The sequence below is a fragment of the Geodermatophilus sp. SYSU D00691 genome (assembly GCF_054050275.1).
Genome location: NZ_JBJGYZ010000009.1, coordinates 1 through 57,327 on the forward strand (window position 1 = coordinate 1; position 57,327 = coordinate 57,327).

Consider the following 57,327-nt stretch of genomic DNA (forward strand, 5'->3'; position numbering starts at 1 on the left):
GGCGTCTAGTAACTGGTAGGGGGCGTAGAGCGGCAGCCCCCGGTAGTCGCGGTTGTTGTTGTCCGGCCCGTTGAAGGGGCGGCCGGCGGTGCCGGCCGGCAGCGCCAGGGGCTCGGCGCGCCAGGCCTGGACGGTGATCGTCTCCGGCTCGGCCTCCGCCGCGAGGCGCGCCTGCTCGGCGTGCCAGGCCGCCCGCGAGCGGCGCCAGTGGCGGATCACGACGTCGAGCCCGAGGAGGACGGCGACCCCGACGCAGACGGTGAACACCGAGTGGACGACGGCAGTGGCGACGTCCAGGGCGGTCAGCCGGGGCCAGCCGATCTCCTCCAGGCGCGCCCCGACGAGCTCCACGACCACGTACAGCAGCCCGTAGACCAGGAACGGGATCCGCACGTCCACCTCCTCTCCTCGCTCGACGGTGGAGCAACGACAGGTCGGTGCCCCGGCGAGAGCCGGAGAGGGGCGGAACCGCCACGGCGTCACCCGTCCGGGTGACCGCCGCCGTCTTGCGGTGATCGTGCGGTTCCCGCGCGGCAGGCGTGCGGTGCGGCCCGCAGGCTCGTCGGTGACCGGGACGGACCCGGCCCGCCCCGACGACAGGAGTCCCCGATGCCCCCCGCCACCGCCTTCGCCCCCGTCGCCCGCCCGCGGCTGGCCGCCACGAGCTTCCTGCCCGCCGACGAGCGCAGCCGCGCGGTGCTCGCCCGCGCCGTCTCGGTGGCCTTCGCGATCCGGACCGACGCCGACGCGCAGGGTGCCCACGACCTCGACGTCACGGCGATGCTGCTGGCCCGGTGACGCTCAGCGGTTGATCTCGACCAGGAGCACCCAGGCGTTGGCGCTGGCGCCCGCCATGCCGGTCACCAGGGCGACCGCCAGCCAGTAGAGGCCCCCGCCGGCGCCGGCGAGCAGGCTGACCGCGCACGCCGCGAGCGCCGCCGACGGCACGAGCAGGAGCACCGGGGCGACCAGCCGCCGACGTGACGTCCCGGACGACGTCCCGCCGCGCAGCAGCGGAACCAGCGCGGCGACCACCAGCAGCAGCCCGACGGCCCCCAGCTCCGCGGCCAGCGCGCCGACCGGCTGGCCCGGTACCAGGACGCACACGCCGGCCGCGAGCAGGCCGACGAGCAGGCCGAGGGTCCGCGCCGCGCGCCCGGGCAGGTCGGGGAACTCCAGCACGCGGGCGAGGTTGATGGAGACCGCCACGAAGAGCAGCCCGGTCAGCGCGGCGCACGCGCCGACCGCGGCGACGGCGAGATCCGACCAGGCCTCGGGGCGGTACGGCTCCACGTCCGCATCCTGGCCCGCGGGGACCCGTCCCCGGGACGGTTGAGGGCCTCAAGTCTTTTCCCCGGATCGGTCACGCAGCCTCCGGCAGCCGCCGATACGAGAGGCGTGACGAACTCCGGTGACACGCAGGTGCTGCCCCGCATCCCGGTTCCCGGCGCGGCCGGGCCGGCGCCCACGGTGGCGCTGACCATCGCCGAGCCGGCGCCGGTCCCGGTCCCGGTCCCGGTTCCGCAGCAGGCCGCGGCCCCGGCGACCGAGACCCTCGCCGCGGACGAGGCCGCCGCGGAGGAGGCCCCCGTGGAGGAGGCCCCGGCCGAGGCGGCTGCCGCCGAGGACGCTCCTGCCGAGGAGGGGGCCGAGGCGGTCGTCGAGATGATCGCGGGGCCGCCCGTCGAGTCGCACGAGCGCATCTACGAGGAGGCCATGGCGACGATCGCCGCGCTGGCCAGCAGCTGGGCCTCGGCGGTGGAGCGCACCACGGGTCGCCACCGCTCGGCCGCCTGAGGGACCCGCGCGCGCAGGCCCCCGCTGTGACCCGGGTCACGGCTAGCCTGCCTCATGGCCGCCATCCCGGACTCCATGCCGGTGCTGAGCCGGGGGAAGCACAAGCACCCGTCGCGCGGCGCCTGCTTCCTGGAGTACACGTCGCTCATCGCCGGTGAGCGCTTCAGCGACGCACCCGCCTGCGTCGACCGCGAGCTGGCCGCCGTCCTGCGGCACGCCAACGACCTGCTCACCGATGCCGACCGCCCGCGGCTCGTCCCGCTCCTGGGCCGGGCGGTCGGGCTCGTCGTCCCGCCGCCGACCGCGGCCGACGGCTGGCACCCGCCCGCCGGCATGACCGCCGACCGGATCGACGACGCGGTCGGCGCCTACGCCCGGACGACGGCGGCGCTGCACCGCCGCGTGGCCTCCCGGTTCCTCGCCGCCATCGGGTACGTCCCGTCCGCCGAGGAGCACCGCGAGTACGACGACGGCCGCGACCTCGACCGCTTCTTCTGGTTCCTCATGCAGCGGCCGGTGGCGGTGCGCTCGTCCGCCGACTACGTGGGCCGGTTGGTCGACCGGCTCGTCCTGCTGCACGAGAGCTTCGAGGAGGCGCTCGCCGAGCTGGGCCTGCGGCAGCCCGAGGTCGTCGTCCCGGTCCCGCGTGCACCGAGCGGTGTGACCGAGACGATGCCCGGCTGACCTACCGGTCGCCCGACCGCGACCCTCGGTTCACTGCGGAGCGCGCCCCCGTCCTGTCCGCCCAGGCCGGGGGCGCTGCCGTTCCCCGCCGCGCCCGAGGCAGTGGTCGTGCCCCGGTCGGTCATGAGGTCCCGTCATGGGACATGGAATTGGACTCCGTGCCGGAGTGCCGGTTGGTTGTGGCTGCCAGGTGACCGACCGGCCGTTGCAGGAGGAGCGTCATGACGCCTGTCCAGTCGTTGGCCGCGCCCGTCGCCATCGCCCCCAGGCGGAGCCGGACGTGACGGCGGGTCGACGGTGAGGGACGCCGGTGTGGCAGTGGTGACCGGTGCCAACCGCGGGATCGGCCGGGAGGTCGTGCGCCGCCTGGCCGCTCGAGGGGTCACCACGGTCCTGGGCGCGCGCGACCCGGGCCGGGGGGAGGAGGCCGCCCGGGGGATGACCGGTCCGGTCGTGGTCCGCCCGCTCGAGGTGACGGACCCGGACAGCGTCGAGGCGCTGGCCGAGTGGGTGCGCGCCGAGCACGGGGGGCTGGACGTGCTGGTCAACAACGCAGGGGTCGACTACGACACCTGGCAGAGCGCCGTGGAAGCCGATCTGACGGTGGTCGCCGACGCGCTCGCGGTCAACACCGTGGGGGCCTGGCGCACCACCGTCGCGCTCGGGCCGCTGCTGCGTCGCGGCGGGCGGGTGGTGAACGTGTCCAGCGGCGCCGGCTCCTTCGGGGAGACCGACGGTGCCGGCGGCGTGCCCGCGTACTCGGTGTCGAAGGCGGCGCTGAACATGCTGACGGTGAAGCTCGCCGCCGACCTGCGGCCGCGTGGTGTGCTGGTCAACGCCGTCTGCCCGGGCTGGGTGGCCACCGACATGGGCGGGCGGGGTGGTCGCCCGGTCGCCGAGGGTGCCGCCGGCGTCCTGTTCGCGGTCGATCTCCCCGATGACGGTCCGACCGGTGGCTTCTTCCGCGACGGCCGCCCCATCCCCTGGTGACCGCTCGGCGCCGCCGGCCGCCATTCCGCATCGCTATCGGGTCGCGCATTGGACAGTGCGGTCGGCCGCGCGCTGGACTGCGGCGCACCGGGAGAGGACCAGGGAGAGGACGGCGGCCATGACGGAGGCCCCCACCCACTCCGGCGTCGTGCCGCGCCGCAGGCTCGCCGATCTCGAGGTGTCGGCCGTGGGCTACGGCGCGATGGTCCTCACGGGCCTCTACGGAGGGACGACGGAGCAGGGCGCGGGCGATGTCGTCCGCGCGGCCGTCGACAGCGGGGTCACCTTCCTGGACACCGCCGACGCCTACGGCGACGACGGCCTGGCGGAGCGGCTGCTCGCGCCGGTGCTCCGGACCCGCCGGGACGACGTCCAGCTGGCCACGAAGTGGGGCATCGCGACCGACCCGGCCCGGCCCGCGCGCCGCCGCCAGGACACCAAGTGGGACAACGACGTCCTCGTCGACGCCCGGCCCGAGCGGGCGCGGCCGGCGCTCGAGGCCAGCCTCCGCCGCCTCGGCGTCGACGCCGTCGACCTCTGGTACCTGCACTGGACCGACCCTGGCGTGCCGATCGAGGACAGCGTCGGGGCCATGGCCGAGCTGGTCGCCGCCGGCAAGGCCGGACACCTGGGCGTCTGCAACACCACCGCCGACGAGCTCCGTCGTGCCCATGGCACGCACCCGATCACCGCCGTCCAGAGCGAGTGGTCGCTGTGGACCCGCGGCATCGAGCGCGAGGTCCTCCCGGTGGCACGCGAGCTCGGCATCGGCGTCGTGCCCTGGGCCCCGCTGGGCAGCGGTTTCCTCACCGGCACGGTGACCGAGGTCGGTGACGGTGACTTCCGGCGCCACCACCCGCGGTTCCGGGGTGGCAACCTCGCGGTCAACCGCGAACGCTTCGCGCCTCTCGGTGACCTCGCGGAGGAGAAGGGCATCACCCCCGCACAACTGGCTCTCGCCTGGCTGCTCCACCAGGGGGCGGACGTCGTCCCGATACCCGGCACCCGCAGCACGGTCCGCGTCGCGGAGAACGCCGCCGCGGCCTCGGTCCGGCTGTCCGCGGAGGATCTGCGCCGGATCGAGGCCATCGCTCCTCCCGATGCGGCCGCCGGGTCGGCGCTGCTCTGATCCGGCGATCCGACCGGCGGCGATGAGCGACCTGCCGGCCGGACCACCGCCGCGCAGGCTTCGTCGCCGGGCTCGTCCCAGGGGGCGTGATCGCGGCGGTCAGACCGCGCCGGGAGCAGCTCCCAGGGTGGCGGCCGCCGCGATGCAGCTGAGCACGAAGTCGTGCACCTCGCGGCGGGGGTCCCCGTCCCGCCAGGCGACCGCCAGCTGGCCGGGTGGGATGCCGCGCACGGGGCGGACGACGAACTCGGGCCTGCGGTAGATCTCGGCGTTGCCGGTGGTGATCAGCGCGACGCCGTCGCCCCGGCCGAGCGCCTCCACCGTCTCCTCGGGGCCGTGCACGACGGTGCCGACCCGGATCGGCCGGCCGGCGCGCGCGTCGGCGGCCAGCCAGAAGTCCCGCTGGGCGCCGGTGGACTCCGGGAGCGCGAGGAAGGGCTCGTCGGCGAGGTCGGTCATGGTGAGCTCGGTGCGGGCGGTCAGCGGGTGGTCGACCGGGAGCGCGACGGACCGCGCTTCGGTGAGCAGGACCCGGTGGCGCAGGCCGTTGTCCGCGGGGATGGGCAGCCAGCAGAACCCGACGTCCGTGGTGCCGTCCAGCAGGCCGACGGACGGGTCGTCGAACGGGATCTGCCGCAGCTCCACGCGGAAGCCGGGGTGGCGCTCGCCGAACGTGCGCAGGACCGCCGGGAGCAAGCCTCGGCCCAGGCCGATGGTGAGCCCGGCGACGAGGGTCTGGCTGGCCGCGGCCAGCGCGAGGGCGACCGCGTGCCGGGCCTCGTCCCAGGCCGCGACCACGTTGCGGGCGTGCGGCACGAGGGCTCGACCGGCCGGGGTCAGCACCACCCCCGCGGGCCGCCGCTCGAACAGCGGGGTGCGGAGGTGCTGCTCCAGGGCGCGGATCTGCCGGCTGAGCGCCGGCTGCGACACGAACAACCGCTGCGCGGCGCGGGTGAAGTGCAGCTCGTCGGCGACCGCGAGGAAGTACCGGAGATCGCGCACGTGCACGTCCACGGGGCATGGCTACCACCGCGGAGCGGAGGGGGACAGGGCCGCGTCCCGGCCGCCCGGCTCCGCTGTGGGCGAACGCCGGCATGCGGCGCGCCGGGCCCGCGTTGTCCGCGCGACCGGTGAGAGGACACCGGCTCGTGGAGGACGTGATGAGCAGTACCGAGAACCTGCCGCTGGTGCCGCTGGACGACGTGGTCGTCCTGCCCGGCATGGCGGTCCCCCTGGACCTGAGCGAGGCCGAGGTGCGGGTCGCGGTCGAGGCCGCGCGCTCCGCCGACGGCTCGGCGCGCGTCCTGCTGGCGCCGCGGCTGCACGGCCGGCACGCCGCGGTCGGCGCGATCGCCGCCGTGGAGCAGATCGGCCGGCTGCCGAGCGGGCAGCCGGGCGCGCTGGTGCGCGGCCTGGCCCGCGCCCGGATCGGCGCCGGGGCGAGCGGCCCCGGCGGTGCCCTGTGGGTCGACGTCACCCCGATGGCCGAGGAGGTCGACGGCGAGCGGACCAAGGAGCTCGCCCGCGAGTACAAGGGCCTGGTCGTGTCCGTGCTGCAGGCGCGCGGCGCCTGGCAGTTCACCGACGGCGTGCAGCGGCTCAGCGACCCGGCCGAAGTCGCCGACACCGCCGGCTACGCCTCCTACCTGACGGCCGAGCAGAAGCTCACCCTGCTGGAGACGGCGGACGTCGCCCGGCGCCTGGAGCTGGCCATCGGCTGGGCGCGGGAGCACCTGGGCGAGCTCGACGTCGCCGAGACGATCCGCAAGGACGTCCAGGAGGGCATGGAGCGCCAGCAGCGGGAGTTCCTGCTGCGGCGGCAGCTGGACGCGATCCGCAAGGAGCTGCGCGAGCTGGAGGGCGGCGACGGCGACGAGCCGGCCGACCTGCGCTCCCGCGTGGAGGCCGCCGTCCTGCCCGAGCACGTCCGGCAGGCCGCCCTGCGCGAGGTCGACAAGCTCGAGCGGACCTCCGAGCAGTCCCCGGAGGCCGGCTGGGCGCGCACGTGGCTGGACACCGTCCTGGAACTGCCGTGGAACGAGCGGACCGACGACGCGTACGACGTGGTCGGTGCCCGGGCGGTGCTCGACGCCGACCACGCCGGCCTCGAGGAGGTCAAGGACCGGATCACCGAGCACCTGGCGGTGCGCAAGCGCCGTGAGGAGCGCGGCCTCGGCGTCGTGGGCGGCCGGCGCAGCGGCGCCGTGCTGGCCCTGGTCGGCCCGCCGGGGGTCGGCAAGACCTCGCTGGGGGAGTCGGTGGCCCGCGCGATGGGCCGTTCGTTCGTGCGCGTGGCCCTCGGGGGCGTGCGTGACGAGGCCGAGATCCGGGGCCACCGCCGCACCTACGTCGGCGCGCTGCCCGGCCGCATCGTCCGGGCCGTCCGCGAGGCCGGGTCGATGAACCCCGTCGTGCTCCTGGACGAGGTCGACAAGCTCGGCAGCGACTACCGCGGCGACCCCGCGGCCGCCCTGCTGGAGGTCCTCGACCCCGCCCAGAACCACACGTTCCGCGACCACTACCTCGAGGTCGAGCTGGACCTCTCCGACGTGGTCTTCCTCGCCACGGCCAACGTGCTCGAGGGCATCCCCGCCCCGCTGCTGGACCGGATGGAGGTCGTGCGGCTGGACGGCTACACCGAGGACGAGAAGCTGGTCATCGCCCGGGACCACCTCCTGCCGCGCCAGCTCGAGCGCGCCGGGCTGACCGCCGAGGAAGCCACGGTCACCGACGACGTGCTGCGGGCGCTGGCCGCCGAGCACACCCGGGAGGCCGGCGTCCGCGACCTGGAGCGCCAGCTCGCGCGGCTCCTGCGCAAGGTGACCACGCGCCTGGCCACCGGTCCCGGTCCGGTGGTCGTCGACCGGCCCCTCCTGCGGGAGCTGCTGGGCCGGCCGCGGTTCACCCCGGAGCCGGCCGAGCGGACCGCGGTCCCCGGCGTGGCCACCGGGCTGGCGGTGACCGGAACCGGCGGTGACGTGCTGTTCGTGGAGGCGTCGCTGGCGGATCCGGAGACCGGCGGCACCGGGCTGCGGATGACCGGGCAGCTCGGCGACGTGATGAAGGAGTCGGCGCAGATCGCGCTGTCGTTCCTGCGGTCGCACGGGGCGGAGCTGGAGCTGCCGGTCTCCGACCTCCGGGAACGCGAGGTGCACGTGCACGTGCCCGCCGGGGCGGTACCCAAGGACGGGCCCAGTGCCGGTATCACCATGGTGACCGCGCTGGCATCCGCGCTGTCCGGGCGGCCGGTGCGCAGCGATGTCGCCATGACCGGCGAGGTGTCCCTCACCGGCCGGGTGCTGCCCATCGGCGGGGTCAAGCAGAAGCTGCTCGCCGCGCACCGCGCCGGGATCAGCACGGTGCTGCTCCCGGCCCGCAACGAGCCCGACCTCGACGACGTCCCGGAGGCCGTGCGGGCGGCGCTCAGCGTCCACCTGGTCGGTGACGTCCGTGACGTCGTCGCCCTCGCCCTGGAGCCGGCCGCCACCACCGCGGCGCCCTCGCTCGCCGCATGAGCCGAGGCGTGCCCGCCGCGGACCGGTAGGTCGCCCAGCTACGTCGCCCCGGCCGTACCGACCGGAGCCCCCGGTCGGTACGGCTGGTCCCGGACGGCGGTGGTCCGGATCAGGCGTCTTCGCCGGCGGGGCGCCTGGCGCGGCTGGGCTGCACGCGCATCGGCTCGCCCGGCATCTTCGGGGTGCGAAACTGCTACCGCGACCACCGGTCACGGTAGCCGCGCTCGCTGCTGGGGAAGACGCCGACCACATCGGTGCGCCCTTTGATCTCCTCGTTCAGCCGCTCCAGCGGACGGCTCGACCAGATCAACTTCGGCGTGCGCGACGGGGAAGCCGGGGAAGGCCAGCAGGTCGTCCTCGGCCACGCGCGGCATCGCCTCCACCTGCGGGAACTGCCGGCCGAGCAGGCCGGCGATGACGTCGAGCTGGGAGTGCACGTGCTCCGCGTCCTGCCGGGCGAAGGTCGTGCGGATCGCTGCGGCGACCATCTCGGCGTTGCCCTTCGGGACCCGCGCCAAGACGGTGCGCATGACGTGCACCCGGCAGCGCTGCGAGGCCGCCCCCAGCAGCACCGCGGCGATCGCGGCCTTCAGCCCGGTGTGGGCATCGGGGACGACCAGCTGCGTGCCGGCCGATCCGCGGGCCTCGAGCGTGCGCAGGAACGCGGTCCAGAACGCGCCGTCCTCGTTGTCGCCGACGGCGAAGCCGAGGACCTCGCGGTGCCCGTCGGCGGCCACGCCGGTGGCGATCACCACCGCCTGGGAGACCACCCGCCGGTCGACGCGGGCCGTGCAGCAGGTGGCACCGACGAGCACGTGCGGGAAGGCCTGCTCGGCCAGCGACCGGTCACGGAATGCGGCGACGACCCCTCGTCGTCGTCGAACATCGCGTAGTCCGTGGTGAGCTCCTCGCCGGCGTCGACGTCCCGCATCGCCCCCAGGACGACGTTGCCGGCGACGCCGACGTCGGGCTCGCAGGAGTGGTTGACGAAGAGCACCACGGCCTCCTACTCGTCGTCCTCCAGGCCACGAGGTGGAGGTCGCCTGTGATCTGGCTGTCATGAGGCGGGAGCGGGGCACTCGACCGCGCCGTCGCGATCCGGGTGGGCTGGCCTCCTCCCGGTTGGGTGCCTGCACCAAGGACAGGCGTCCGAAGAGGCGGGAGACTGCCTTCGGAGGTGATGTCGGGGTGGCCCGGGTGCGGGTGCTGATCGTCGATGACCAGGAGCCGTTTCGGCGGGCGGCGGCGGCCGTCGTCGAGCTGACCGATCCGTTCGTCGTCGTGGGGGCGGCCGAGTCGGGGGAGGACTGCCTGGCCGCGGTCCCCGGACTGCGGCCGGACCTGGTGCTCATGGACGTCGGGCTGCCCGGGATGGACGGCATGCAGACGGCTCGGCGCCTGTCGGCGCTGGGTCGGCCGCCGGTGGTCGTGCTGGTGTCGACCCGCGACGAGGAGGAGTTCGGCGACGAGGTGCGGGCGTGCGGTGCTGCGGCCTACATCAAGAAGTCGGAGTTCGACGCCGCACGGCTGGCCGCGGCGTGGGCGCTCGGGTCGAGCGGCAGCACGGCCCGGACCTCGGTGTCCCCGTCACCGAGGTCGCCCTCCTCCAGCTGACCTCCCACCGCCTGGACGCGGTCGAGAACCTGCTGGCGATCGGCCAGCTCGCCGAGCTTCCGGCCGCGGACGGTCAGATGCAGGTGGCCGTCCGCCATCCGGAGGGTCACGTGCGAGCCCGGCGCAACGGCGTCGACGGCGCGGAGGGTGCAGTAGTAGGCGGCGGTCTCCACCGACGGATCCAGGTGAGCGGGCACGTCCGGGTCGATGGTGACGGTCGTGAGGCCGGGGAACCGGGCGACATGGCTCTGCACCGCCGGTCCTAGGCCACGCCGGACGAGCATGGGAGGCAGGACACCGGCGGTGATCCGCCGCAGTGCGTCGATCGCGCGGGTCGTCGTCTGTTGCAGCCCTTCCAGGGTGCGCCGGGCGGCGGCTGGATCGTCCGCCATGCGGTTCTCCACGTCGGTGAGGGCGGCGGGCAGTGGCCGCAGATGCACGGCCACATCCGTGCGGATGGACGTGGAGATCCGCTCGCGTTCGGTGTCGGCGGCGGTCAGCAGCCGCCGCCGCGACGCCTGCAGTTCCGCTCGGTGAGCGTTGAGGACCTCCGCCCGCCGGTGCAGGGCGGCGGTCAGCCGCATGTTGTGGAACGCGAGGGCGACCTCGGTGGTGAGCTCGTCGAGCAGTCGGCGCTGTCCGCGGGTGAGTGCGTGGCCGCGGCGCAGACCGAGCTCGATCCGACCCAGCACCGCGTCGGGATCGATCACCGGCAGCACCACATCCGCCCGGTGCTCGGTACCGGGCGGCCAGCTGGCACTGCGTTCACCGCCGTTCGGCATCGCGATGGTGGTGCGGGCGCTGCGGGCGCCGACCGCCAGTGCGCTGCACCGCGCCGCCAGCTCCAGGAGATCGCCGTCGGCGAGCCGGCCCGCGGCGAGCTGGCGGCAGAGTTCGGCGAGGTTGTCGTAGGGCGTGGCCCGCTCGCCGTAGACCATCCGGTCGGCGAACCGGTTCACCTGACGACGCAGCGGCTGGAAGGCGAGGGCGACGAGCACGTAGGCGAGCAGCGACGGCCACACGGCGGACGAGGGGCCGGCCAGCAATGTGCCGATGGCCACGACCGCGGTGACGTAGCCGACGGTGACGAACACCGCCAGGATCGCCAGGCGCACCGTGCGGCCGATGATCAGGTCGATGTCGTAGAGCCGGTAGCGCAGCACGGCGAATCCGGTGGCCACCTGGAACGTGAGATAGCTCAGGTAGAGCAGCTGCTGCAGGTACCACCGCTGCGGGGCCTCGGGCCCACGCACGAGGGTGTCGACCATGATCGCCGCCACCGCGAGGGCCACCGTGGCCGCCGCCGCCGCCATCCAGCGGAGTTGCTGGCGCTCCTCACCTGTGGCGCGACGCAGCCGCACCGCCAGGGCCACGGCGCTGCCGACCAGGCCCACGGTCATGGCGTGCTGGCCGCTCTCCGCGAGCGCGATGGCGCCGGAGCCGGCGTCGACGGCCGCGGTGGCGCCGAACCGACTGGGCGGCACGAGGAGCAGGCCGGTCGAGGCGACCGCGAAGCCGCCGATCAGCAGGACGACGACCGGCCACCAGCGGGCGGAGGGCAGGCGACCCTCGGGAACCGACAGCAGCACCAGCCCGAGCAGCGTCAAGGCGTACGAGGCGCCGAGCAGCGATCCGGTCCATCCGGCGAGCTGCCCGACGGACTCCGGCAGCGGCAGATCGCCGGGCAGGATCGCCAGGGCCAGCGCTTGAGCGGTCAGGCCGACGGCCGCTCCGAACTGGCCGATGCAGAACAGCCACCCGATGCGGTGCCGGGGATGCCGGTCCACGATGGCGGCCCCCACGACGGCGCCGATCACGACGGCGAGGCTCACGGTGGGGAAGGGCTCGTCGAGGCTCTCCGGGGCGAACAGGGGGATACCGCCGGCCATCAGCAGTCCGATCTGGGCGGCGGAGACGAACCCGGTGAGCGCGCAGAGGGTCCACGCCCACCGACGGGCTGCCGTGCCGGCCTCAGCCACCGCGTCCATCCGGGACCACTCGGCGGAGGACCGGGATGCAACCGGTCAATCGGGTGCCGCTACCCGGGCGGCTGTCCACCGTCAGCGTTCCGGCGAGTGACTCGATGCGGTCCCGCATGCCGGCCAGCCCCGACCCGTCGGCGACGACCGCGTCGTCGAACCCGGCCCCGTCGTCCACCACCTCCAGGCGCAGTTCACCAGGCCGCGCGGACAATCGGACGTCCACCCGGGTCGGCTGTGCGTGCTTGACCGCGTTCTGCACGGCCTCGAGGCAGCAGAAGTAGGCAGCGGACTCCACTTCGGCTGGGAACCGCCGCCTCGTCTCGTCCGCCAGGTGCACCGGGACGGGGCTGGTCGACCACGCTGCCTCCAAGGCCGCGGCCATGCCGGATTCGGCGAGCAGTTGCGGGTAGATGCCGCGCGACAGCAGCTCGAGCGTGGCCAGGGCGATCTCGGCGGCGGGGCGCAGTTCCCTGACCAGGGACGCCGCTCGCGGCGGGTCATGAGCCCCCACCGTGGCCGCCAGTCCGAGGCTCACCGTGAGGGCCACCAGGTGCTGCTGTGCCCCGTCATGGATGTCGCGCTCGAGTCGACGGCGGGTGGCGTCGGCAGTGGCGACGATCCGCTGCCGGGATGCCTGCAGCTCCACTGAGCGCTCGACGGTCTCCTCGATGTGGCGCTGCAGGCCCGTCCTGAGCGTGAGGTTGCGCAGTGCGAGGCCGGCCGAGGCCAGCAGGTCGCCCAGCAGGCGCTGCTCGACCGGGCTCAGCGGGTCGGCAGGCCTGGTCGGTTCGCGGACGACGTGGCCGATGACCTCGCCGGCCTGCCGGATCTCGTGACGATGCGTCGCCGGGGCGTTCAGCGGGATGGGATCCGCGTCGGCGGGCCAGCGCGCGGCCAGGTCCTCACCTGCCGATCCGTCGCCCTGGAGCCACACCTCGACCCGGCTCGCGCTGGTGGCCTCGGCGAGCAGCCGGGCCATGCGAGGCGCCAGCTGATCGGTGGCGACCAAGCCGGTCACCTGCTGCGTGAACTCGGCGAGGGCGTCGTAGGGGGAGATGGTCCATCGGCGGGACAACGCACGCCGGAGCGGCTCGAAGGTCACGGCGACGACCGCCGTGGCCAGCACGGCCAGCGGCACGTTCGGCGGCCGGCTGCCCAGGAGTGCTCCGCCGCCGAGCACGAGCAGCCAGTAGACGGCCAGCACGTAGCCCGCCAAGCAGACGGCGATGACGAGCCGCGCACCGACGGTGGTCCGGGGGTGCCGGTCGCCGTGGGCCACGCTCGCAGTGTGCGCGGGTGGCCGGAGGAGGGATAGGGCTCCTGGCCGCACGGACGAGGGGTGCTGGCACCACCCCTCGCTCAGGCGGGCGGAGCGGCCTCGAGGAAGCGGAGCACGGCCAGCACCCGCCGGTTGACGTCCGGTTCCTCGCGCACCCCGAGCTTGGCGAACAGGGCGTTGGTGTGCTTCTCGACGGCTCGTTCGCTCACGAACAGGGTGCGCGCGATGGCGGCGTTGCTCTTGCCGGTGGCCATCTCGCGAAGCACAGCGAGCTCCCGCTCGGACAACGCGGCCAGGGGGGAGCGGTCCTGTTCCTGCCGGCGGGCCACGAGCGTCTCCACGACCTGCGGGTCCAGGGCGGACCCGCCCCGGCAGACCGCCTGCAGGGCGGCCACGAGATCATCGAGGCGGCCGATCCGTTCCTTGAGCAGATAACCCATCCCCGCCACGCCCCCGGACAGCAGTTCGACGACGTCGGCCGGCTCGGCGTACTGCGACAGGACGACGACGCCGGTGCCGGGATGGTCGCGGCGGATCTGCCTCGCGGCAGCCAGGCCCTCGTTGGTCCAGGTCGGCGGCATGCGGACATCCGTGAGCACGGCGTCGGGTGTGGTCGCCGCGACTGCGCGCATGAGCGCCGGCCCGTCTTCGGCCAGGCCCACGACCTCCACGTCGCCGGCCTCGGCGAGCAGTGCCGCGGTGCCCTGCCGGACGAGGAAGTTGTCGTCGGCGAACACCACCCGCAGGGCCATTCCGAGACGGTATCGGCACGGGCGGCCGGCATCCCTCCTCCGTGTCGTGGAGGACGACCCCCCGCGGTAGGGCAGCCCCCCGCGACGGTCGGTCGGCCTCCGGGAGCTGTGGTGCTCGCAGGCTGCTCCTGGTCCGCCGCCGTTCCTAGCGTCCCCTCCAGATCGGGCCTCTGTTCCGGGCGAGGCCGCGACCGCAGGACCGGTCCACCGACCGGGCCGCCGGAACTCACTCAGGAGCCACCATGATCGAGATCCGCAACCTGACGAAGGTCTACGGCCCGACCGTCGCCGTCGACGGCCTCACCGTCACGATCCGGCCGGGGGTCGTGACCGGGTTCCTGGGTCCGAACGGCGCCGGTAAGTCCACGACGATGCGGGCCATCGTCGGGCTGGACCGTCCCACCAGCGGAGAGGCGCTCGTCGGAGGACGGCGCTACGCCGAGCACGCGGCGCCCCTGCGTGAGGTCGGGGCGATGCTCGAGGCCAGGGCCGCACACCCGGGTCGCAGCGCGCTGGCCCATCTGCGCGCGCTGGCCGTGACCAACGGCATCGGCCGGGCCCGCGTGGACGAGGTCGTCGACATGGTCGGTCTGCGGGAGGCGGCCGACCGGCGGGTCGGTGGCTTCTCCCTGGGCATGGCCCAGCGGCTCGGCATCGCCGCCGCCCTGCTCGGGGACCCGGCGGTGATCCTGCTCGACGAGCCCGTCAACGGTCTGGACCCGGACGGCATCCGGTGGATCCGTGAACTGCTGCGCGGGCTTGCCGCGGAAGGGCGCACCGTCTTCATCTCCTCCCACCTGATGAGCGAGATGGCGTTGACCGCCGACCACCTGGTCATCCTCGGCCGCGGCCGGCTGATCGCCGACGTCTCCATGGAGGAGATGACCGCCTCGGCCACCGGTCAGGTGCGGGTCCGCACTTCTCGATCCGACGACCTGGCCCGCCTGCTCGGTGCCGACGGCGGAACCGTGGCACGCCTGGAACCCGACGTCCTGGCGGTGACCCGGCGTACCAGCACGCAGATCGCCGAGACCGCGCTGGCGGCCCGGATCCTGCTGACCGAGCTGACCCCGGTCCACGCCTCCCTCGAGGACGCCTACCTGGCGATGACCCAGCACGACGTCCAGTTCCGCGCCACCACCCCCGACCACACCGACCCCGGGAGGGCCGCCGCATGACCGCCACCACCGACCGCCCTCGCACCGAGCCCACAGCCGCGGCCGGCATGCGCGTGACCCCGACCCGGGTGCTCGCCGCCGAGACGATCAAGCTCCGCAGCCTCCGCTCCAGCCGCTGGCTCCTCGCCATCAGCGTCCTCAGCATCGTGGCCGCGGGCGTCACGCCGGCCCTCGGCGTCCTCCTCGCCGGCATCCCGCCGGCCGGCGGCGGCACAGACCCGACCGGTGGTGCGCTGACCGGGGTCAGCTTCACCCAGCTGCTGGTCGCCGCGCTGGGAGTCCTGATCGTCACCAGCGAGTACGTCACCGGGCTGATCCGGGTCACCTTCACCGCGGTGCCGCGGCGACTGCCGGTTCTGTGGGCCAAGGCCGCCGTCGTGGCCGTCGTGACCTTCGCCGCGACGCTGACCGCCGCGCTCGTCGCCTTCTTCACGGGGAAGGCCGTGCTCGCGGCAGCGGATGTGACGATCTCGCTCACCGCGCCCGGCGTGCTGCGCGCGGTCGTGGGGTCGGCCCTCGTGCTCGCCCTCACCGCGGTGCTCGGAGTGGCGTTCGGCTCGCTGCTGCGCAGCGCGATCGGCGCCGTGGCCGCGCTGTTCGGCGTCCTGTTCGTCCTCCCGCTCCTGGGCATGCTCCTTCCCCAGCTCGACCCGTACCTGCCCGGCAACGCCGCTGCGGCGGTCATGCAGACCGGCTCCGCAGGGGGAGGCCTGTCCCCGTGGGTCGGGCTCGGCGTCTTCGCCCTCTACGCAGCCGCTGCCCTGACCGCCGCCGCCGTCGCCCTCGTCCGACGCGACGCCTAGTCCCTCACCCAGCCGTGCCCCCACCAGTCACTGGAGCGCACCATGACCACCACCTACAGCCCGGGCGCCACGCCCGGTGCAGAGCTTCGGCCACGGCGGTACACGGCCCTGGCCGTCGTGGGATCCATCATGATCCTCATCGGCGGGATCGCCGGCACGGTCGCCGCCGCCGTGCTCGTCGCCTTCGGATCGAGCGGCACGCTGGACTCCGGACGCAACCAGGTGTCCACACCCACCACAGCCCTGGTCACCGACGTCGCGAGCATGGAGAACGTCCATGGCATCGGCGGCGTCACCGGATGGCCCACGCTGCACATGTCGGCCACCAGCGCCGGTCCGGCCGGGGTCTTCATCGGCATCGGCCCGGCCGACGCGGTGGCCGACTACCTGTCCGGCATCGCCGTCGATCGGGTCACCGACTTCTCGGTGAGCCCCTTCGAACTCCAGGTGTCCCGCGAACCGGGCACGGGGCAGGCCACTCCGCCGGCCGACGAGGACTTCTGGGTCGCCTCGGCGACGTCGCACTCGACCGCCGACCTCACCTGGCCCGTGCAGGACGGTGACTACCGGCTCGTCGTGATGAACGCCGACGGCAGCAGCGGGCTGACGAGCCTGGCCCAGGTGCAACTCGAACTGCCCAACGCCTTCCCGCTCTCCCTCGGCGTGCTGGCGGGCAGCGGGGTCGTCGCCGCAGTCGGTGTCGGGCTCGTGACGGTGGCGATCACGCGCAGGCGCGGGCCCACGACCCCGTGAACGGCAGACGCCGCTCCGGTGAGGTCTTCACCGCCGAACCGGCGCCGGCGCCCCTCGCCCACAGGCAGCCATCGACCCGAACAGGAGCACACCCGTGACCACATCCATGCCTCAGCCGGCACGTCCACCGTCGGCTGCGATGCTCGTGCCGCAGTTCTTCATCAGGCAGCGGATCACCGTGATGGTCAACCGCTACGAGATCCGGGCCGCCAACCCCGACGGCGGCGAGGGCCACCTGTTGGCGTTCGCCGAGCAGAAGCGGTTGAAGCTGAAGGAAGAGGTCGACTTCTTCGCCGACGAGACCAAGACGCGGCGGGTCTTCTCCTTCCGGGCACGGAATCGTCTCGATGTCCACGCCGATCACGACGTCTTCGACGAGAACGGCGTCGTCCTCGGCTCGTTCAAGAAGGACTTCGCCGCGAGCCTGCTCCGCTCGACGTGGCGGCTCTCGGCGCCCGGCATCGACGCCATCGGGCAGGAACGCCGTCCGCTGATCGCCATCCTCCGTCGGATCTGGGACTTCATCCCCTACCTCGGCGAGATCTGGGTGCCCTTCGTCTTCCACTTCGACTTCGTGGACAGGAACACCGGTCAGCCGGTGCTGATCAGTGAACGGCAGAAGGCCGTCGGGGACCGGTACACGGTCACCGCCCCCGATCCACGGCTCGACTTCCGCGTCGCCGCCTGCACGGCCGTCGCGCTGGACGCCCTGCAGAGCCGCTGACGCAGCAACGGTGCCGCGCGCACCAGCCCACGGCACCGCGACCGCCCGCCCGTCCACGAACAAGGAGCCGTCATGAACCGCATCGACCCGTTCCCCGCCGGCGCCGAACCCCGCCGGAACATCGCCGGACGCCACCCGCTCGCCGCCTTCCTCACCCTCGCCTTCCTGATCGGCGTGCCGGGGCTCGTCATCCCGCTGCTGGCCGGCATCCCGTTGCAGCCGTTCCTCCTCCTGCTGGTCTTCGTCGCCCTCCTGGGCTCCTCACTGCTGATCACCTGGAAGGCCGACGGCGCGGCCGGCGTCCGGAAGCTGCTGTCCCGGGTCGTGCAGTGGCGGTTCAGCGCCTGGCGCTGGGCCGTCATCCTCTTCGGGGTCCCGTTGCTCACCGTCGCGATCGCCGCCGTCTCCGGGACGCTGGTCAGCCCGGAGCGCGGCTGGGTCCCCGAGATCGGCTGGTACCTGTTCAACACGCTGGTCTTCGGCGCGCTCACCCTCAACCTGTGGGAGGAGACCGCCTGGGCCGGGTTCGCCCAGACCCGGTGGATGGCCCGCCACGGGCTCCTGATCGCCTCCCTGATCACCGCGGTGTTCTTCGCGGCCATCCACGTGCCGCTCCAGTTCGAAGGCGACCCCAGCGGATCCCAGATCCTCACCGGCATCGGGGTCGTCTTCGTGACCGCGCTCTTCGCTCGGTACCTCGTCGGCATGCACCTCCTCGCTACCGGTGGCAGCATCCTCGCGGTCGGCGTCCAGCACGCCTCCTGGAACGCCGCGCAGAAGATCGAAGCCGTCCAGGGCGGTGACTGGGACTGGCAGATGGTGACCGCCGTCGCGCTGCTCACCGTCGTCCTCGCCGTGGGTCGTCGGCTTCACCGGCCCGAGACCCACCCGATCGGACCGGAGGCCGAAAAGGCAGCCGCGGCACAGTGGATCGCCCCCGTCCGGCCACGCAGTCCGGCCCGGACCCACCCGGCGTCGACCACCGGCGTGAGGTAACCCACGTAACCGAGCGGTGCCATCGAGCCTCCCGCGGCGGATCTCGCGATCACACACGGAACCCGTTGCGCCACCCGCTCGTGCGGTGGCGCAACGGCCTGCGGGCTCGACGGCGCGCCGCCCGAGCGGGACAGGAGCCTGCTTGCCGAACCGGGTCGTCGAGCTGGCTCCCGGCCGTGACGACTCGAGCGGCACCTACCGGGCGGCTGCTCGGCCGGTGAGGCCGTGGGTGACCGAGCGTGCCAGGGTCTGGAGATCGGAGCCGGGGTCGGGGACGACCGCGCCGTCTCGCACCAGGGTGGCCAAGCCGTGCACCAGAGACCAGGCCGTGAGGGCGCGGATGCGGTCGGGGGTGCCGAACCGGGCGCGGGCGCCGTCACGGAGCAGCGCGGTGGTCCGGCTACGGGCGGCCACGACGTCGGGATCGTCGGTGCGGTAGAGGTCCGGTCGGAACATGACCGAGAAGTGGCCCGGGTGCCTGGCGGCGAAGAGCACGTACGCGACCCCGACCTCGGCGAAGTCGCCCGAGCGGGACGCCGTGTCCAGCGCCTCGGCCAGCAGTTCGTAGCCCTGCGCTGCCACCGCCGTCAGGAGGCCCGCCTTGTCCCCGAAGTGGTGCGCGGGAGCGGCGTGCGAGACGCCTGTCCGGCGGGCCAGGTCGCGGAGGCTGACGGCGGTCGGACCATGCTCGTCGATGACCTCCACCGCGGCCTCCAGCAGGGCGGGACGAAGGTTCCCGTGGTGGTAGGGCCGGCTGCTCGGGCGCGTCACGAACGCGAGCCTAACGGCCATATTGTCGTTGACAAGATTGACCGGTCAGGCCAACTTGTCGGCGTCAAGACGCCCTCTTCCTGGGAGTTCCGATGCCCACCCTGCCGTGGATGTCCCTGTCCGAGCCCCGTGCGACCGCACTGGTCATGGCTTCGCATTTCCGAGTTCGGCGCCTGCGGGACGTGCCGCGCTTCTTCCTGGACTCGATGCGCATCCACCGCCAGGTGCGCGCGGCTGACGGGGCGTTGGGCGTCTCGCTGGTCGCGCATCCGCTGCGCCGGGAGTTCCTCACGCTCAGCGCCTGGCGCGACCGTGCCGCACTGGAGGCGCTGGTACGCACGCAGCCGCACGCGGGCGCCGTGGTCCGGCACCGGCCGGCGATGGCCGGGTCGACCTTCGCGTTCTGGGAGGTTCCGGCGGACGGGCTGCCCGTGTCGTGGGACGAGGCCCGGCGGCGGCTGTCCGACGCGCGTGAGCAGAAGGCAGCGACATGAGCCACGTCCGGTACGAGGAGCCGCGCACCGTCGCCGTAGGCGACGTCGACCTCTGCTTCGACGCCTTCGGGGCCTGGGAAGACCCCACGATGCTGCTGATCATGGGGATGGGATTCCAGCTCGTCCACTGGCCGGAGGAGTTCTGCCGGCGGTTGGCTGCCGAGGGCTTTCGGGTCGTCCGGTTCGACAACCGCGACGCCGGTCGGTCCACGCACCTGCCGGGTCACCGGTACACGCTCGACGACATGGCCGACGACGCCGCCGGCCTGCTCGATGCGCTCGCGGTCGACTCCGCCCACGTCGTCGGGGCGTCGATGGGCGGCATGATCGCCCAGGTCATGGCCGTCCGGCATCCGGACCGCGTGCGGTCCCTGGCCTCGCTCATGTCCACGACCGGTCGTCGCGGCGCGGGCCGGACCTCGTGGCGGGTGCTGCGCCACCTGTTCGCCCGCCCGGCCAGGACCGAAGCCGAGGCGATCGAACGCCGAGTGCGCGTCTTCGCGTCCATCGGTTCCACGGCTTTCGCCCAGGACGTCGACGAGCTGCGGCGGGTCACCGCGCTGGCCCTCGCGCGTGATCCCGACGCCCGCGACGGGCGCCGACGGCACCACCGCGCGGTGCGCACCGCCGGTGACCGGACGGCCGCCCTGGGATCGGTTGCCGTGCCGACCGTCGTCGTCCACGGCACGGCCGACCGGATGTGCCACCCGTCGGGTGGGCGGGCCACGGCGGACGCCATTCCCGGCGCCCGCCTGGAACTCATCGCCGGGATGGGGCACGACCTCCCGCCCGGCGCGTGGCCGCGGCTGGTCGAGGTCATCACTGCCAACGCGCGGCGGAACGCTGCGGAACGGATAGACAACCTGGTTGACGACTCCTATGGTTGGTCAACCAGGTTGTCCGACTTGGGTTTCCGAGGAGGAGTTCGACGATGAGCCTCATCCGCCTGTCCGAGGCCCGCGTGGTGCGGACGCCGGCCGCGACCATGCGCACCTATGCCAGCCCGACCACCGCACGGCCTGCGCCCGTGGCCGTGTGGCGGACCGAGATGGCGCCCGGCGCCGCCGGGCCTGTCCACTCCGTGGACGTCGACCAGGTGGTCGTCGTCGTGGAGGGTGCTCTCGTAGCGGAGCTGGACGGCGCGCGGGAGCGGCTCGCCACCGGCGACTCGGTGCTGCTGCCGGCCGGCGCCGAGCGCCGCCTCGTCGCCGGCGACAGCGGTGCCGTCACGGTCACGTCCTCCGTCCCCGGCGGGAAGGCACGAGCGGCCGGCGCCGAGCCGGTGCCCGTGCCGTGGGCCCGCTGAACCCGGCGCAGGAGGTGCCGTCGGCGCCGCTGACCCCACCGGCACCTCCCGCCGACGCCGTACCGCTCGTCCGGTTGCTGGCCATGGCCTTGTCCACTGCGCTGGAGTCGCTGCACGCGGAACTGGCGTCGGCTGGGCATCCGGCCCTGCGGCCGGCGCACGGGTTCGCTCTCAACGCCATCAGCACCGGGGCGGACACGGCCTCGGCGCTCGCCGCACGACTGGGGATGACCAAGCAGGGGGCGGCGAAGCTGGTCCGGACGCTCGTGGCTGACGGTTACGTCCGGGTGGGGGCGGGGCGGGACGACGGGCGGCGAAAGCCGCTGCAGTTGACCGCCCGTGGCCGGGCTGCGGTGTCGGCGTCCGTGGCGATCCAGACGGACATCGAGCACCGCTGGGCCGACATAGCCGGAGCCGACGCCCTGGCGGGACTCCGGCGGGCCCTCGAGGACGTCGTCCTCTCCGAGAACGGCGGCGTCCTTCCCCCGGCCCGACCCCCGTGGTAGGCGGCGGACCGAGGCACTGTCGGACGAGGATGGCCTCGCCGTTGTCGGCGAGTGTGCGGACGGGTCCCAGGTGGTGGAGGCCGCTGCTCGCCTGCACCCCGACGTCCTGCTCATGGACCTGTCCATGCCGGCCAGGGACGGGTTGACGGCAACAGCAGCGCTGAGAGCCGCTCAACCCGGGGTTCGGGTCATCGCGTGACCGGGGAAGCCTCCGGAGCGCGCCCCGGGGCGGTACCTGCCGGGGCTCACGCCCTCGTCCCGAAGGGATCCCGCCTTCCTGCGTTGCTCAAGTGCCTGCGCACGGCCGCCGCGGGCGGTGCGGCCTGCCCCTCCTGCCGGTGAGTTGTCTCAACCTGAGTGTGCACCCACGTCCACGTCGCCATGCGCGAATCTCCACGTCAGGGCCCCAGCCGTCGGCACACCATGCCGCAACGGCGAACGTCGGCACCGGCGGCATCTTCGCCGACCACGACCGTCGTCGTCCGCAGGGATCGAGCGCCTCGCGGAGAACGGGAAAGGCCTGATGCAGGATGCCGCTCGCTTCCGCTCCCACCGCGCGTCAGGGCGAGTTGCGAACGAAGGCGCGGCGCTTCGCCGAGGACGTGCTGCGCGACGTCAAGGCGAGTGCGGAACAGCTGCCCACTCCTGCTGAGCGGTTCGCTGCGACGAAGCCGGCGTACGAGCAGCTGGTCTCCGGTGGCTTCCTCCGGGCGTGCATCCGGGAGACCGCCGGCGGCGACAGCTCGTGCCTCACCGACGTCGCCCTCCTCACCGAGGAGCTGTTCTGCGGCAGTCCCGGCGTTGCTCTCACGCTGGTCGGGACCGTGCTCGGCCTGCAGCCGGTGGTCGTCGGGGGAAGCCGGGAGCAGCAGTCGCGCCTGCTGGCCCCGTTCCTCACCGGGCACGGAGCACCGCTCGCGGGGTTCTGCTCCTCCGAGCCCGGCGGCAGCGCGAACGCCGGGTCGCCTGCTCCTGGGGAGGGTGTGCGCACCGCCGCCCGCGTCGACGGCGACGACTGGATCATCAACGGGCGCAAGAGATGGGTCTCGTCGGCCACCGGTTGGGACGGCAGCGGGGCGGACCTGTTGTGCGTCGTCGTGCGGACCGACCCTGCGGTTGCGCCGGTAGAAGGGGTGTCGGTCCTCGCCGTCGAGGGACCAGTCGACGGTCTGGTCCTCGAGGGCGTCATCGACTCACCCGGGTTCCGCGCGCACTTCCTGCCGGACTTCTCCTTCCAGGCCGTGCGGACCTCCCGCCGGAACCTGATCGGCCGGGAGGGGGCAGGCCTCCGGCTGGTGTCCGAGTCCTTCGCCGATGCGTCCGCACTCGTCGGTGTCGTGGGGGTGGCCCTGATGCGGGCGGCCTTCGACCACGTCCTGCAGTTCGCGAAGTCGGAGCGGCGTGGCGGCGCGGTGCCGATCATCGACCATCAAGCGGTCGGGTACGAGCTGGTGAACGCCAAGGTGCGGATGGAGGCCTGTCGGTCCCTCACCTGGCGTGCCTGCCGGGCCATCGACGCGGGGAGCGTCGCGGCCGCCGAGCTCGCGAACTGCGCGAAGGTCTTCGGTTCCGAGACCGCCGTCAGCGTCATCACCGACCTCACACGAGTCGTCGGCGTCGAGAGCTACGACCTCTCCAACCCGCTCAACGGGCTGCTGCAGGACGCCCTCGCCCTCCCTGTCTTCGGCGGGGGAAACCTCGGCGTGCGCCGACGTGCGCTGCACGCCGTGATCCAGAGCGCGGAGTACGACCCGCTCAGCTCGTCCGACGTTCCCTGAACCTCGGGCGCTCCACACGGCGGCCCGCAGGCCGGCCACACCAGCTCCTCCAGATGGGAAGCGCGATGACATCCACCAAGACAGCGATCGTGACGGGAGCCTCGAGCGGCCTGGGCTTCGCCGTCGCCGAGGCGTACCTGAAGCTCGGCTACAACGTTGTCGGCAACGCCCGCACCCTGGCCAGGCTGGAGGACGCCGCGGCCGCCCTCGGCAACCCCGCCAACTTCCTCCTCGTCGAGGGCGACATCAGCAGGCCGGAGACGGCCGCCACGTTGTTCGCGCGGGCTGTCGAGCAGTTCGGCAGGGTCGACATCCTGATCGCCAACGCGGGCATCTTCATGGCGAAGCCGGTCGTCGACTTCTCCGTGGACGACGTCGAGGCCATGCTCGACACCAACGTCAAGGGCTTCGTCTACCCAGCCCAGGAGGCCGCCCGCCATATGACGGCGAACGGGTCCGGCCACATCCTCGCTGTCACCGCGTGCATCGCGCTGCAGCCCAACGTGAAGCTGCCCTGCTTCATGACCGCCGTCACCAAGGGTGCGCTGGACCACGCGGTCAGGGCTCTGGCGTTGGAGCTCGCCGGGTCGGGGGTCCACGTGAACGCGGTCGCTCCGGGCGTCATCGACACCCCGCTCCTGCCGCGCGGTGAGGAGAACTGGGCGTTCTTCCGGACGCTCGCCCCGAACGGGAAGACCGGTGTGCCACAGGACGTCGTCGACGCCGTCCTGTACCTCACCGGCTCGGACTACGTGACCGGTGCCGTGCTGACCGTCGACGGAGGCTCCACCACCGGCGTCTGGTGACGGACGGCCGCGTGCACGGGATAGTACGTCGGCATCGAGCGCGGTTGGGGTGAGCCATGGAACTGACCTGGTCGACCGAGGGCCTGGCGCCCAAGGACCAGTTCGCCTACTGGGCTGACGTCGTCTGCGAGGCGTGTGCTCCGCTGGCGCCGGTGCGCACCCGGCAGCACCTCAGCCGGAGCCGTTGGGGTGAGGGCCTGACCGGCTGGGTCCGGGCCGAACGGCTGGCGGACTCAACCCCGACCGAGGTCGTCTCGTGCACCCAGCGGCTGACCCACGGACCGGCCGAGGTCCGGCGCGGCCGCGACGAGCAGATCTTCGTGAACCTGCAGCTGGACGGAACGGGTCGCGGCGAGCAGGACGGACGCAGGTGCGTCGTGCCGCCGGGGTCGTTCGCGGTGTTCGACACGACGCGGCCCTACGTGCTCGAGTTCGACGAGTCGCCCGACGGCTCCCCGTGGCGGGTCCTGTCCTTCAAGATCCCCCGGGAGCAGATGCTGCCGTTCATCCCGCAGCCGGCCCTGCGGACCGCATGCACCATCGATGCCCGGTCCGGGGCCGGCGCGGTCGCCGCCGACATGATGAGGAGCCTCTGGCGCTCGCGGGCACAGCTGAGCCCCGCATCACGTCTCGCCCTCGACCACGCCTGCACCGAGGTCATCGCCAATGCGCTCGGGGCGTTCGAGAAGGACGGTGACGACCGCAGCTCTGTCGACGACGCGTTGCGGGCGTCCATCGCCCGCTTCGTGCACGAACGGCTGCCGCACGGGCAGGTGCTCGCCGTCGAAGCGGCCCGGCACGTCGGCATCTCCGTCCGCAAGCTCCACCAGCTGTACGACGGACACGAGACCACGTTCGGCGCCACCGTCCGCGACCTACGCCTCCAGCGGGCGGCCCGTCAGCTGGAGATGCAGGGCCCGCACGTCACCGTGACGGACGTGGCGAATCGCTGGGGCTTCTGCGATGCCTCGCACCTCAACCGGGCGTTCAAGGCCAGGTACGGGATGAGCCCGACGGCCTACCGCGAGTCTTCCAACGCCACTGTCACCTGACCAGCAGCGCGCCGGACGTCCGGCGGGCCGCCGGACGTCGCGCACGGCGACCCTGTGCCCAGACGGCGGCCGGACGACCGGATCAGGGCGCGGAGGCGGAGCATGCCGGTGTGGGACGTGGCCAGCCGCCCGCCACATGAGCAGTTCGGGTACTGGTGAGAGGTCATCTGCGAGGCGTTCGTGCCCCTCACGCCTTCCCGGATCGGCGATGAGCTGAGTGCCGCCGTAGCCCTCCGAGCGGCCCCGGATCACTCGTCTTCGCTGGTGGAACGCTTGGCGCGGCTGGGCTGGACACGCATCGGCTCGCCCGGCATCTTCGGGTAGTCCGGGGGATAGGGGAGGTCGCCCAGCCCCTGGTCGGCCGCCTGCCGCTCGGCCAGCTCCAGCAGCGGCTCGATGCCGAACGAGTGCTCGGAGATGCCGGCGTGCTTGTCGCCGACCTCCCGGAAGCGCTTGGGCATGGTGAGGACGTCGAAGTCGGTGGGGTGGACGTCGGCCAGCTCGTCCCAGTCCACCGGCGCGGAGACCGGTGCGTGCGGCTTGGGCCGGATGGAGTACGCCGAGGCGATCGTGCGGTCCCGGGCCATCTGGTTGTAGTCGATGAAGATCTTCTCGCCGCGCTCCTCCTTCCACCACGACATCGTCACGCGGTCGGGCAGCCGGCGCTCAAGCTCGCGGCCGAAGGCGATCACGGCGCGCCGCACCTCGGGGAAGGTCCAGCGCGGCTGGATCGGCACGTAGATGTGCACGCCGCGGCCGCCGGAGGTCTTCGGCCAGCCCTGCATGCCGAACTCGGCGAGCAGCTCGCGCACGTGCGGGGCCACCCACACGGCGTCGGAGAAGTCGGTGCCCGGCTGCGGGTCGAGGTCGATGCGGATCTGGTCGGGCTGCTCGACGTCGGACTTCGACACCGGCCACGGGTGGAAGGTCAGCGTGCCCAGGTTGGCGCACCAGGCGACCACCGCCACGGAGTCGGGCGCGATCTCGTCCGCCGTCCGCCCGCTCGGGAAGGTGATGTGCGCGGTCTGCACCCACTCGGGCGCGTTCTTGGGCACCCGCTTCTGGTAGAAGGCGTCCCCGGTGTTGTCCACCCGCGTCGACAGCCGCGCGCCCTCGAAGACGCCGCCGGGCCAGCGCTCCAGCGTGGTCGGCCGGTCGCGCAGCGCGTGCAGGATCCCGGGGCCGACCGAGACGAAGTACTCGACGACGTCGATCTTGCGGATGCCGCGCTCGGCGAAGTAGGGCTTCTCGGGGTTGGAGACGCGCACCTCGTGCCCGTCGATCTCCAGGACGACGGCGTCCTTGCTGGCGGCCATGGGCGCTCCTTTCCTCGGGCGGCGCGGCCCGTCGGGGCGCCTAGGCCGCCGGGCAGGTCAACCCGTCGGAGGGCGCGGTCAGGTCGATGAGGTACGCGTTGACGGCGTCGGTCACGCACGGCGTCTTCGGGTAGCTCGTGTGGCCCTGACCCTGCCAGGTCAGCAGCACGCCCGACTCCAGTTCCTCCGCCATGTCCACCGCACCGGGCAACGGAGTCACCGGATCGCCGGAATTGCCGACGACGAGGATCGGCGCCGAGCCGGCGGCGTCGCGCTCCGGCAGCGGCGTCCGGTCGGCCTCCCAGGCCGAGCAGGTGTACAGGCCGGTCGCGGCGCCGGCGCCGAAGAGCGGGTACGTCACGTTCCACTCGGCGGCCAGCCGGCGGACCTCGTCCTCGGAGACCGCGGCGTCGGTGGACGTGTCGGCGCAGTTGATCGCGATGTTGGCGTCGAACAGGTTCGAGTAGCCGCCGTCGGGCAGCCGCCCGGAGTAGCTGTCGGACAGGGTGAACACCCCCGCCGAGTCACCCTGGGACGCCGCGGCCAGCGCCTGCGCCAGCTGCGGCCAGGCCTCCTGGCTGTACAGGGCCGCCCGGACCGCGTTCCACACCACACCGGCCGTGGCGGTGCGGGTCTCGCCCGGCGTCGAGCTCGGGATGGGGGTCGCCGCCGCCTGCGCCAGCAGGTCGTTGACGAATTGCCGCGGGTCGGCGCCGATCGGGCAGCCGGCGATGAGCGCCGTGCAGTACTGGGAGAACGCGTCGAACCCGGCCTCCAGGCCGGCCGCGCTCGCCTCGGCGTCCTCCACCGGGTCGGTGGACGGGTCGACCGCGGCGTCGAGCACCAGCGCGCGGACGTTCTCCGGGAACAGCTCGGCGTAGGTCGACCCCAGCGTCGTGCCGTACGAGTAGCCGAGGTAGGTCAGCTGCTCGTCGCCCAGCGCCTCGCGCAGCAGGTCCATGTCCCGCGCGGTGTCGACGGTGTTGAAGCTGCCCAGCGCGTCGCCGTACTCCTCCGCGCAGTCCTCCGCCACCTCGTCGGCGAGCCCGAACGCCTCGTCGAGCTGTGCCTCCGTCGTCGGCCGCGGCTCCGAGGCGATCAGCCGGTCCTTGAGGTCGGTGGAGATGCACTCGACCGGCGTCGACAGCCCCACGCCGCGCGGGTCGAAGCCGACCAGGTCGAAGCGCTGCAGGACCTGCTCCGGCATCCGCAGCGCCAAGCCGAGGACGGCGTCCGCCCCGGACCCGCCCGGCCCGCCCGGGTTCACCACCAGCGAGCCGATCCGGTCGGTCTGCCCGGCCATCGTCACCCGCACCAGGAACAGCGGCAGCGTCGCGCCCTGCGGCTCGTCGTAGCTGATCGGCACCTCGGTGCGGCCGCACTCGAAGGTCAGCGGCCGCTCCGACCCGGGCCGGCCCTCGATCAGCGGCCGGATCTGCTCGCTGCAGTCCGTCCACTCGATCTCCGCGGCCGCCGGCTCGGCAGCGGCGGAGCTGCTCGCCGCGGCCGCGGTCTCCTCGGCCGCCATGGAGCCGGTGAAGGACGTGCAGCCGGTGAGCAGGAGGAGCAGCCCGGCCACGACGACGGGCAGGGTGGATCGACGACGCATGATCACGAGCCTAGGAGGACCTCGATGCCGTCGCAGGCGATCGAGAGAAGGCTCACCCGTCGAGCACCTCGGCGAGGTCGTACCGCACCGGCACGTCGAGCTGGTCGTAGGTGCAGCTCTTGGGGTCGCGATCGGTGCGCCAGCGCAGGAACTGGCCGGTGTGCCGCAGCCGCCGCCCCTCCAGCTGGTCGTACTTGATCTCGACGACCAGCTCGGGGCGCAGCGGCACCCAGGAGAGGTCCTTGCCCGCGTTCCACCGGCTGACGGCACCCGGCATGCGGTGCTCGCCCTCGCCGTTGGTCTGCGCGTTCGCCCAGTCCTGCCACGGGTGACCGCTCAGCGCGTTCGCCCGGTAGGGCTCGAGCTCCTCGACCAGCTCGGCCCGCCGGGTCATCGGGAAGGACGCCGCGACGCCGATGTGCTGCAGGTCGCCGGAGTCGTTGTACAGCCCCAGCAGCAGCGAGCCGACGATCGGCCCGCTCTTGTGCCACCGGAACCCGGCCACCACGCAGTCGGCCGTGCGCACGTGCTTGACCTTGGTCATCAGCCGCTGGTCGGGGCCGTAGGGCAGGTCGGCGGCTTTGGCCACGACGCCGTCGAGCCCGGCGCCCTCGAACTCCTGGAACCAGCGCTGCGCCGTCGCCGCGTCCCGGGTGATCGAGGTGACGTGCACCGATGCGGTCGTCGTCACCACCTCGCGCAGCCGGGCCTGCCGCTGGGCGAACGGGGTCTCGAGGAACACCTCGTCGCCGAGGGCGAGCAGGTCGAAGGCGACGAAGGTGCCCGGCGTCTGCTCGGCCAGCAGGTCGACCCGCGACTTCGCGGGGTGGATGCGCTGCAGCAGCGCCTCGAAGTCCAGCCGGTCGCCGCTCTGGATGACGATCTCGCCGTCGACGACGCACCGCTCCGGCAGCGCCGCCTTGACCGCCTCGACCACCTCGGGGAAGTAGCGGGTCATCGGCCGCTCGTTGCGGCTGCCCAGCTCCACCTCGTCGCCGTCGCGGAAGACGATGCACCGGAAACCGTCCCACTTGGGCTCGTAGAACAGGCCCTCGCCGGTGGGGAGCTTCGTCGAGGCCTTGGCCAGCATCGGCTTCACCGGCGGCAGCAGGGGCAGGTCCATGCAGGTCAGTAGACCAGCCGGGCACGACGTCGGGCGCGGTCACCGCGCCGGTGTCACCCGTGGAGGGCGTCGGTCGGTCAGGCCCGGGGTCGGGCAGGGATCCCGCGGGACGGCGGTACCGGTGGCAGCGCAACGGCCCGGACCGGGGCATCGACCCGGTAGAGGCTCACGGTGCGCGCCTCGTCCGCCGCCTCCCGCGCCGGACCGCTCCGCGGGCGCCGCGGCTCGGGTGCCGGCTCACCGACGGGCTCGGCCGCCTGCTCCTTGCGCTTGCCGGGATGCGCAGCGACCACCGCGCAGATCAGCAGGACGAGGAAGCCGACGCCCTGCGGGCTGTGCAGGACCGCCGCGACCCGCCCCAGCTGCGGGACGCCGAACCACAGCCGGCCCTGCACCAGTGACGCCGGGACCGGGTCGAGGTCCACCCCGTCGTTGGCGTCGCCCTTCGTCGTGAACACGGGCGCGCCGGTCGAGGTGTCGACGGCGAGGACGCGGTGGGTCACGAGCTCGGCCGGGTCGGACGGGCGCTGGAAGGTGATGACGTCGCCGACGACGACGTCGGCCGGGTGCACCGGGCGCGTGAAGACCATGGACCCGACCGGGTGGGCGGGCGACATGCTGCCGCTGAGCACCGCCATCGCCGCGCCCGAGGTGACCGTGGGGTAGAGGGCGATCCCGAGAGCGCCCGCCGTCGCGGCGAGCAGGACGACGCCGAGGACCCAGGCGACGACGCGACGCAGGGTGTGCACGTCCTCGATGCTCCCGTCGCGGCCGCGCGGCGACATCATCGATATTGACGATGCGCGGGGGCGCGCCCCCGCATGAAGGTGGCCGCATGTCCTTGCGCCGGCTCGCCGTCCCGGCGCTCATCCTCCCGGCTCTCGTCGCCACCGCCGTCCCGGCCGTCGCCGGCGCCGGGCTGGCGCCAGGAGGCGATCTGACGATCACCGTGCGGCTGCCCACCGCCTGGGCCACGCAGGCCGACCGGCTGGGCGTCTCGGTCGTCGACCTGGTGCAGGCCGAGAACGACTGCCTGGAACCGGAGACGGCGGCCGGGGACACGACGTGCGGTGCCGATGAGGGCGACCTGGCCGGCCAGCTGACGGCGTTCGTGACGGCGGGTCAGCTGGTCGACGGTGTCTGCCGCACCTCCGGTGCCCGGGAGGAACTCATCCTCACCGATCCCGACGAGCAGGCGATCCTCTCCGTCGACGGAGCCGGGTGCCTGGCGATCGACCTCGCCTTCCCCAGCGACGACGACGACAACCTCGCGCAGTCGGACTCCATAAGGTTCGCGGTGCGCACCCTGGCCGAGCTCCCCGGCGTCACGCCGCCTCGGTCGACGCCCTCGACGACCGCCGAGGACGACACCGCGACGACGGTCACGGGCGCCGGGGGCACGGGGGGCGGCGGTCAGGGCGCGACCGGCGCCCAGGGGGCAGCCGGCGGACCGGACGCGGCGGGTGGCCCGGCCGCTGCCGGGACGGCGACCGACGACACCGCAGCTGCGGCCGACGGGACGGCACCTGTCGGCGAGGGCAGCGCCCCGTTGCTCGGCGAGCAGACGACGCCAGTGGCGGTGGACGGTGACTCGGTCGACGTCCGCACCCAGGCCGCGGAGACCTCGCTCGGTGCTCTGGTGCTCACCTACGGCTCCCTCTTCCTGGGAGTCGTGCTCCTCGGACTCGTGCTGTTCCTCTGGTGGAGCCGGCGTCGTCGGCGCCCGGTCGTGGAAGGAGCCGGCGCGTGAGGGCCCGGACGACGCTCGCCCTCGGGACCGTGCTGGCCGCGACGCTGCTCACCGGCGTCGGCACGACGTCCGCGGCATTCTCGGACAACGCCAGCATCCCGGTGACAGTGGGCGCCGGTCAGGTGACGGTGTCGGCCTCGCCCGCGACGCTCGTGCTGGTGCCGCCCCGCGGATCGGGGTCGGTCGCCGTGACGAACGGCGGTTCGGTCGAGGCGGTGCTCACCGTCACGGCGATCGACGCCCAGGGGAGGCCGCTCGCCGACTGCCCCAAGATCACGGTGACCGCCGCGCCGGAGGAGGGGGCACCCGCGCAGGGCATCCGGCCGTGCAGCGCCGACGGCCACGGGGTCGACCTGCTCGAGCTGGCGAGCGGCGCCACGACGACGATCACCGTCGAGGCCACGGCGTTCGGTCAGAGGTGGACCGGCGGGCTCAGGGTGACCCTGTCCCAGGGCGACGGGGGCTTCAGCGACAGCGCGGACGTGGCCGTCCAGGTCGCCCCCCGCTGATCGCAGGTCGCCGGACGGGGCGTCCGGCGTGCGGTCTCAGCGCTCGAGGACAGCGCTGGGCACGCGGTCGAGCCAGCCGGCCCGGCGGGCCAGGGCGACGGCCTGCAGCTGCGACGACACCCCGAGCTTGGTGAGGATCGCCCGGATCTGGGTGCGCACGGTCGCCTCGCTGACGAAGGCGGCCGCCGCGATCGCCGCGGCGGACAGGCCGTCGGCGAGCGCGTGGAGGACCTCGTCCTCCCGCCGGCTCAGCTGGGCGAAGGGGGACAGCCGGGCGGCTTCCTCGCTGCGCGCACGGCGGGCGGCGGCGAGCAGGTCCTGCCGCCGCCCGTCGTCGAGCACCTGCTCGCCGGCGGCGACGGCGGCCACCACCGCGACCAACCGGTCCAGGTCGGTGTCCTTGGGCAGCACTGTCGCGGCACCGCGCTCGACCGCCGTGCCCCAGGTCGCGTCGCCGGTCTCACCGGTGACGACGACGACCCGGCACCCCAGCCCGGTCAGGGGCTCGACGAGGTCCAGCCCGTCGATGGGGGCACCGTCCTCATCAGCGCCGAGCCGCAGGTCGAGGAGGACGGTGGTGGGCGCGGCGGCGGCGATGTCGGCGACGACCTGCTCCGACGACCGGGGAGCCACGCGCTGCGCGGCGAAGCCCGTCGCTCGCAGGCCGATCTGCACCGCCTGGGCGAAGAGGGCGTGGTCGTCCACGAGCAGGACCGGGGCGGTCACGCGGCACTCCGGGCGGTGACCACGGCCTCGACGGACTGGCCGTCGCGAGGCGTCGGGAGGCCCGCCGGGGCAGGGGTCGCCGGCAGCGTGAGCACGAAGCGGGTGCCGGTCGCGACGTCCTGCGCGACGAGGTCCCCGCCGTGGCGCCGTGCGAGATCGCGGGAGATCGCCAGCCCGAGCCCTTCGCCGGGGCTCCCCGACCGGCGGGCGCCGGCCTCGAACACGGCCGCACGGCGGGCCGGCGGTAGCCCCGGGCCGTCGTCAGCGACGGTGACCGTCAGCCGGTCGTCGACGTCGACGCTGAGGTGGCAGAGCGCCTTCGGCGCGTGGGCGAGGGCGTTGCCGAGGAGGTTGCTGACGATCACGGCGAGCGCGTCGCCGTCCACGACCACCGGTGGGTGCTCCACCGGAGCCCAGGCCACGCGCAGGCCGCGCTCGCGGTGGCTCACGACGAGCGGCCGGAGCAGCTGGTCCAGGTCGACCGCCTCCGCCGTCGCGGGCCGCTCGGGCAGCCGGAGCATGCGCTCGAGCCGGCCCAGCTCGGCGGCGACCGCCGCCTCGAGGTCTGCGCGGGAGGGGGAGGCCGGCAGGTGTCGGACGGCCGAGCTGCCGGCCCTGACCCCGGCCACGACGGCGCGCGAATCGTGCAGGCAGGCGCGCACGGCCTGCAGGTGCCGCTCGTGGCCGGCGAGCTGCTCCAGCAGCCCGGCGGCGTACCGCTCCTGGCCGGCGAGGGCGTCGTCGAGCCGGCGCAGAGCGGTGATGACCGCCGTGACCGCGACGGCGAGAAGGGCGATGTCGGCGACCGTCTGCACGGCTGGCGCCGTGACGGGGAGGACGGCGGGCAGCGACTTGAGGACGCCGAGCACGCCCACGGCCAGGGCGATGCCGGCGAGGGCACGCGTGGAGGCGCGGTCCCGGTCGTCGAGGGTGCCGCCGCGCCACGCGGCGACCGCGACGGAGCTCCACAGCACGCCGACCAGGAGGACGCTGGCGCCCCGCGCCACCACCTCGACGGCGGGGCCGGCGGCGAGGGGGACGAGCGCGGCGGTCAACGCCGCGCCCCCGACGCCGGCCACGAGCACGGCGCGGCGGCGCGGACGGTGCGGCGCGGCCGCGCGGAGGCAGGCCGCCGCGGCGGCGAGCACGAACAGCACTGCGGTTGCGGGCACGACGACGGGGGCACGGTCACCGACGAGGGCGTCGCAGGCCACGGACGCGGGCCGGTGCAGGCCGAGCAGGATCAGACCGCAGCCGGTGTCCCAGGCCGAGCGGGTCCCCGTCACCCGGTGTCGCAGCAGGAAGCCGGCTCCGGCGCCCATGAAGCCGAGCGAGGCGGCAACGGCCAGCACCGTGTGCCGGGCCTCCAGCGGAGCCCCGGCCAGAACTGCGACGGCGGCGAGCAGTGCGACAACACGGCCGGGCCCGACGCGGCGCTGGATGTGGAGTCTTGACGCAGCGGCGGTGCTGCGCAGTGCGGTGATCATCAGCTGTTGCCCCCCAGAGCTCGCTGGAGGCAGCAGAACACGCCTCTCCGACCGTCCGTGGGTTGAGGCTGTAAAGCAGGGGCGACTGCGCCGAGCGGTTCGATTGTGACGAACGAGTTCCAGATGGGGGTGCAATCAACAGATCTGACGATGCCCGGGGGTGGGGCGGGACCGGAGTCTCGATGCCGTTCGCCGCGCACGGGGCCGGCGAGAAACCGTCGCAGTGACGGTGACACCCCACAGGAGACACCGTGAAGAAGATCGTCCTCGCCGCCACTGCCATGGGCGGCGCCGCCCTCGTCGCCTTCGGCGCCAGCGGCACCTTCGCCGCCTTCAACGCAGAGGAGACGCTCAGCACCGAGGTCGGCTCCGGCCAGTTCACGCTGAACACGGGCCAGTCCACCACCGCGAACGTCGACCCGGCCGACCTCAACCCCGGCCAGTCGGTGGATCTCGCCTACTTCGTCGCGAACAACAAGGACTCGGACTTCAACGGCGTCCTGAAGGCCAGCTTCGGCAACCTGAAGAGCTGGGAGCACGGCTGCCTCGACCCGGAGTCCGATGCCGGCGACACGACCTGCGGCAACGATGGTCACGGCGAGTTCCAGAACTTCGCCACGGTGCGCGGGTCGATGACGTCGGCCGCGTCGGCGGCCGAGTGCACGGCGCTCGCGTCTCAGTCCTACGCCCTCGGCACCGTGTCGACCCTCGCCAACTGGAACGCTGCGTTCCCCGCCACCACGCTCGCTCCGGGCGCCGGTACCTGCATCGTCCTGCAGATCTCCCTTCCCGACGACAGCACCAACAACCTGGTGCAGGGTGACACCGCCAGCTTCGACGTCACCTTCCGCCTCGACCAGGGTGCGGCGGTCTGAGCTCAGCAGCTTTCTCGAGGGCGGTCCGGGTTCTCCCGGGCCGCCCTCGCGGCGTTCCTGGGAGGTGGAGCCGGTCGAGCGACCGTGGAGCCGGGCCGTGGCGCGGCTCAAGCGTCGGCGGAGCGGGTCAACCCGCGGCGCGGCGCACGCCGTACCGGGTGAACAGCATCCCGTCCTCCTCGAGTACCTGCCGCAGGTCGAGCCGGACGACGTCGGCGAGCGGCACGTCGCCGAGCAGCCGCACCTCGCCGCCGACCAGCGCGGGGGAGATCGAGAGGTCGAGCTCGTCGACCACGCCCGCCTCGAGGGCCGTGCGCAGCAGCTGCGGCCCGCCCTCGCAGGTGACGTGCGTGAGCCCCCGCTCGGCCAGGGCGTCGAGGGCGGCCGGCAGGTCGACGTCGTCCTCGCCGCACACGAGCACCTGCACGCCGGCGTCGGCGAGCGCCGCCCGCCGTCCGGCGTCCGCCGCCGCGCAGGTCACCAGGATCGTCGGCGGCACCGCCAGCCGGCTGCCCGGCTCCAGCGACGCCCGCCGCGACACCACCGCGATCGGCGCGGTCGCCGGGCGGCCCAGTTCGACGCGCATGCGGCCGACGACCGAGTCGTCGGTCATCGGGCCGTACCCCTCGGCGGCGGCGGTGCCCGCCCCGACCAGGACGACGTCGGCCAGCGCCCGCAGCACCCGGAAGACCACCAGGTCGCCGGGCGACTGCAGGCCGCGGCTGCGCCCGGCGACGGTGGTCGCGCCGTCGAGGCTGGCGATGAAGTTGATCCGCAGCGCACGGCCGGGCGGCAGCCGGTAGGCCGCGCCGACCTCGTCCGGCGCCAGGTCGGCCGGGTCGGGGAGCAGCCGCCTCACGTGGTCAGCACCACCGCGGTCTCCGCCGGCAGCGTCACCGTCTCGCGGTCGATGCGCGGCTGCTCGCCGGTGGTGAACAGCACGCCGGTGGCGGGCCGGTCGAGGTCGATCTCGCGCGGCTCGCCGGCCAGGTTGGCCACCACCCGCAGGGAGCCGCGGTGCACGGCCAACCAGCGGTCGTCGTCGTCCCAGCTCACGGCCACGGCGGTCAGGTCGGGGTCGACCAGCTCGGGCTGCGCCCGGCGGAGCGCCAGCAGGGTGCGGTGGACCTCCAGCAGCCGGTCGTGCGGCTCCTTGCCCGGCTCCGACCAGTCCAGCTTCGAGCGGATGAACGTCTCGGGGTCCTGCGGATCGGGGACGACGTCGGCGTCCCACCCGTGCTCGGCGAACTCGCCGATCCGCCCCTCCGCGGTGGCCTTGCCCAGCTCCGGCTCCGGGTGGCTGGTGAAGAACTGCCACGGCGTGGACGCACCCCACTCCTCGCCCATGAACAGCATGGGCGTGAATGGGCTGGTGAGCACGATGGTCGCGCCGACGGCCAGCAGGTCGGGGGAGAGGGAGGCGGAGATCCGGTCGCCGACCGCCCGGTTGCCGATCTGGTCGTGGTCCTGCAGGTAGCCGAGGAACTTCCAGCCGGGCAGCAGCGCGGTGTCGACCGGCCGGCCGTGGTGCCGCCGGCGGAAGCTCGACCACGCGCCGTCGTGGAAGTACGCCCCGGTCAGCGTCTTGGCCAGCCCGCCCAGGCCGGCCTCGGCGAAGTCGGCGTAGTAGCCCTGCCCCTCGCCGGTCAGCGAGGAGTGCAGCGCGTGGTGGAAGTCGTCGCTCCACTGCGCGGTCAGCCCGAGCCCACCGGCCACCCGCGGGGTGACCAGGCGCGGGTCGTTCAGGTCGCTCTCGGCGATGAGGGCCAGCGGCCGGCCGACGGCGACCGAGAGCCTGTCCACCTCCTGCGCCATCTCCTCCAGCACGTGCGTGGCCCGCTCGTCGACCAGGGCGTGGACGGCGTCGAGGCGCAGCCCGTCGACGTGCATGTCGCGCAGCCACATCAGCGCGTTGTCGATGATGTAGCGCCGCACCTCGTCGGAGTCCGGCCCCGACAGGTTGACCGAGTTCCCCCACGTGTTGGCCCCGCCCTCGGCGAAGACGGGGAAGAACAGCGGCAGGTAGTTCCCCGACGGGCCGAGGTGGTTGTAGACGACGTCCTGGATGACCCCGAGCCCCCGCTGGTGGCAGGCGTCGACGAACCGCTGGTAGGCGGCCGGCCCGCCGTAGGTCTCCTGGACGGCGTACCAGAGGACGCCGTCGTAGCCCCAGTTGTGGGTGCCGTTGAAGGCGTTGACCGGCAGCAGCTCGACGAAGTCGACGCCGAGGTCGACGAGGTGGCCGAGCTTGTCGACCGCCGCGTCCAGCGTGCCCTCGGGCGTGAACGTGCCGACGTGCATCTCGTAGACGACCCCGCCGGCCAGCGGCCGCCCGGTCCAGGCGCCGTCGCCCCAGGAGTACGCGCCCGGGTCGAACCGGCGCGACGGCCCGTGCACGCCCTCGGGCTGCCGCCGCGACCGCGGGTCGGGCCGCACCGTGTCGTCGTCGCCCAGCAGGAACCCGTAGTCCGCCTCCGGACCGGCCTCCACCTCGGCCCGCCACCAGCCGCCGTCGTCGCGCCGCATGTCGTGGACGGCGCCGTCGACCTGCAGGCGCACGCGCTCGGGGAGCGGCGCCCAGACGGAGAACTCGACGGGTGCGGACATGCGGAGGGCCTCCAGAGGTGCGGGATCGCGCCGATCATGCCCCCGTCCCGTGCGGTCAACCCTCGCCGCGGGCCCGATCCTGCCGCCAGACTGTCCGCCGTGCCGGCGGAGCGCAGCGACTGGGTCGAGCTGCGCGTGCACGGGGTGAGCGGCACCCCGCCGGACTACATGCTCGGCAGCGCGCACACCGCCCAGGTCGCCGGCGACGACCGCAGCCGGTGCTTCCGCCCCACCGATTCCCGCGGCCGCGAGGTGCCGGCGCCCGACGGGCACGTGCTCGAGGCGTTCCACTGGGGCCGCTGGACCTCCGGGTCGTGGACGCAGGGGCTGTGGCTGCTGCTCATCCCGTTCGGGATCCTCAACGCCGCCCACCACACGCTCCCGTCCGGTCCGGGCCGTCCCGCCCGCGCGGCGCGGGCGCTGGCCGCCGCGCTGCTGCGCCTGGTCGGGCTCGTCCTCACCGGGCTGTTCGCCCTCGCCACCTGCCTGGTCGTCGTCGACCTGACCGCCTGGCAGTGGCTGTTGGGCCTCGGGCCGGTGCCCGGCTGGCTGGTCGTCGACGTCGCGCTGGCCGTGGCCGCCCTGCTCATCGCGGGCCTTTCCGGGCTCGGGCAGGCCGACACCGGCCGCCGGTACCGGTTCGCCGCCGCCGGCCCGTGCGACCTGGGCCGCGGAGCGGGCGGCCCGGCGGCTCTCGGTGACGCCGCCTTCTTCGACGGCGACCCCGACAACCCGGCGCTGCGGCTGCTGCACCGGGCCGCCGGCCTGCTCGTCGTCGGCTGGCTCGGGCTCTCGGTCGCCGTCGACGCCGGTGTCGGCTGGGCCGCCGTGCCGCGCGGGGGCGTCGCCGTCGTCCTGGCCCTGGTGGCGGCCGCGGTGTCGGTCACGGGCCGGGGGCAGGCCGACGGCCCCGCGCGGTGGCGGTCGGTGGCCGCCGTGGCGGTGCGGGTGCTGTCGTGGGCCGCCGTTCTGCTCGCCCTCGCCGCGCTGGCCGGGGCCGACGTCGACGGCGCCGGTCCGCTGCCCGGGACGACCGTCGCCGTCGCCGTCCTCGTCGTCGCCGGCTTCGGGGGGCTCGCGCTGCTCGTGCTCTCGGTCGCGGTGCTCGCCGCGGCGACCCGGACGGCCGCGCGGGTGCCGCCGCGGCCGTTCCGGCGGTTCGCCGGCGGCCTGGCGGCGGGCCTGGCGGCCTCGAGCGGCTGCTACCTCGCCGTCGGGCTGACCACCGGCCTCACCCTCGGCGTGCAGGGGCTGCTCAACGGTCTCTTCGGCGCGTCCGTGCAGGGCCCGGCGCTGCTGCAGCGGTTCTCGTACGCGTGGGGCGTCACCGCCGCCGTCTTCGCCGTTCTCGGCGCGGTCGCCGCCCTGCGGCTGCGCCGGGACCGCCGCCGGTTCCGCGACCGGGCCGAGGCGGCCATGACCTACGGCGACCCGCCGGTCCTGCACCTGCCGGCGCGCTGGGTCGCCCGCACGGGCCGCGCGATGCAGACCGCGCGGCTGAAGAACGCGATCCCGCTCGCCCTCGCGGTGTGGACCCTGCTCGGCCTGGTCCTGGCCGGGGCCATCGGCGCCGCGTTCGTCCTCGACCGCGAGCCACCGGTCCCGCTGGGCCTGCTCACCGGCGCCAGCTCCGCCGCGGGCGGGGCGGTGACCGGGGACGACGTCGTCATCGGGCTGGGGCAGGTCACCCTGCTCGGCATCGCGGCCGCGGCGGTGCTGCTGGCCCGGGGCGCGCTGCGCTCGGAGGGGGCGCGGCGCGGGCTCAACGTCGTCTGGGACGTCGTCGCGTTCTGGCCCCGGGCCAGCCACCCGTTCGTGCCGCCGCCCTACGCGCAGGAGGTGGTGCCCGCGCTGGTCCGCCGGATCTGCTGGCACCTCGGCGTCGCGGACCCGCTGCAGGACACCGGCGCCGACGCCGACCGCCGGGCGGCCCCGGTGCGCAACCCCGACCCTGCGCCGGAGGTCGTCGTGGCCGCGCACAGCCAGGGCAGCCTGATCGCGCTGGTCGCGCTGCTGTGGCTGCCGGCGGAGGTGCGCGGCCGCGTCCGCTGGGTCACCTTCGGGTCGCAGCTGCGCAGCGAGTTCGCCCGCGGCTTCCCCCACTACGTGACCGTCGACCTGCTGCGCGAGGTCGCCGCCGCCTTCCGCTGGGTGAGCCTCTACCGCGACACCGATCCGGTCGCCGGTCCGGTCACCAGCTGGGACCACAGCCCCGACGGCGGCCCGCTCACCTCCCGCCGGATGAGCGACCCCGACCGCGCGCTGCCCGACTGGCTGGACCCGGACACCGGCCGGCGGGTCTGCGGCGACGAGTGGCGGCTGCTCGACCCGGTGCCCGGGGACCTCGCCCTGCAGACCCGCGCCGTGACCGGCCCGGGCGGCCACGGCGGCTACTGGACGGACCCCGACTGGCCGCTGGCGCTGGACGTCGTCCGGGGTCGGGTGCCCGACGGGCGGGTCCCGCGCGCCCGGGTCAGTCGCGGGCCAGCAGCGCCACCGGCAGCCGGCCGAGCACCTCACCCAGCGGTGCCCCGTCAGCGGCGGACACCACCCGGGTCCCGGTGAGCACGTCCCGCCAGGCGCCCGTGGGCAGCTGCAGCGCGGTGTCGCCCCAGCCGCCCGCGGCGGCCAGCGCCACCGGCAGCCGGGTCGCCACGGTCACCGCGCCGCCGCGGTCGAAGGCGACGACGTGGTCGGCCGCCGTCCCGCTCGCCGCGACCGGCTCGTAGCCGGCGAACCACCCGGGGTCGTCCCGGCGGGCCCGCAGCGTGCGGGAGACCACCAGCAGCTTGGCCGCGCCGCCGTCGTCGAGCAGCGGCAGCTGCCCGGCGTCGAGGGCGGCCAGCAGCGACCGGCGCCGGTCGTAGTCGACCGGGCGGCGGTTGTCGGGGTCGACCAGCGAGAGGTCCCACAGCTCGGTGCCCTGGTAGACGTCGGGGACGCCGGGCATGGTCAGCTGCAGCAGCTTCTGCGACAACGAGTTCGACCGGCCGAACGGCGCGATCCGCTCCACGAACTTGTGGATCCGCGCCGCCACGGCCTCGTCGTCGTAGGCGGCATCGACGAGGGCGTGCAGCTGCTCCTCGAACTCCTGCACCGGGTCGGTCCACGTCGTCGACGTCCCGGCCTCGCGGGCGGCCTTCTCGACGTAGGCGTGCGCCCGCTCGCGCGACAGCGGCCAGGCGCCGACCAGGTTCTGCCAGACCAGGTGCGCCAGCGACCGGTCGGCCAGCGGGTGCCGGGACAGCAGCCAGCGCACCGTGTCCGCCCACTCGGTGGGGATCTCGGCGAGCACGGCCAGCCGGGCGCGCACGTCCTCGCTGCGCTTGGTGTCGTGCGTCGACAGCGTCGTCATCGACGCGGGCCTGCGCTCCTGCCGCCGCACCTGCGCCTCGTGGAACTCCTCGACCGTGCTGCCGAACCGGGCGGGGTCGCCGCCGACCTCGTTGAGCGCCACGAACCGCGCCCACCGGTAGTAGGCGGAGTCCTCCACGCCCTTGGCCATGACCGGGCCGCTGGTCTGCTCGAACCGGGTCGCCGCCTCGGTGCCGGCCTGCGCCAGCAGCGGGTGCAGCGCGTCGACGGCGGTCACCAGGTCGGGCCGCCGGTCGCGCACCGCGGCCACCGTGGCGTCGAGGTGCTCGCGGCCGTCGGGGAGGTAGCTGCGGTACACCGGGAACGAGGCCAGCAGCTCGGCGAGCGCCTCGCGGACCTGCTCGCCGTCCACGCCCTGCAGGTCGCCGACCACCCGCTGCAGGCGGGCGACCTCCGAGCCGAGCATCCCGTCGGTGACCTCGCGCTTGCAGTCGTGCACCAGCTGCGCGTAGTCGACCGGGCGGCCGGCCAGCTCGGTGTCCAGCGCGGTCAGCGCGGCCTCGCCGGCCGGGTCGACCAGGACGTCGTCCACCTCGGCCAGCGCGTCGTAGCCGGTGGTGCCGGCGGTCGCCCAGCTCTCCGGCAGCTCCTCGCCGGGCTCGAGGATCTTCTCCACGACCGTCCAGCGGCCGCCCGACGCGTCGGCCAGCCGTTCCAGGTAGCCCTTCGGGTCGGCCAGGCCGTCGGGGTGGTCGATCCGCAGCCCGTCGACCTTGCCCTCGCCGACGAACCGCAGCACCAGCTCGTGCGTCGCGTCGAAGATCGCGGGGTCCTCGACGCGCAGGCCGGCCAGGGTGTTGATCGCGAAGAACCGGCGGTAGTTGAGCTCGTCGTCGGCCCGGCGCCAGTCGACCAGCTCGTAGTGCTGGCGGGCGTGGACCTCCTTCGGCGTGCCGTCCCCGGTGCCGGGCGCGATGGGGAAGCGGTTGTCGTAGTAGCGCAGCTCGCCGTCGGTGCTGCCCTCACCCGTCCCGCCGACGACCTCGAGCTTGTCGACGTCGTCCGGCGACCCCAGCACGGGGATGCGGACCTTGCCGCCGCCGAACTCCCAGTCGATGTCGAACGCGCCGGCGTGCGCGCTGTCCCGGCCGTGCTGCAGCACGTCCCACCACCATGGTGCGGCGGCCGGGTCGGCCACGCCCATGTGGTTGGGCACGAGGTCGAGCACCAGCCCGAGCCCGTGCTCGTGCAGCGCCTCGACGAACCGGTCGAAGCCCGCCTGCCCGCCGCGGGCCTCGTCGACGTGCGCGTGGTCCACGGTGTCGTAGCCGTGGTTGCTGCCCTCGGCCGAGCGCAGCAGCGGCGAGGCGTAGGCGTGGGTCACGCCCAGGTCGGCCAGGTAGCCGGCCACCGCGGCGGCGTCGTCGAGGGTGAACCCGGCGTGCACCTGCAGCCGGTACGTGGCCGACGGGACCCCGCGACGGCGCTCGGTGCCGTTCCCCGGCCCGGTCACGGCGCGGCGCGCAGCACGACGGTGGCGCGGGCGCCGACGGTCACCGTCTCGCCGGGCTTGACCTCGTCGGGCTCGAGCCCGCCGCGCTCGGCGGTGTCGAGGACGACGGTCCACGCGGCGGCGTACTCGCTGGTGGGGAGCGTGAACTCCATCGGCTCGTGGTGGGCGTTGAACGCCAGGTAGAAGCAGTCGTCGATGATCGGCTCGCCCCGCTCGTCGGTCTCGCGGATGCCGTGCCCGTTGAGGTACATGGCCAGCGACTTGGCGAAGCCCACGTCCCAGTCGTCGTCGCCCATGGGATCGCCGTCCGACGTCAGCCAGGCCACCTCGGGCAGCGGGGAGCCCTCCTCCCGGCGCACCGGCCGGCCGGAGAGGAACCGGCGCCGGCGGAACACGGGGTGCTCGGTGCGCAGCCGGATCACGGTCTTCGTGAACTCGAGCAGGCTCTCGTCGACGGACTCCCAGTCCATCCAGGTGAGCTCGGAGTCCTGGCAGTAGCCGTTGTTGTTGCCGCACTGGGTGCGGCCGATCTCGTCGCCGTGCAGCAGCATCGGCACGCCCTGGCTGAACATCAGCGAGGCGAGGAAGTTGCGCTGCTGCCGGGCGCGCAGCGCCAGCACCTTCGGGTCGTCGGTCGGGCCCTCGACGCCGCAGTTCCAGCTGCGGTTGTGGCTCTCGCCGTCGTTGTTCCCCTCGCCGTTGGCCTCGTTGTGCTTCTCGTTGTAGGAGACCAGGTCGCGCAGGGTGAACCCGTCGTGCGCGGTGACGAAGTTGATGCTCGCCACCGGGCGCCGCCCGGAGTGCTGGTACAGGTCCGACGAGCCGGTGATCCGGCTGGCGAACTCGCCGATGGTCGCGTCCTCGCCGCGCCAGAAGTCGCGGACGGTGTCGCGGTACTTGCCGTTCCACTCGGTCCACAGGGACGGGAAGTTGCCGACCTGGTAGCCGCCGTCGCCGACGTCCCACGGCTCGGCGATCAGCTTGACCTGGCTGACGACGGGGTCCTGGTGCACCAGGTCGAAGAACGCCGACAGCCGGTCGACCTCGTGGAACTGGCGGGCCAGCGTCGAGGCGAGGTCGAAGCGGAAGCCGTCGACGTGCATCTCGGTGACCCAGTAGCGCAGCGAGTCCATGATCAGCTGCAGCGACTGGGGGGTGCGGACGTTGAGCGAGTTCCCGGTGCCCGTGGTGTCCATGTAGTACTGCAGGTCGTCCTCGACCAGCCGGTAGTAGGCCCGGTTGTCGATGCCCTTGAACGACAGCGTCGGGCCCATGTGGTTGCCCTCGGCCGTGTGGTTGTAGACGACGTCGAGGATGACCTCGATGCCGGCCTCGTGCAGGGCCCGCACCATGCCCTTGAACTCCTGCACCTGCTGGCCGTCGGTCGCCGTCGCGTACTCGTTGTGCGGCGCGAAGAAGCCGATCGTGTTGTAGCCCCAGTAGTTGCGCAGGCCCTTCTGCAGCAGGGTGTCGTCCTGCACGAACTGGTGCACCGGCATCAGCTCGATCGCGGTGATCCCGAGGTCCTGCAGGTGCTCGATGATCGCCGGGTGCGCCACGGCCGAGTAGGTGCCGCGGATCTCCTCGGGGATCCGCGGGTGGGTCATCGTCAGGCCCTTCACGTGGGCCTCGTAGATGACGCTCTTGTGGTACGGGATCCGCGGCGGGCGGTCCACGCCCCAGTCGAAGTACGGGTTGACGACGACGGACTTCGGCATGTGCGGCGCCGAGTCGTCGTCGTTGCGCTCGCCGGTGCCGAAGTGGTAGCCGAAGCAGGCCTCGTCCCAGTCGACCTGGCCGTCGATGGCCTTGGCGTAGGGGTCGAGCAGCAGCTTGTTCGGGTTGCAGCGCAGCCCCTGCTCCGGGTCGTAGGGGCCGTGCACGCGGAAGCCGTAGCGCTGCCCGGGCTGGATGCCGGGCAGGAAGGCGTGCCAGACGAAGCCGTCCATCTCCTCGAGGACGATGCGCTCCTCGGTGCCGTCCTCGTCGAACAGGCACAGCTCGACCCTCTCGGCCACCTCGCTGAAGATCGCGAAGTTGGTGCCGGTGCCGTCGTACGTGGCACCCAGCGGGTAGGCGGTGCCGGGCCACACCTGTGTCATGCGGGTCGTTCCTCCTGCGGTGGCCCTCCGGGGAGAGGGCAGTGGCCTCCCTCCCCGGACTGGGGGAGGAGGTCGGTACGGGCTCGCGGGGCGCTGTGCCCGGGTCGAGCCTCCCGCACACCTGGATCGGCCGGAGGAGAGCGGGGTCACCCGCAGGAACGAGAGAGCGGCGCCCACCGGGGTCCGACCTCGCCCGGCCGGGCCGGGTGGCGCTGGTCCCCGGCGGGCACCGCTGCTGCGACAGGGAACCTAGGGGGAGGGGGCGGGGAGGACAAGTAGCCGGTGCGGTCCACCCCGTCCCGCGGGCACCAGGCCGCTCAGCCACCCGTTCTGTCACACCGGCGACGTACCGTCGTCCCCGTGCGCGCGCAGACCGACATCCGGCCCACCGCGGGACGATTCCGCGTGGTCAGCGAGTTCGAGCCCTCGGGCGACCAGCCGACCGCGATCAAGGAGCTCGCCGAACGCGTCAACGCCGGGGAGAAGGACGTCGTCCTCCTCGGCGCCACCGGTACCGGCAAGTCCGCGACCACCGCGTGGCTGGTCGAGCAGGTCCAGCGCCCGACGCTGGTCATGGCGCCGAACAAGACCCTCGCCGCGCAGCTGGCCAACGAGTTCCGCGAGCTGTTCCCCGACAACGCCGTCGAGTACTTCGTCTCGTACTACGACTACTACCAGCCCGAGGCCTACGTCCCGCAGACCGACACCTACATCGAGAAGGACTCCTCGATCAACGAGGAGGTCGAGCGGCTGCGGCACTCGGCGACGATGAGCCTGCTCACCCGCCGCGACGTGATCGTCGTCGCCACCGTCTCCTGCATCTACGGCCTGGGCACGCCGCAGGAGTACGTCGACCGGTCGCTGCGCATCCGGGTGGGGGAGTCCCACGACCGCGACGACCTGCTGCGCACGCTGGTCACCGAGCAGTACACCCGCAACGACCTCTCCTTCACCCGCGGCACGTTCCGGGTCCGCGGCGACACGATCGAGATCTTCCCGGTGTACGAGGAGCTCGCCGTCCGCGTCGAGATGTTCGGCGACGAGGTCGAGCGGCTGTACTACCTGCACCCGCTCACCGGCGAGGTGGTCCGCGAGGTCGAGGAGATCTTCGTCTTCCCGGCCACCCACTACGTCGCCGGCCCCGACCGCATGGAGCGGGCGATCCGCGGCATCGAGGCGGAGCTGGAGCAGCGGCTGGCCGAGCTGGAGCGGCAGGGCAAGCTGCTGGAGGCGCAGCGGCTGCGCATGCGCACGACCTACGACATCGAGATGATGCGCCAGGTCGGCTTCTGCTCCGGCATCGAGAACTACTCGCGGCACATCGACGGCCGCGCCGCCGGCAGCGCCGGCTCCTGCCTGCTCGACTACTTCCCCGACGACTTCCTGCTGGTCATCGACGAGTCGCACGTGACCGTGCCGCAGATCGGCGGCATGTACGAGGGCGACATGAGCCGCAAGCGGACGCTGGTCGAGCACGGCTTCCGGCTGCCCTCGGCGATGGACAACCGGCCGCTGCGCTGGGAGGAGTTCCAGGAGCGGATCGGCCAGACGGTCTACCTCTCCGCCACCCCCGGCCCCTACGAGCTGGGCCGCTCCGGCGGCGAGTTCGTCGAGCAGGTCATCCGGCCGACCGGCCTGGTCGACCCCGAGGTCGTGGTCAAGCCGACCAAGGGTCAGATCGACGACCTCGTGCACGAGATCCGGCTGCGCACCGAGCAGGACGAGCGGGTGCTGGTCACCACGCTCACCAAGAAGATGGCCGAGGACCTCACCGACTACCTCCTCGAGCTGGGCATCAAGGTGCGCTACCTGCACTCCGAGGTCGACACCCTGCGCCGGGTGGAGCTGCTGCGCGAGCTGCGGCAGGGCGAGTACGACGTCCTCGTCGGCATCAACCTGCTGCGCGAGGGCCTCGACCTGCCCGAGGTGTCGCTGGTCGCGATCCTCGACGCCGACAAGGAGGGCTTCCTCCGCTCCGGCACCTCGCTGATCCAGACCATCGGCCGTGCGGCGCGCAACGTCTCCGGCCAGGTGCACATGTACGCCGACACGATCACGCCGTCGATGGCGACCGCGATCGAGGAGACCAACCGCCGGCGCGAGAAGCAGATGGCCTACAACCGCGAGCGCGGCATCGACCCCCAGCCGCTGCGCAAGAAGATCGTCGACATCCTCGACGGCATCTACCGCGAGGCCGAGGACGGCAGCGCCGAGCTGGTCGGCGGCTCCGGCCGGCAGCAGTCCCGCGGCAAGGCGCCGGTGCCGGGGCTGTCGTCGAAGAAGGCCGCCGGGTCCAAGGGCAAGGCGGGCGCCATCGACGTCCAGGGGCTGCCGCGCAACGAGCTGGCCGACCTCATCACGCAGATGAACGACCAGATGCTCGCCGCCGCCCGCGAGCTGCAGTTCGAGGTCGCCGCCCGCCTGCGCGACGAGCTGGCCGAGCTGAAGAAGGAGCTGCGCCAGCTGGACGCGGCGCACGCCTAGGAGCCACTCGCAGTTGATCATCGTCAGGTGGCCGGGCCGGACGGCGTGTCGGCCGGCCACCTGCCGATGGTCACCAGGGACGGAGTCGGGGTGGAGCGGGACGAGCTGGTCGCCTACTGCCTGGCCAAGCCGGGCGCCGAGGAGACCTACCCCTGGGGTGACGCCGAGCTGGTCGCCAAGGTCGGCGGCAAGGCCTTCGCGTTCATCGGCCTCGACGGCGGCACGGTCGGGCTCAAGTGCGGCCGCGACGCCGCGGAGGCCGCCGAGTGGCGCGAGCGCTACCCCGGCGCCGTCACGGTGAGCTCCTGCATCGGCCGGTACGGCTGGAACGCCGTCGACTGGACCGGCGCCGTCCCCGACGACGAGGTCCGGGAGCTCGTCGACACCTCCTACGAGGCGATCGTCGCCGCCCTGCCGAGGAGCAAGCGCCCGCCGGCGTAGCCCCGGGAACTCATCCCGACGGCGGCGCGTTGCACCCCTCGGACCCACGGGAACGCGCGGGCGATGACGCCTGCCTGCTCCCGGTGGTCCGCACGTGGAGGGGAGTATCCCGACGCGGCGGTGTCGTCAGTACGGGACCAGCTGGTCCCCGGCCCGCCGGCCGCCCGACGAGGGGCGGTGGGAGAGACCTCCGGTCGCTGACGCACGCCAGTCACCGGAGGTATTGCCGCATGGATGTCCCCTTCTGGGTGTGGGCCGTCACGGTCGGCGCCGTGGTCGCGATGGTCGTGTTCGACCTGCTCGGCCACCGCCGCCCGCACGAGCCCACCCTCCGCGAGTCGGCGATCTGGTCGATCGCCTACGTCGCCGTCGCCGTCGTCTTCGGCCTGCTGGTCTGGGTCTTCTACGGCGCCCGGTACGGCGGGGAGTACTTCGCCGGCTACATCACCGAGAAGAGCTTGTCGGTCGACAACCTCTTCGTCTTCGTGCTGATCATGTCCAGCTTCGCGGTGCCCCGGGCGCTGCAGCAGAAGGTCCTGCTCTACGGGATCGTGTTCGCGCTGGCCCTGCGGACCCTGTTCATCTTCGTCGGCGCGGCCGCGATCGAGCAGTTCAGCTGGGTCTTCTACCTGTTCGGCGCCTTCCTCATCTGGACGGCGGTCGCCCAGGCGCGCGGCGGGCACCAGGGGCAGGACGAGTACCACGAGAACGGCGTGCTGCGGTTCACCCGCCGCTTCCTGCCGACCACCGACGAGTACCACGGCGACAAGCTCACGACCCGGATCGACGGCACGCGCCTGATCACCCCGCTCGCCGTCGCGCTGGTCGCCATCGGCAGCGCCGACATCCTGTTCGCGGTCGACTCGATCCCGGCGATCTTCGGGCTCACCCAGGAGACGTTCCTGGTCTTCGCGGCCAACGCGTTCTCGCTGCTGGGCCTGCGCCAGCTGTACTTCCTCATCGACGGACTGCTCGACCGGCTGGTCTACCTGCACTACGGGCTGGCGGTGATCCTCGGCTTCATCGGGGTCAAGCTGCTGATCCACGCCCTGCACACCAACGAGCTGCCGTTCCTCAACGGCGGTGAGCACGTCACCGTGATCCCCGAGATCCCCACCTGGCTCTCGCTCACGGTCATCCTGCTCACGCTGCTGGTCACCACCGTCGCCAGCCTCGCCAAGGACCGCCGGGACCGCGCCCGCGCGGTGACGGGGGCGCGCACCTCGCCCGCGCCGGCGACGTCCGCCCCCGTCCCGGACGGGCAGCCGGCCGGCGACGGGACCCTTCGCGGGGACGACGGCGACCTGCCCGACGACGTCCCCGCCGGGGCCCGGGGCACCCGCACCTGATGGATCGGCTCCGCCGGGGGTATGCAGCCCCCGGCGGAGCCCCCGCACACCCGACCACCCCGCCCCGGCGCCTCGGCGCCCGCAGCGCCCGGCACCTAAGGTGAGGACCCGTGGAGCAGCTCCCCGTCTGGTTCGAGGTCTCGACGTTCGTGGGGCTGACGGTCCTGCTGCTCGCCGACCTCGCCATCGTCGCCCGTCGCCCGCACGAGCCCTCCATCAAGGAGGCGAGCCTGTGGGTGAGCTTCTACGTGGCGCTGGCCCTGCTCTGGGGCGTGCTGTTCCTGCTGGTCACCGATGCGACCCGGGCCACGGAGTTCTACGCCGGCTGGCTCACCGAGTACTCGCTGTCGGTCGACAACCTGTTCGTCTTCGTGATCATCATGGCCCGCTTCCGGGTGCCCAGGCACCTGCAGCAGGAAGCGCTGATGGTCGGCATCATCATCGCGCTCGTCCTGCGCGGCATCTTCATCCTGCTGGGCGCGGCGATCATCGCCCGGTTCAGCTGGGTGTTCTACATCTTCGGCGTCTTCCTCGTGTACACGGCGATCAACCTCGTCCGGCACCGCGGCGAGGAGGACGACTACGAGGAGAACGCCCTCATCCGGCGGATGCGCAAGGTCCTGCCGATCACCCAGGACTTCGAGGGCGCCAAGATCCGGGTCACCCGCGACGGCAAGAAGTACTGGACGCCGATGATCGTCGTCTTCCTCGCCCTGGGGACGACGGACCTGATCTTCGCCCTCGACTCCATCCCCGCGATCTTCGGCCTCACCCGCGAGGCGTTCATCGTGTTCACCGCGAACGTCTTCGCGCTGATGGGTCTGCGGCAGCTCTACTTCCTGCTCGGCGGCCTGCTCAAGCGGCTGGTCTACCTGTCGCTGGGCCTGGCGGTGATCCTCGCCTTCATCGGCGTCAAGCTGGTGCTCGAGGCCCTGCACGAGAACACGCTGCCGTTCATCAACGGCGGCGAGCACATCGAGTCGGTGCCCACGATCCCGATCTGGCTGTCGCTGACGGTGATCCTCAGCGTCCTGCTGATCGCCACGGTGGCCAGCCTGGTGAAGACCCGCGGGCAGTTCGTCTCCGCCGAGGAGCCGGTGGTCGAGCCCGAGGAGGCCGAGCGGATCCCCTCGCGCGGGCCCGAGGCGCTGGCCGAGGCCGAGCCGCGCATCGCCGCGACCGACGAGGACCCGGCAGGGGAGCGGCGGGGCTGACCCGCTACAGCCGGTCGCGCGGCGGCGCGACGCCCGTCTCCACGGTCGCGCCGCCCGCGGCGACCAGCTGCCCGTCGCGGTAGACCTCGCGCACCCGGCCGGCCAGCCCGGTCAGGTCGTGCAGGGCGCCGTCGAGCACCACCAGGTCGGCCACCTTGCCGGGCTCGAGGCTGCCGTAGCCGTTCTCGACCCGCAGCAGCCGGGCCGCCTCGAGCGTCGTGGCCCGCCACACCTCCTCGGGGCTCATGCCCACCCCGGCCATGAGCGCCAGCTCGCCGAGGTTCGACCCGTGCGGGCCGACCCCCGTGTCGGTGCCCATCGCGATGCGCACGCCGGCCTCCGCAGCCCGCGCCACCGAGGCGTCGTGCACCTTCTGCACCGCGACCGCCTTGGCCAGCATCGCCTCCGGCAGCGCCGCGCCGGCCGCCACCGCGTCGAGCACCGCGCGCGGCGCCGACAGCGTCGGCACCAGCCAGGTGCCCCGCTCGAGCATGAGGTCGATCGCCTCGTCGTCGAGGAAGATGCCGTGCTCGATCGACCGGATCCCGGCGCGGACGGCGGCCTTGATCCCGGCCGTGCTCTGCGCGTGCGCCATCACCGCGATCCCGGCGGCCTCGGCCTCCTCCGCGAGGACGTCGAGCTCGGCCCGGCGGAAGTGCGGGTGCTGCGGGTCGTCGCGGGCGGAGAGGACTCCGCCGCTGGTGGCCACCTTGAGCACGTCGGCGCCGGCGCGCACCAGCTCGCGGACCGTGCGGCGCATCTCGTCCGGGCCGTCGACGACCGTCCGCGGCCGGCCGGGGTGCGGCTGCAGGTGGGGGAGATCGGCCCCGCAGACGTGCCAGCCGTCGCCGTGGCCGCCGGTCTGGCTGATCATGCTGATCGAGATCTGCATCCGCGGGCCGGCGATCAGGCCGTTGCGCACCGCCTCGGCGACCCCCAGGTCGGCGCCGCCGGCATCGCGCACGTGCGTGAAGCCCTGCGCCAGCGTGCGACGCAGGTTGTGCACCGCCTCGTAGAACGCGTAGCTGAACGGCGTCTGCAGCTGCCGCAGCACGTCGACCCCGCTCATCATCACGTGCACGTGGCAGTCGAAGAACCCCGGGAGCACCGTCGCGCCGGTGCAGTCGACCGCCTCGTCGCCGTCCAGACCGAGGCCCACCTCGACCACCCGGCCGTCCTCCACCACCACGTCGGCCCGGGCCGCTGGGCTGCCCGTGCCGTCGAAGACCTGCCCACCGGTGAACACGCGCCGAGTCACAGGGAGGAGGCTACGGCTCACCCGTTAGCGGTGCTCAGGACCCGCCCCGGCCGCCGACTGGGCTAGCGTCGCCGTCGTGCGGCCGACCGACCTCTCGCTGTTGCGGATCCCCGGCGTGCCGACGGTGTCGCCGGACGGCCGGATCGCCGTCGTCGCCGTCACCCGGCTCGACCTCGACGCCGACGAGTACCGCGGCCAGCTGTGGGCGGTGCCGACCGACGGCTCCGCCCCGGCCCGCCCGCTGACCTCCGGCGGGCGCGACAGCGCCCCGACGTTCTCGCCGGACGGCCGCTGGCTGGCCTACCTGTCGGCGGCGCCCGGCGGCCGTCCCCAGGTGCAGGTGCTGCCGACCTCCGGCGGGGCGGCGCGCACGCTCACCGACTGCCCGCTCGGCGCCGGCGCCCCGGTGTGGTCGCCCGACTCGCGCCGGCTCGCCTTCGTCGCCCGCGTGCCGGAGGAGGGTCGCTACGGCACCGTCGAGGGCGTCGGCCCGGAGGCCGAGCCGCCGCGGCTGATCACCACGTTCCAGTTCCGGCGGGACGCCGTCGGCTTCGTGACCGACCGGCGCAGCCAGGTGTTCGTCGTCGCGCTGCCCGACGACGGCGGGGACGACGCGGCGGCACCCCCGCGGCCGGTGCAGGTGACCACCGGCGACGCCGACTGCACCGACGTGGCCTGGAGCCCCGACGGCACCGAGCTCGCGTTCGTCTCCGCCCGGCACGAGCGGGCCGACCGCGACCTGGTCACCGACGTGTACGCCGTCCGCCCCGACGGCACGCAGCTGCGCCGGATCACGCAGTCGCAGGGCGACTGCTCCCGGCCGGTGTGGGACCGCACCGGCCGCACGCTCTACCTCACCGCCGTCCCCGACCTCGGGCCGGACGGGCTCGGCTTCGTCGGCAGCCAGGCCACCCTGTGCCGGGTCGACGCGGCGGGCGGCCCGCTGGAGCCGCTGCTCGACCCCGAGGAGCACCACCGCGGCGACGAGACGCCGACGACGGTGCTGGTCGACGGCGCGGCGCTGGTCGGCGTCGAGCGCCGCGGGGCGGTCGAGCTGCTCCGCGTGCCGCTCGACGGCGGCGACCCGGTGGCGCTGGTCGACGGCCCGTTCACCGTCCGCGGCTTCGCCGCCGGCGGTGGTGTCGTCGTCGCCACGGTCGCCCACGACCGGTCGGCCGGCGAGCTCATCGCCCTCACGCCGGGACGGCGCCGGCTGCTCACCGGCTTCGGCCGCGAGCTCGGCGCCACCGGCCGGGTGCACCGGATGGAGGAGCGGACGGCGACGGCGCCCGACGGCTACCCGGTCCACGGCTGGGTCACCGTGCCCGCCGGCCCGGGGCCGCACCCGGTGCTGCTGAACATCCACGGCGGCCCGTTCGCGCAGTACGGCTGGACGCTGTTCGACGAGACGCAGACCTACGTGTCGGCCGGCTACGCGGTCGTGCAGTGCAACCCGCGCGGCTCGTCGGGCTACGGGCAGGCGCACGGCCGCTCGATCCAGGGCCGCTGGGGGACGCTCGACGCCGACGACGTCGTGGCCTTCCTCGACGCCGCGCTGGAGGACCGCCGGCTGGACGCCTCCCGGGTGGGGATCATGGGCGGCTCGTACGGCGGCTACATGACCACGCTGGTCCTCGGCCGCACGACGCGGTTCGTCGCCGGGATCAGCGAGCGGGCGTTCGTCGACCCGGTCAGCTTCGTCGGCTCGTCGGACATCGGGTGGTTCTTCCCCGACCAGTACCTCGGCACCGACCCCGAGCGGATCGCGGCGCAGAGCGCCATGACGGGCGTCGACCGGATCGAGACGCCGACGCTGGTCATCCACTCCGAGGAGGACTGGCGCTGCCCGGTCGAGCAGGGCCTGCGGCTCTACGTCGCGCTCAAGCGGCGCGAGGTCCCCACCGAGCTGCTGCTGTTCCCCGGCGAGGGGCACGAGCTGACCCGCTCCGGCCGCCCCAAGCACCGGCTGGCCCGGCTGGAGCACGTGCTGCGCTGGTGGGCCCGCTGGCTGCCGACGGCGGCGAACGGCGGCACGGTGGAGCTGCCGCCGGCCGCCGCGACGCCCGCGGTCGACACCGGCGAGCCGGTCGACCCGGCGCCGCTGACCGTGCGCTCCACCCGGGTGCCGTGACCGGGCTGCAGGCGGTCGCCGGGGAGCTGGCGGCGACGGCGCTGCGCACCGTCCGCGCCGAGTACCCGTACGACCTGCGGGTGCTCTACACGGCGCCGGGCGCCGCCCCCGAGCGGCCGCGGGACCGCCACCCCGCCTTCTACGGCAGCTACGACTGGCACTCCGCCGTCGAGATGCACTGGGTGCTGCTCCGCCTGCTGCGCCGGTTCCCCGACGAGGTCGACGCCGGGGCCGTCCGGGCGGTGCTCGACGAGCACCTGGCGCCCGGCGCCCTCGCCACCGAGACGGCCCACCACCGGGCGAACCCGGGTGCGCAGCGGCCGTACGGCTGGGGCTGGGCGCTGACCCTGCACGAGGAGGCGGCGGCCTGGCCGGGCGCCGCGCCCTGGGCGGCGGCGCTCCAGCCGCTCGCCGACCACCTCCTCGACGCCCTGGCGGCCTGGCTGCCGCGCGCGCCCTACCCGGTGCGGCACGGCGTCCACCCGAACAGCGCCTTCGGCCTGGTCCGGTCGCTGCCGTCGGCCCGGCGCCGGGCGGCGGACGGCGACGACCGCGTGCTGGGCGCCGTCGAGGACGCCGCCCGCCGCTGGTTCACGGACGACGCGGACGCGCCGGTGCGCTGGGAGCCCTCGGGCGCCGACTTCCTCTCGCCGGTGCTCACCGAGGCCGTGCTGATGACCGAGGTGCTGCCGGCGGACGAGTTCGGGCCCTGGCTGGCGCGCTACCTGCCCGGTCTCGCGGACCGGCCGCTGTTCGAGCCCGCGGTGGTGGCCGACTCCTCCGACGGGCAGACGGCGCACCTGCACGGGCTGAACCTCAGCCGCGCCTGGGCGCTGCGCCGGCTGGCCGCCCACGCGCCGGCCGCGCGGGAGCTGCTCCTGGACACCGCCCGCCGGCACGCCGAGCCGGAGCTGGCGGAGGTGAGCGGCAGCGACTACGTGGTGGAGCACTGGCTGGCCGCCTACGCCCTGCTCTACCTGGACGAGGACCTCTGAGGCAGGGTGGGGCCGTGGTCCAGCGACGGGTCCCCCGGTGGGCGGAGTTCTCCGAGCTGGTGCGGCCGCGCCGGCTGCCCGGCGACGCGACCGACCGCCGGCTGGCCCGGGCGGCCACCGTCGGCGACCTGCGCGAGCAGGCCCGTCGCCGCGTGCCGCGGGCGGTCTTCGACTACACCGACGGCGCCGCGGGCGCGGAGGTCTCGCTGCGCCGGTCGCGCGAGGCGTTCCAGCGGGTCGAGTTCTTCCCGGGCGTGCTGCGCGACGTGAGCGTGGTCGACCCGTCGACGACGATCCTGGGCGCGCCGTCGTCCCTGCCGCTGGTGTTCGCGCCGACGGGCTTCACGCGGCTCATGCACACCGAGGGGGAGTGCGCCGTGGGCCGGGTGGCCGAGCGGACCGGCATCCCGTACGCGCTGTCGACCATGGGGACGACGTCGGTCGAGGCGCTCGCCGAGGCCGCGCCCGGCGCCCGCACGTGGTTCCAGCTCTACCTCTGGCGCGACCGCGAGGCCAGCTCGGCGGTCGTCGAGCGGGCGAAGGCGGCGGGCTACGAGGCGCTGGTGCTCACCGTCGACACCCCGGTCGCCGGGCCGCGGCTGCGCGACGTCCGCAACGGCTTCTCGATCCCGCCGGGGCTGACGCTGCGGACGGTCGCGAACGCCGCCGTCCACCCGCGCTGGTGGATCGACCTGCTGACCACCCCGCCGCTGGAGTTCGCCTCGCTGAACTCGTGGGGCGGCACGATCGCCGAGCTCGTCGACCGGGTCTTCGAGCCCGCGGCGACCCTGGCCGACCTGGCCGGCCTGCGCGAGGCCTGGCCGGGCCCGCTGGTGGTCAAGGGCGTGCTGACGGTGGACGACGCCCGCGCCGTCGTCGACGCGGGCGCGGACGCCGTCGTCGTCAGCAACCACGGCGGCCGCCAGCTGGACCGCTCGGTCACCCCGCTCGAGCAGCTGCCGGCGGTCGTGCAGGCGGTCGGCGACCGGGCGGAGGTGTACCTGGACGGCGGCGTCCTCGACGGTGCCGACGTCGTGGCCGCCGTGGCGATGGGCGCCCGCGCGTGCCTGGTGGGCCGGGCCTACCTGTACGGGCTCATGGCCGGCGGCGAGCGCGGCGTCCAGCGGGTGGCGGACATCCTCACCCGGGAGATCTCGCGCACGATGCAGCTCCTCGGCGTCCGGACCGTGGCGGAGCTGACGACGGGACACGCCCACCTGCGTCCCTGAGCCGTTGTCCCGGCGGCGGGGGCCAGGGGGTCCTTCTAGGGTGCGGCATGGACGTCGTCGAGGTCGTTCCCACGTTCGAGCAGTACGCGTTCACCTTCGGCGGCGTCGCGCCGCTGCGGACGGTCGCGCCGGGCACCGCGCTGCGGCTGTGGTCGGACGACGCGTTCTGCGGCGCCCTGCGGAAGGTCACCGACCTCTCGAGCGAGAAGGTCGACCTGCGCTACGTCAACCCGCAGACCGGGCCGTTCCACGTGCAGGGCGCCGAGCCCGGCGACACCCTCGCGCTGCACTTCGCCGCCATGGAGCCGGCCCGCGACTGGGGAGCCTCGGCGGCGATCCCGTTCTTCGGCGGGCTGACCAGCACCGACCGGACGGCGACCCTGCAGGACGCGCTGCCCGACACCACCTGGATCTACGAGCTGGACCGGGCGCGGAACACCGTCACCTTCGCCGCGCGGCACAGCGAGCTCTCGGTGGAGCTGCCCGTCGCGCCGATGCTCGGCACCGTCGGCGTGGCGCCGCCCGGTGGCGAGGTGCGCAGCTCGCTGGTGCCCGAGCGGTTCGGCGGCAACATGGACACCCCGCAGATGCGGCCGGGCACCACCTGCTACCTCGGCGTCAACGTGGAGGGCGCGCTGTTCTCGGTCGGCGACGGCCACTACCGCCAGGGTGAGGGCGAGGCCTGCGGCACCGCGGTCGAGGGCGCCATGACCACCACGGTGATCGTCGAGCTGGTGAAGGGCGGCGCACCGGCCTGGCCGCGGCTGGAGGACGACACCCACTGGATGACCGTGGGTTCCAGCCGGCCGCTGGAGGACGCCTGGCGGATCGGCCAGGTCGAGCTGGTGCGCTGGTTCGAGGAGCTCTACGGCCTGCACCCGATGGACGCCTACCAGCTGCTCTCGCAGATCACCGAGGTGCCGGTCGCCAACGTCGTCGACGCCAACTACAGCGCCGTGGTCAAGGCGGCCAAGGCGCTGCTCCCCCCGACCGCCGCCTACGGCGGCCTGCACGCCGAGCTGCGCACCCGCGCCGCCTCCCTCTGAGAACAGGAGACACCATGGACCTCCAGCTGGACGGCGCCCGTGTGCTCGTCACCGGCGGCACCAAGGGCATCGGCCGCGCCATCGTCGAGGCCTTCGCCGCCGAGGGCGCCACCGTCGAGTTCTGCGCCCGGGACGCCGGCGAGATCGAGGAGACCGAGAAGGCGGTGCCCGGCAGCCGGGGCACGCAGCTCGACGTCCGGGACGGCGCCGCGCTCACGGCCTGGGTGGAGGAGGCCGCCGGCCGGCTCGGCGGCCTGGAGGCCGTCGTCGCCAACGTCAGCGCGCTCGCCGTCGCCGACACCGAGGAGAACTGGTACGCCTGTTTCGAGGTCGACCTCATGCACACCGTGCGGCTGGTCCGGGCGGCGCTGCCGCACCTGGAGGCGAGCGGCCGCGGGTCGATCGTGGCGATCTCCAGCGTCTCCGGGCGCGAGGCGGACTTCGCCGCCGGTCCCTACGCCACGATGAAGACGGCGCTCTACGGCTACATCACCGGCCTCGGCGACCAGCTGGCCGCGCGCGGCGTGCGGGCCAACGTCGTCTCCCCGGGCAACACCTACTTCGAGAACGGGTTCTGGCACAGCGCCGAGCGCGACCTGCCGGACCTCTACGCGTCGCAGCTGGCGGCCAACCCGACCGGGCGCATGGGCACGCCCGACGAGATGGCGCGGGCGGTGGTGTTCCTGTCCAGCCCGGCGTCGAGCTTCACCACCGGCGCGCACCTCCTCGTCGACGGCGCGCTCTCGAAGGGGGTCCACCTCTGAGCGACGTCCTCGGCCTGCGGGCCCTCGGCCGCGCGACCCTCGCCCGGCAGCTGCTGCTGGAGCGGGTCGCGCGGCCGGTGGAGCGCGCGCTCGAGGACCTCGTGGGGCTGCAGGCGCAGGTGCCGCGGGTGCCGCACCTGGCGCTGTGGGACCGGCTGGACGGCTACGAGCCGGCCTCGCTCGACGCACTGCTGGTGACCCGGCGGGCGGTGCGCACCCAGCTGATGCGGACGACGATCCACCTGGTCACCGCCGCCGACGCCCTGGCGCTGCGCCCGCTGTTCCAGCCGGTCCTCGACCGCACCGTGGCGAGCACCGCCTGGGGCCAGCGGCTGCGGGGGCAGGACGTCACCGCGCTGCTGGCCGAGGCCGCCGTCCTGCTGGCCGAGCGCCCGATGGGCCGGGCGGAGCTGACCCGCGCGCTCGCGCAGCGGCGCCCGGACGTGGACGCCGAGGCGGTCGCCTTCGTCGTCAGCTACCGGGTGCCGTGGGTGCAGCCGCCGCCGCGCGGCACCTGGACCGGCACGGGTGCCGCGGTGATGGCGCCGACCGCGGCGTGGCTGGGGGAGGGGACC

At 73.7% G+C, this 57,327-nt stretch carries 52 protein-coding genes and 1 pseudogene (1 of these 53 only partly in view); 34 read left to right on the forward strand and 19 right to left on the reverse strand.

The features are described 5' to 3' along the window. Positions 1-399, reverse strand: a 399-nt coding sequence (locus ACI797_RS08585; protein WP_456858203.1) for a hypothetical protein, incomplete at its 3' end; no start/stop codon positions are given. A gap of 210 nt (positions 400-609) precedes the next feature. Here ACI797_RS08585 and ACI797_RS08590 point away from each other — a divergent pair. After that, entirely contained in the window at positions 610-798 is a 189-nt protein-coding gene (locus ACI797_RS08590) for a hypothetical protein (protein WP_456858204.1), read from the forward strand. 3 nt (positions 799-801) lie between these two features. On the opposite strand, the gene ACI797_RS08595 is transcribed toward ACI797_RS08590, so the two are convergent. After that, positions 802-1,293 (reverse strand): hypothetical protein, encoded by a 492-nt coding sequence (locus ACI797_RS08595; RefSeq protein WP_456858205.1) that lies wholly within the window; start codon positions 1,291-1,293, stop codon positions 802-804. Positions 1,294-1,398: 105 nt separating this feature from the next. On the opposite strand from ACI797_RS08595, the gene ACI797_RS08600 reads away from it, so the two are divergent. From ACI797_RS08600 to ACI797_RS08615, 4 genes are all read left to right on the forward strand, one after another. Continuing rightward, the gene (locus tag ACI797_RS08600) at positions 1,399-1,797 is read left to right on the forward strand and encodes a hypothetical protein (RefSeq protein WP_456858206.1); all 399 of its coding nucleotides are present in this window, start codon (positions 1,399-1,401) and stop codon (positions 1,795-1,797) included. 54 nt (positions 1,798-1,851) lie between these two features. Then, entirely contained in the window at positions 1,852-2,481 is a 630-nt protein-coding gene (locus ACI797_RS08605; RefSeq protein WP_456858207.1) for a hypothetical protein, read from the forward strand. A 312-nt stretch (positions 2,482-2,793) separates the two neighbouring features. Beyond that, positions 2,794-3,471 (forward strand): SDR family NAD(P)-dependent oxidoreductase, encoded by a 678-nt coding sequence (locus ACI797_RS08610; protein WP_456858208.1) that lies wholly within the window; start codon positions 2,794-2,796, stop codon positions 3,469-3,471. Positions 3,472-3,589: 118 nt separating this feature from the next. Further along, positions 3,590-4,600: an aldo/keto reductase gene (locus tag ACI797_RS08615; RefSeq protein WP_456858209.1), complete on the forward strand. Its 1,011-nt coding sequence runs from the start codon at positions 3,590-3,592 to the stop codon at positions 4,598-4,600. Positions 4,601-4,699: 99 nt separating this feature from the next. On the opposite strand, the gene ACI797_RS08620 is transcribed toward ACI797_RS08615, so the two are convergent. Next, positions 4,700-5,614 (reverse strand): LysR substrate-binding domain-containing protein, encoded by a 915-nt coding sequence (locus tag ACI797_RS08620; RefSeq protein WP_456858210.1) that lies wholly within the window; start codon positions 5,612-5,614, stop codon positions 4,700-4,702. A 146-nt stretch (positions 5,615-5,760) separates the two neighbouring features. On the opposite strand from ACI797_RS08620, the gene lon reads away from it, so the two are divergent. Continuing rightward, positions 5,761-8,115: an endopeptidase La gene (lon, locus tag ACI797_RS08625; protein ID WP_456858211.1), complete on the forward strand. Its 2,355-nt coding sequence runs from the start codon at positions 5,761-5,763 to the stop codon at positions 8,113-8,115. Between the two features lie 229 nt (positions 8,116-8,344). Here the strand turns inward: lon and ACI797_RS08630 are convergent. Next, a pseudogene (locus ACI797_RS08630) lies at positions 8,345-8,978 on the reverse strand (IS256 family transposase); the annotation flags it as partial. Further along, positions 8,864-9,115, reverse strand: a complete 252-nt coding sequence (locus ACI797_RS08635; protein WP_456858341.1) for an SET domain-containing protein-lysine N-methyltransferase — start codon at positions 9,113-9,115, stop codon at positions 8,864-8,866. The pseudogene ACI797_RS08630 and the gene ACI797_RS08635, both read right to left, overlap by 115 nt. Positions 9,116-9,303: 188 nt before the next feature. Between ACI797_RS08635 and ACI797_RS08640 the strand changes: the two genes are divergently transcribed. Next, entirely contained in the window at positions 9,304-9,729 is a 426-nt protein-coding gene (locus ACI797_RS08640) for a response regulator (protein WP_456858212.1), read from the forward strand. 1,971 nt (positions 9,730-11,700) lie between these two features. Here ACI797_RS08640 and ACI797_RS08645 read toward each other — a convergent pair. Together ACI797_RS08645 and ACI797_RS08650 are read right to left on the reverse strand one after the other, a co-directional pair. Continuing rightward, a complete protein-coding gene (locus ACI797_RS08645) occupies positions 11,701-12,915 on the reverse strand; it encodes a sensor histidine kinase (RefSeq protein ID WP_456858213.1) in 1,215 nt (404 codons plus the stop codon). Positions 12,916-13,070: 155 nt separating this feature from the next. Further along, positions 13,071-13,742 carry a response regulator transcription factor gene (locus ACI797_RS08650; protein ID WP_456858214.1) on the reverse strand — a complete coding sequence of 224 codons (672 nt, stop codon included), beginning with the start codon at positions 13,740-13,742 and terminating at the stop codon, positions 13,071-13,073. Between the two features lie 242 nt (positions 13,743-13,984). Here ACI797_RS08650 and ACI797_RS08655 point away from each other — a divergent pair, with 242 nt between their 5' ends. From ACI797_RS08655 to ACI797_RS08675, 5 genes are all read left to right on the forward strand, one after another. Then, positions 13,985-14,920, forward strand: coding sequence for an ABC transporter ATP-binding protein (locus tag ACI797_RS08655; RefSeq protein ID WP_456858215.1), 936 nt, complete (start codon positions 13,985-13,987; stop codon positions 14,918-14,920). Continuing rightward, positions 14,917-15,723 carry a hypothetical protein gene (locus ACI797_RS08660; protein WP_456858216.1) on the forward strand — a complete coding sequence of 269 codons (807 nt, stop codon included), beginning with the start codon at positions 14,917-14,919 and terminating at the stop codon, positions 15,721-15,723. The genes ACI797_RS08655 and ACI797_RS08660 overlap by 4 nt, the downstream gene beginning before the upstream one ends. A gap of 42 nt (positions 15,724-15,765) precedes the next feature. After that, complete coding sequence (locus ACI797_RS08665) at positions 15,766-16,476, forward strand: hypothetical protein (protein WP_456858217.1); 711 nt, start codon at positions 15,766-15,768, stop codon at positions 16,474-16,476. Positions 16,477-16,615: 139 nt separating this feature from the next. Further along, on the forward strand, positions 16,616-17,200 hold the full coding sequence (locus ACI797_RS08670) for a hypothetical protein (RefSeq protein WP_456858218.1): 585 nt from the start codon (positions 16,616-16,618) through the stop codon (positions 17,198-17,200). 72 nt (positions 17,201-17,272) lie between these two features. Then, entirely contained in the window at positions 17,273-18,196 is a 924-nt protein-coding gene (locus tag ACI797_RS08675) for a CPBP family intramembrane glutamic endopeptidase (protein ID WP_456858219.1), read from the forward strand. A 195-nt stretch (positions 18,197-18,391) separates the two neighbouring features. On the opposite strand, the gene ACI797_RS08680 is transcribed toward ACI797_RS08675, so the two are convergent. Then, positions 18,392-18,967, reverse strand: coding sequence for a TetR/AcrR family transcriptional regulator (locus ACI797_RS08680; protein ID WP_456858220.1), 576 nt, complete (start codon positions 18,965-18,967; stop codon positions 18,392-18,394). Between the two features lie 110 nt (positions 18,968-19,077). Here ACI797_RS08680 and ACI797_RS08685 point away from each other — a divergent pair, with 110 nt between their 5' ends. From ACI797_RS08685 to ACI797_RS08720, 8 genes are all read left to right on the forward strand, one after another. Further along, positions 19,078-19,461, forward strand: coding sequence for a hypothetical protein (locus ACI797_RS08685; RefSeq protein ID WP_456858221.1), 384 nt, complete (start codon positions 19,078-19,080; stop codon positions 19,459-19,461). Continuing rightward, positions 19,458-20,396 carry an alpha/beta fold hydrolase gene (locus ACI797_RS08690; RefSeq protein ID WP_456858222.1) on the forward strand — a complete coding sequence of 313 codons (939 nt, stop codon included), beginning with the start codon at positions 19,458-19,460 and terminating at the stop codon, positions 20,394-20,396. Before ACI797_RS08685 ends, ACI797_RS08690 begins: the two co-directional genes overlap by 4 nt. After that, positions 20,393-20,767: a cupin domain-containing protein gene (locus ACI797_RS08695; protein WP_456858223.1), complete on the forward strand. Its 375-nt coding sequence runs from the start codon at positions 20,393-20,395 to the stop codon at positions 20,765-20,767. Before ACI797_RS08690 ends, ACI797_RS08695 begins: the two co-directional genes overlap by 4 nt. Then, positions 20,755-21,273, forward strand: coding sequence for a MarR family winged helix-turn-helix transcriptional regulator (locus ACI797_RS08700; protein WP_456858224.1), 519 nt, complete (start codon positions 20,755-20,757; stop codon positions 21,271-21,273). Before ACI797_RS08695 ends, ACI797_RS08700 begins: the two co-directional genes overlap by 13 nt. A 16-nt stretch (positions 21,274-21,289) precedes the next feature. Next, a complete protein-coding gene (locus ACI797_RS08705) occupies positions 21,290-21,472 on the forward strand; it encodes a response regulator (RefSeq protein WP_456858342.1) in 183 nt (60 codons plus the stop codon). Positions 21,473-21,803: 331 nt separating this feature from the next. Next, on the forward strand, positions 21,804-23,051 hold the full coding sequence (locus ACI797_RS08710; protein ID WP_456858225.1) for an acyl-CoA dehydrogenase family protein: 1,248 nt from the start codon (positions 21,804-21,806) through the stop codon (positions 23,049-23,051). Between the two features lie 89 nt (positions 23,052-23,140). After that, positions 23,141-23,857, forward strand: a complete 717-nt coding sequence (locus ACI797_RS08715) for an SDR family NAD(P)-dependent oxidoreductase (RefSeq protein ID WP_456858226.1) — start codon at positions 23,141-23,143, stop codon at positions 23,855-23,857. Between the two features lie 56 nt (positions 23,858-23,913). Next, a complete protein-coding gene (locus tag ACI797_RS08720; protein WP_456858227.1) occupies positions 23,914-24,909 on the forward strand; it encodes an AraC-like ligand-binding domain-containing protein in 996 nt (331 codons plus the stop codon). Between the two features lie 248 nt (positions 24,910-25,157). Here ACI797_RS08720 and ligD read toward each other — a convergent pair whose 3' ends face one another. The 4 genes from ligD to ACI797_RS08740 form a co-directional block, all read right to left on the reverse strand. Then, positions 25,158-26,225, reverse strand: a complete 1,068-nt coding sequence (gene ligD / locus ACI797_RS08725; RefSeq protein ID WP_456541598.1) for a non-homologous end-joining DNA ligase — start codon at positions 26,223-26,225, stop codon at positions 25,158-25,160. Positions 26,226-26,265: 40 nt separating this feature from the next. Beyond that, on the reverse strand, positions 26,266-27,834 hold the full coding sequence (locus tag ACI797_RS08730; RefSeq protein WP_456858228.1) for an alpha/beta hydrolase: 1,569 nt from the start codon (positions 27,832-27,834) through the stop codon (positions 26,266-26,268). A gap of 52 nt (positions 27,835-27,886) precedes the next feature. Beyond that, positions 27,887-28,957, reverse strand: coding sequence for an ATP-dependent DNA ligase (locus ACI797_RS08735; RefSeq protein WP_456858229.1), 1,071 nt, complete (start codon positions 28,955-28,957; stop codon positions 27,887-27,889). A gap of 77 nt (positions 28,958-29,034) precedes the next feature. Then, positions 29,035-29,745: a signal peptidase I gene (locus tag ACI797_RS08740; RefSeq protein WP_456858230.1), complete on the reverse strand. Its 711-nt coding sequence runs from the start codon at positions 29,743-29,745 to the stop codon at positions 29,035-29,037. A gap of 47 nt (positions 29,746-29,792) precedes the next feature. On the opposite strand from ACI797_RS08740, the gene ACI797_RS08745 reads away from it, so the two are divergent. Together ACI797_RS08745 and ACI797_RS08750 are read left to right on the forward strand one after the other, a co-directional pair. Continuing rightward, positions 29,793-30,707 carry a hypothetical protein gene (locus ACI797_RS08745; RefSeq protein ID WP_456858231.1) on the forward strand — a complete coding sequence of 305 codons (915 nt, stop codon included), beginning with the start codon at positions 29,793-29,795 and terminating at the stop codon, positions 30,705-30,707. Further along, positions 30,704-31,216 (forward strand): hypothetical protein, encoded by a 513-nt coding sequence (locus ACI797_RS08750; RefSeq protein WP_456858232.1) that lies wholly within the window; start codon positions 30,704-30,706, stop codon positions 31,214-31,216. The genes ACI797_RS08745 and ACI797_RS08750 overlap by 4 nt, the downstream gene beginning before the upstream one ends. A 36-nt stretch (positions 31,217-31,252) precedes the next feature. On the opposite strand, the gene ACI797_RS08755 is transcribed toward ACI797_RS08750, so the two are convergent. After that, entirely contained in the window at positions 31,253-31,942 is a 690-nt protein-coding gene (locus ACI797_RS08755; protein ID WP_456858233.1) for a LuxR C-terminal-related transcriptional regulator, read from the reverse strand. Next, entirely contained in the window at positions 31,939-33,429 is a 1,491-nt protein-coding gene (locus tag ACI797_RS08760; RefSeq protein WP_456858234.1) for a sensor histidine kinase, read from the reverse strand. Before ACI797_RS08760 ends, ACI797_RS08755 begins: the two co-directional genes overlap by 4 nt. 251 nt (positions 33,430-33,680) lie before the next feature. Here ACI797_RS08760 and ACI797_RS08765 point away from each other — a divergent pair, with 251 nt between their 5' ends. Then, entirely contained in the window at positions 33,681-34,304 is a 624-nt protein-coding gene (locus ACI797_RS08765) for a hypothetical protein (RefSeq protein ID WP_456858235.1), read from the forward strand. Between the two features lie 127 nt (positions 34,305-34,431). Here the strand turns inward: ACI797_RS08765 and ACI797_RS08770 are convergent, their stop codons facing one another. Together ACI797_RS08770 and treZ are read right to left on the reverse strand one after the other, a co-directional pair. Then, positions 34,432-35,163: a dihydrofolate reductase family protein gene (locus ACI797_RS08770; protein ID WP_456858236.1), complete on the reverse strand. Its 732-nt coding sequence runs from the start codon at positions 35,161-35,163 to the stop codon at positions 34,432-34,434. After that, on the reverse strand, positions 35,160-36,911 hold the full coding sequence (gene treZ / locus ACI797_RS08775; protein ID WP_456858237.1) for a malto-oligosyltrehalose trehalohydrolase: 1,752 nt from the start codon (positions 36,909-36,911) through the stop codon (positions 35,160-35,162). The genes ACI797_RS08770 and treZ overlap by 4 nt, the downstream gene beginning before the upstream one ends. Before the next feature lie 99 nt (positions 36,912-37,010). Here treZ and ACI797_RS08780 point away from each other — a divergent pair, with 99 nt between their 5' ends. After that, a complete protein-coding gene (locus ACI797_RS08780; RefSeq protein WP_456858238.1) occupies positions 37,011-39,476 on the forward strand; it encodes a hypothetical protein in 2,466 nt (821 codons plus the stop codon). Here the strand turns inward: ACI797_RS08780 and treY are convergent. Continuing rightward, positions 39,385-41,739 (reverse strand): malto-oligosyltrehalose synthase, encoded by a 2,355-nt coding sequence (gene treY / locus ACI797_RS08785; RefSeq protein WP_456858239.1) that lies wholly within the window; start codon positions 41,737-41,739, stop codon positions 39,385-39,387. The two genes, ACI797_RS08780 and treY, sit on opposite strands and share 92 nt — an antisense overlap. Then, a complete protein-coding gene (glgX, locus tag ACI797_RS08790) occupies positions 41,736-43,841 on the reverse strand; it encodes a glycogen debranching protein GlgX (protein ID WP_456858240.1) in 2,106 nt (701 codons plus the stop codon). The genes treY and glgX overlap by 4 nt, the downstream gene beginning before the upstream one ends. A 360-nt stretch (positions 43,842-44,201) precedes the next feature. Between glgX and uvrB the strand changes: the two genes are divergently transcribed. From uvrB to ACI797_RS08810, 4 genes are all read left to right on the forward strand, one after another. Beyond that, the gene (gene uvrB / locus ACI797_RS08795) at positions 44,202-46,325 is read left to right on the forward strand and encodes an excinuclease ABC subunit UvrB (protein WP_456858241.1); all 2,124 of its coding nucleotides are present in this window, start codon (positions 44,202-44,204) and stop codon (positions 46,323-46,325) included. A gap of 27 nt (positions 46,326-46,352) precedes the next feature. After that, positions 46,353-46,766 (forward strand): MmcQ/YjbR family DNA-binding protein, encoded by a 414-nt coding sequence (locus ACI797_RS08800; protein ID WP_456858242.1) that lies wholly within the window; start codon positions 46,353-46,355, stop codon positions 46,764-46,766. Between the two features lie 230 nt (positions 46,767-46,996). Beyond that, positions 46,997-48,115, forward strand: a complete 1,119-nt coding sequence (locus tag ACI797_RS08805; RefSeq protein WP_456858243.1) for a TerC family protein — start codon at positions 46,997-46,999, stop codon at positions 48,113-48,115. Positions 48,116-48,225: 110 nt separating this feature from the next. Next, a complete protein-coding gene (locus ACI797_RS08810; protein WP_456858244.1) occupies positions 48,226-49,329 on the forward strand; it encodes a TerC family protein in 1,104 nt (367 codons plus the stop codon). A gap of 4 nt (positions 49,330-49,333) precedes the next feature. Here the strand turns inward: ACI797_RS08810 and ACI797_RS08815 are convergent, their stop codons facing one another. Then, complete coding sequence (locus ACI797_RS08815; RefSeq protein ID WP_456858245.1) at positions 49,334-50,587, reverse strand: amidohydrolase family protein; 1,254 nt, start codon at positions 50,585-50,587, stop codon at positions 49,334-49,336. A gap of 76 nt (positions 50,588-50,663) precedes the next feature. On the opposite strand from ACI797_RS08815, the gene ACI797_RS08820 reads away from it, so the two are divergent. The 6 genes from ACI797_RS08820 to ACI797_RS08845 all read left to right on the forward strand — a co-directional run. Beyond that, positions 50,664-52,718: a S9 family peptidase gene (locus tag ACI797_RS08820; RefSeq protein ID WP_456858246.1), complete on the forward strand. Its 2,055-nt coding sequence runs from the start codon at positions 50,664-50,666 to the stop codon at positions 52,716-52,718. Further along, positions 52,715-53,713, forward strand: a complete 999-nt coding sequence (locus ACI797_RS08825; protein ID WP_456858247.1) for a DUF2891 domain-containing protein — start codon at positions 52,715-52,717, stop codon at positions 53,711-53,713. The genes ACI797_RS08820 and ACI797_RS08825 overlap by 4 nt, the downstream gene beginning before the upstream one ends. Before the next feature lie 14 nt (positions 53,714-53,727). Further along, positions 53,728-54,942 (forward strand): alpha-hydroxy acid oxidase, encoded by a 1,215-nt coding sequence (locus tag ACI797_RS08830; protein WP_456858248.1) that lies wholly within the window; start codon positions 53,728-53,730, stop codon positions 54,940-54,942. Positions 54,943-54,989: 47 nt separating this feature from the next. After that, positions 54,990-55,988 carry an acetamidase/formamidase family protein gene (locus ACI797_RS08835; RefSeq protein WP_456858249.1) on the forward strand — a complete coding sequence of 333 codons (999 nt, stop codon included), beginning with the start codon at positions 54,990-54,992 and terminating at the stop codon, positions 55,986-55,988. 14 nt (positions 55,989-56,002) lie between these two features. Continuing rightward, a complete protein-coding gene (locus ACI797_RS08840; protein ID WP_456858250.1) occupies positions 56,003-56,752 on the forward strand; it encodes an SDR family NAD(P)-dependent oxidoreductase in 750 nt (249 codons plus the stop codon). A gap of 77 nt (positions 56,753-56,829) precedes the next feature. Continuing rightward, on the forward strand, positions 56,830-57,327 hold the 5' portion of the coding sequence (locus ACI797_RS08845) for a winged helix DNA-binding domain-containing protein (RefSeq protein WP_456858251.1). The gene runs 513 nt beyond the window's last position; the window shows 498 of its 1,011 coding nt (coding positions 1-498); it begins with the start codon at positions 56,830-56,832; its stop codon lies off the right edge, out of view.

Excerpts from the sequence above, each read along its gene's own strand:
- ACI797_RS08670 (WP_456858218.1), top strand. The coding sequence starts at position 16,616 with ATGCTCGTGCCGCAGTTCTTCATCAGGCAGCGGATCACCGTGATGGTC.
- ACI797_RS08660 (WP_456858216.1), top strand. The coding sequence starts at position 14,917 with ATGACCGCCACCACCGACCGCCCTCGCACCGAGCCCACAGCCGCGGCC.
- ACI797_RS08730 (WP_456858228.1), bottom strand. The coding sequence starts at position 27,834 with ATGCGTCGTCGATCCACCCTGCCCGTCGTCGTGGCCGGGCTGCTCCTC.
- ACI797_RS08745 (WP_456858231.1), top strand. The coding sequence starts at position 29,793 with ATGTCCTTGCGCCGGCTCGCCGTCCCGGCGCTCATCCTCCCGGCTCTC.
- ACI797_RS08675 (WP_456858219.1), top strand. The coding sequence starts at position 17,273 with ATGAACCGCATCGACCCGTTCCCCGCCGGCGCCGAACCCCGCCGGAAC.
- ACI797_RS08840 (WP_456858250.1), top strand. The coding sequence starts at position 56,003 with ATGGACCTCCAGCTGGACGGCGCCCGTGTGCTCGTCACCGGCGGCACC.
- ACI797_RS08835 (WP_456858249.1), top strand. The coding sequence starts at position 54,990 with ATGGACGTCGTCGAGGTCGTTCCCACGTTCGAGCAGTACGCGTTCACC.
- ACI797_RS08720 (WP_456858227.1), top strand. The coding sequence starts at position 23,914 with ATGGAACTGACCTGGTCGACCGAGGGCCTGGCGCCCAAGGACCAGTTC.
- ACI797_RS08655 (WP_456858215.1), top strand. The coding sequence starts at position 13,985 with ATGATCGAGATCCGCAACCTGACGAAGGTCTACGGCCCGACCGTCGCC.
- ACI797_RS08690 (WP_456858222.1), top strand. The coding sequence starts at position 19,458 with ATGAGCCACGTCCGGTACGAGGAGCCGCGCACCGTCGCCGTAGGCGAC.
- ACI797_RS08735 (WP_456858229.1), bottom strand. The coding sequence starts at position 28,957 with ATGGACCTGCCCCTGCTGCCGCCGGTGAAGCCGATGCTGGCCAAGGCC.
- ACI797_RS08760 (WP_456858234.1), bottom strand. The coding sequence starts at position 33,429 with ATGATCACCGCACTGCGCAGCACCGCCGCTGCGTCAAGACTCCACATC.
- treZ (WP_456858237.1), bottom strand. The coding sequence starts at position 36,911 with ATGTCCGCACCCGTCGAGTTCTCCGTCTGGGCGCCGCTCCCCGAGCGC.
- lon (WP_456858211.1), top strand. The coding sequence starts at position 5,761 with ATGAGCAGTACCGAGAACCTGCCGCTGGTGCCGCTGGACGACGTGGTC.
- ACI797_RS08650 (WP_456858214.1), bottom strand. The coding sequence starts at position 13,742 with ATGGCCCTGCGGGTGGTGTTCGCCGACGACAACTTCCTCGTCCGGCAG.
- ligD (WP_456541598.1), bottom strand. The coding sequence starts at position 26,225 with ATGGCCGCCAGCAAGGACGCCGTCGTCCTGGAGATCGACGGGCACGAG.
- glgX (WP_456858240.1), bottom strand. The coding sequence starts at position 43,841 with ATGACACAGGTGTGGCCCGGCACCGCCTACCCGCTGGGTGCCACGTAC.
- ACI797_RS08710 (WP_456858225.1), top strand. The coding sequence starts at position 21,804 with ATGCCGCTCGCTTCCGCTCCCACCGCGCGTCAGGGCGAGTTGCGAACG.
- ACI797_RS08805 (WP_456858243.1), top strand. The coding sequence starts at position 46,997 with ATGGATGTCCCCTTCTGGGTGTGGGCCGTCACGGTCGGCGCCGTGGTC.
- ACI797_RS08740 (WP_456858230.1), bottom strand. The coding sequence starts at position 29,745 with ATGATGTCGCCGCGCGGCCGCGACGGGAGCATCGAGGACGTGCACACC.
- ACI797_RS08615 (WP_456858209.1), top strand. The coding sequence starts at position 3,590 with ATGACGGAGGCCCCCACCCACTCCGGCGTCGTGCCGCGCCGCAGGCTC.
- ACI797_RS08605 (WP_456858207.1), top strand. The coding sequence starts at position 1,852 with ATGGCCGCCATCCCGGACTCCATGCCGGTGCTGAGCCGGGGGAAGCAC.
- ACI797_RS08590 (WP_456858204.1), top strand. The coding sequence starts at position 610 with ATGCCCCCCGCCACCGCCTTCGCCCCCGTCGCCCGCCCGCGGCTGGCC.
- ACI797_RS08685 (WP_456858221.1), top strand. The coding sequence starts at position 19,078 with ATGTCCCTGTCCGAGCCCCGTGCGACCGCACTGGTCATGGCTTCGCAT.
- ACI797_RS08695 (WP_456858223.1), top strand. The coding sequence starts at position 20,393 with ATGAGCCTCATCCGCCTGTCCGAGGCCCGCGTGGTGCGGACGCCGGCC.
- ACI797_RS08665 (WP_456858217.1), top strand. The coding sequence starts at position 15,766 with ATGACCACCACCTACAGCCCGGGCGCCACGCCCGGTGCAGAGCTTCGG.